At 70.3% G+C, this 55,473-nt stretch carries 55 protein-coding genes (2 of these 55 running past the window's edge); 14 read left to right on the plus strand and 41 right to left on the minus strand.

Translation table 11 applies throughout. The features are described 5' to 3' along the window. Window positions 1–1,192: the 5' portion of an AtzH-like domain-containing protein gene (locus ACEXQC_RS05695; protein WP_374819377.1), read on the minus strand. 692 nt of this gene lie to the left of the window's left edge; 1,192 of the gene's 1,884 nt are visible here — the first part of the coding sequence; it begins with the start codon at window positions 1,190–1,192; its stop codon lies off the left edge, out of view. 10 nt (window positions 1,193–1,202) lie between these two features. Beyond that, window positions 1,203–2,405 (minus strand): acetamidase/formamidase family protein, encoded by a 1,203-nt coding sequence (locus tag ACEXQC_RS05700; protein ID WP_374819379.1) that lies wholly within the window; start codon window positions 2,403–2,405, stop codon window positions 1,203–1,205. A 91-nt stretch (window positions 2,406–2,496) separates the two neighbouring features. Between ACEXQC_RS05700 and ACEXQC_RS05705 the strand changes: the two genes are divergently transcribed. After that, on the plus strand, window positions 2,497–3,207 hold the full coding sequence (locus ACEXQC_RS05705; RefSeq protein ID WP_374819381.1) for a YoaK family protein: 711 nt from the start codon (window positions 2,497–2,499) through the stop codon (window positions 3,205–3,207). Between the two features lie 58 nt (window positions 3,208–3,265). Here ACEXQC_RS05705 and mutM read toward each other — a convergent pair whose 3' ends face one another. From mutM to ACEXQC_RS05730, 5 genes are all read right to left on the minus strand, one after another. Further along, a complete protein-coding gene (gene mutM / locus ACEXQC_RS05710) occupies window positions 3,266–4,318 on the minus strand; it encodes a bifunctional DNA-formamidopyrimidine glycosylase/DNA-(apurinic or apyrimidinic site) lyase (protein WP_374819382.1) in 1,053 nt (350 codons plus the stop codon). 8 nt (window positions 4,319–4,326) lie between these two features. Then, a complete protein-coding gene (gene rnc / locus ACEXQC_RS05715) occupies window positions 4,327–5,034 on the minus strand; it encodes a ribonuclease III (RefSeq protein WP_374819383.1) in 708 nt (235 codons plus the stop codon). Between the two features lie 29 nt (window positions 5,035–5,063). Continuing rightward, entirely contained in the window at window positions 5,064–5,267 is a 204-nt protein-coding gene (rpmF, locus tag ACEXQC_RS05720; RefSeq protein WP_374819385.1) for a 50S ribosomal protein L32, read from the minus strand. Between the two features lie 54 nt (window positions 5,268–5,321). After that, window positions 5,322–5,813, minus strand: a complete 492-nt coding sequence (locus ACEXQC_RS05725; protein ID WP_374820137.1) for a YceD family protein — start codon at window positions 5,811–5,813, stop codon at window positions 5,322–5,324. Window positions 5,814–5,888: 75 nt separating this feature from the next. Beyond that, entirely contained in the window at window positions 5,889–6,836 is a 948-nt protein-coding gene (locus ACEXQC_RS05730; protein ID WP_374819387.1) for a LysR family transcriptional regulator, read from the minus strand. Window positions 6,837–6,948: 112 nt separating this feature from the next. Between ACEXQC_RS05730 and ACEXQC_RS05735 the strand changes: the two genes are divergently transcribed. After that, window positions 6,949–7,107, plus strand: a complete 159-nt coding sequence (locus tag ACEXQC_RS05735) for a hypothetical protein (protein WP_374819389.1) — start codon at window positions 6,949–6,951, stop codon at window positions 7,105–7,107. Here ACEXQC_RS05735 and ACEXQC_RS05740 read toward each other — a convergent pair. The 8 genes from ACEXQC_RS05740 to ACEXQC_RS05775 all read right to left on the minus strand — a co-directional run bounded on the left by ACEXQC_RS05740 (window position 7,068) and on the right by ACEXQC_RS05775 (window position 15,643). Then, window positions 7,068–8,405: an aspartate aminotransferase family protein gene (locus ACEXQC_RS05740; protein ID WP_374819391.1), complete on the minus strand. Its 1,338-nt coding sequence runs from the start codon at window positions 8,403–8,405 to the stop codon at window positions 7,068–7,070. The two genes, ACEXQC_RS05735 and ACEXQC_RS05740, sit on opposite strands and share 40 nt — an antisense overlap. Window positions 8,406–8,477: 72 nt before the next feature. Beyond that, window positions 8,478–9,626 carry an ABC transporter substrate-binding protein gene (locus ACEXQC_RS05745; RefSeq protein ID WP_374819393.1) on the minus strand — a complete coding sequence of 383 codons (1,149 nt, stop codon included), beginning with the start codon at window positions 9,624–9,626 and terminating at the stop codon, window positions 8,478–8,480. A gap of 90 nt (window positions 9,627–9,716) precedes the next feature. Next, window positions 9,717–10,511 (minus strand): ABC transporter permease, encoded by a 795-nt coding sequence (locus ACEXQC_RS05750; RefSeq protein ID WP_374819394.1) that lies wholly within the window; start codon window positions 10,509–10,511, stop codon window positions 9,717–9,719. Next, window positions 10,508–11,359 (minus strand): ABC transporter ATP-binding protein, encoded by an 852-nt coding sequence (locus ACEXQC_RS05755; RefSeq protein ID WP_374819396.1) that lies wholly within the window; start codon window positions 11,357–11,359, stop codon window positions 10,508–10,510. Before ACEXQC_RS05755 ends, ACEXQC_RS05750 begins: the two co-directional genes overlap by 4 nt. Further along, window positions 11,356–12,309: an ABC transporter permease gene (locus ACEXQC_RS05760; RefSeq protein ID WP_374819398.1), complete on the minus strand. Its 954-nt coding sequence runs from the start codon at window positions 12,307–12,309 to the stop codon at window positions 11,356–11,358. Before ACEXQC_RS05760 ends, ACEXQC_RS05755 begins: the two co-directional genes overlap by 4 nt. Then, entirely contained in the window at window positions 12,306–13,322 is a 1,017-nt protein-coding gene (locus tag ACEXQC_RS05765; protein ID WP_374819400.1) for a TIGR03842 family LLM class F420-dependent oxidoreductase, read from the minus strand. Before ACEXQC_RS05765 ends, ACEXQC_RS05760 begins: the two co-directional genes overlap by 4 nt. Window positions 13,323–13,332: 10 nt before the next feature. Beyond that, a complete protein-coding gene (gene hydA / locus ACEXQC_RS05770) occupies window positions 13,333–14,769 on the minus strand; it encodes a dihydropyrimidinase (protein ID WP_374819402.1) in 1,437 nt (478 codons plus the stop codon). A 25-nt stretch (window positions 14,770–14,794) separates the two neighbouring features. Next, complete coding sequence (locus ACEXQC_RS05775; RefSeq protein ID WP_374819404.1) at window positions 14,795–15,643, minus strand: nitrilase-related carbon-nitrogen hydrolase; 849 nt, start codon at window positions 15,641–15,643, stop codon at window positions 14,795–14,797. Between the two features lie 148 nt (window positions 15,644–15,791). Here ACEXQC_RS05775 and ACEXQC_RS05780 point away from each other — a divergent pair, with 148 nt between their 5' ends. From ACEXQC_RS05780 to cofD, 4 genes are read left to right on the plus strand one after another with little or no spacing between them, the layout of a single operon-like run. After that, window positions 15,792–17,162 carry an aminotransferase class I/II-fold pyridoxal phosphate-dependent enzyme gene (locus ACEXQC_RS05780; protein WP_374819406.1) on the plus strand — a complete coding sequence of 457 codons (1,371 nt, stop codon included), beginning with the start codon at window positions 15,792–15,794 and terminating at the stop codon, window positions 17,160–17,162. Between the two features lie 60 nt (window positions 17,163–17,222). Beyond that, on the plus strand, window positions 17,223–17,543 hold the full coding sequence (locus ACEXQC_RS05785; RefSeq protein WP_374819408.1) for a FitA-like ribbon-helix-helix domain-containing protein: 321 nt from the start codon (window positions 17,223–17,225) through the stop codon (window positions 17,541–17,543). A gap of 2 nt (window positions 17,544–17,545) precedes the next feature. Then, window positions 17,546–17,956: a type II toxin-antitoxin system VapC family toxin gene (locus ACEXQC_RS05790; RefSeq protein ID WP_374819410.1), complete on the plus strand. Its 411-nt coding sequence runs from the start codon at window positions 17,546–17,548 to the stop codon at window positions 17,954–17,956. Between the two features lie 33 nt (window positions 17,957–17,989). Further along, entirely contained in the window at window positions 17,990–18,979 is a 990-nt protein-coding gene (cofD, locus tag ACEXQC_RS05795; RefSeq protein WP_374819412.1) for a 2-phospho-L-lactate transferase, read from the plus strand. Between the two features lie 36 nt (window positions 18,980–19,015). Here cofD and ACEXQC_RS05800 read toward each other — a convergent pair whose 3' ends face one another. Genes ACEXQC_RS05800 through guaD form a run of 3 tightly spaced genes read right to left on the minus strand, consistent with a single transcriptional unit; the run spans window position 19,016 to window position 21,913 of the window. Further along, a complete protein-coding gene (locus tag ACEXQC_RS05800) occupies window positions 19,016–19,507 on the minus strand; it encodes a hypothetical protein (protein WP_374819414.1) in 492 nt (163 codons plus the stop codon). Between the two features lie 25 nt (window positions 19,508–19,532). Continuing rightward, entirely contained in the window at window positions 19,533–20,510 is a 978-nt protein-coding gene (locus ACEXQC_RS05805) for an antibiotic biosynthesis monooxygenase (RefSeq protein WP_374819416.1), read from the minus strand. 5 nt (window positions 20,511–20,515) lie between these two features. Further along, window positions 20,516–21,913 (minus strand): guanine deaminase, encoded by a 1,398-nt coding sequence (gene guaD, locus ACEXQC_RS05810; protein ID WP_374819418.1) that lies wholly within the window; start codon window positions 21,911–21,913, stop codon window positions 20,516–20,518. Between the two features lie 169 nt (window positions 21,914–22,082). Between guaD and ACEXQC_RS05815 the strand changes: the two genes are divergently transcribed. Further along, window positions 22,083–24,731 (plus strand): bifunctional FO biosynthesis protein CofGH, encoded by a 2,649-nt coding sequence (locus tag ACEXQC_RS05815; RefSeq protein ID WP_374819420.1) that lies wholly within the window; start codon window positions 22,083–22,085, stop codon window positions 24,729–24,731. Between the two features lie 128 nt (window positions 24,732–24,859). Here the strand turns inward: ACEXQC_RS05815 and ACEXQC_RS05820 are convergent, their stop codons facing one another. From ACEXQC_RS05820 to ACEXQC_RS05885, 14 genes are all read right to left on the minus strand, one after another. Beyond that, the gene (locus ACEXQC_RS05820; protein WP_374819422.1) at window positions 24,860–25,516 is read right to left on the minus strand and encodes an HAD-IA family hydrolase; all 657 of its coding nucleotides are present in this window, start codon (window positions 25,514–25,516) and stop codon (window positions 24,860–24,862) included. 130 nt (window positions 25,517–25,646) lie between these two features. Next, window positions 25,647–26,765: an alcohol dehydrogenase catalytic domain-containing protein gene (locus ACEXQC_RS05825; protein WP_374819424.1), complete on the minus strand. Its 1,119-nt coding sequence runs from the start codon at window positions 26,763–26,765 to the stop codon at window positions 25,647–25,649. After that, window positions 26,762–27,676 (minus strand): isocitrate lyase/PEP mutase family protein, encoded by a 915-nt coding sequence (locus ACEXQC_RS05830; RefSeq protein WP_374819426.1) that lies wholly within the window; start codon window positions 27,674–27,676, stop codon window positions 26,762–26,764. Before ACEXQC_RS05830 ends, ACEXQC_RS05825 begins: the two co-directional genes overlap by 4 nt. Before the next feature lie 4 nt (window positions 27,677–27,680). Beyond that, window positions 27,681–29,078 (minus strand): 3-isopropylmalate dehydratase large subunit, encoded by a 1,398-nt coding sequence (leuC, locus tag ACEXQC_RS05835; protein WP_374820139.1) that lies wholly within the window; start codon window positions 29,076–29,078, stop codon window positions 27,681–27,683. A gap of 38 nt (window positions 29,079–29,116) precedes the next feature. Continuing rightward, a complete protein-coding gene (locus tag ACEXQC_RS05840; RefSeq protein ID WP_374819428.1) occupies window positions 29,117–29,752 on the minus strand; it encodes an isochorismatase family protein in 636 nt (211 codons plus the stop codon). After that, window positions 29,749–30,366, minus strand: a complete 618-nt coding sequence (gene leuD, locus ACEXQC_RS05845; protein WP_374819430.1) for a 3-isopropylmalate dehydratase small subunit — start codon at window positions 30,364–30,366, stop codon at window positions 29,749–29,751. Before leuD ends, ACEXQC_RS05840 begins: the two co-directional genes overlap by 4 nt. Before the next feature lie 8 nt (window positions 30,367–30,374). Continuing rightward, window positions 30,375–31,583, minus strand: a complete 1,209-nt coding sequence (locus ACEXQC_RS05850; protein WP_374819432.1) for an FAD-dependent oxidoreductase — start codon at window positions 31,581–31,583, stop codon at window positions 30,375–30,377. A 46-nt stretch (window positions 31,584–31,629) separates the two neighbouring features. Next, on the minus strand, window positions 31,630–32,379 hold the full coding sequence (locus ACEXQC_RS05855; protein WP_374819433.1) for a maleate cis-trans isomerase family protein: 750 nt from the start codon (window positions 32,377–32,379) through the stop codon (window positions 31,630–31,632). 28 nt (window positions 32,380–32,407) lie between these two features. Beyond that, window positions 32,408–33,421: a zinc-dependent alcohol dehydrogenase gene (locus ACEXQC_RS05860; protein WP_374819435.1), complete on the minus strand. Its 1,014-nt coding sequence runs from the start codon at window positions 33,419–33,421 to the stop codon at window positions 32,408–32,410. After that, complete coding sequence (locus tag ACEXQC_RS05865; RefSeq protein ID WP_374819436.1) at window positions 33,418–34,926, minus strand: aldehyde dehydrogenase family protein; 1,509 nt, start codon at window positions 34,924–34,926, stop codon at window positions 33,418–33,420. Before ACEXQC_RS05865 ends, ACEXQC_RS05860 begins: the two co-directional genes overlap by 4 nt. Continuing rightward, window positions 34,926–35,684: an IclR family transcriptional regulator gene (locus ACEXQC_RS05870; protein WP_374819438.1), complete on the minus strand. Its 759-nt coding sequence runs from the start codon at window positions 35,682–35,684 to the stop codon at window positions 34,926–34,928. Before ACEXQC_RS05870 ends, ACEXQC_RS05865 begins: the two co-directional genes overlap by 1 nt. Before the next feature lie 62 nt (window positions 35,685–35,746). Continuing rightward, window positions 35,747–37,291 (minus strand): sugar ABC transporter ATP-binding protein, encoded by a 1,545-nt coding sequence (locus tag ACEXQC_RS05875; RefSeq protein ID WP_374819440.1) that lies wholly within the window; start codon window positions 37,289–37,291, stop codon window positions 35,747–35,749. Next, window positions 37,288–38,292 (minus strand): ABC transporter permease, encoded by a 1,005-nt coding sequence (locus ACEXQC_RS05880; RefSeq protein ID WP_374819442.1) that lies wholly within the window; start codon window positions 38,290–38,292, stop codon window positions 37,288–37,290. The genes ACEXQC_RS05875 and ACEXQC_RS05880 overlap by 4 nt, the downstream gene beginning before the upstream one ends. A gap of 70 nt (window positions 38,293–38,362) precedes the next feature. Continuing rightward, window positions 38,363–39,406 carry a sugar ABC transporter substrate-binding protein gene (locus tag ACEXQC_RS05885; protein WP_374819443.1) on the minus strand — a complete coding sequence of 348 codons (1,044 nt, stop codon included), beginning with the start codon at window positions 39,404–39,406 and terminating at the stop codon, window positions 38,363–38,365. A gap of 295 nt (window positions 39,407–39,701) precedes the next feature. Between ACEXQC_RS05885 and ACEXQC_RS05890 the strand changes: the two genes are divergently transcribed. Genes ACEXQC_RS05890 through ACEXQC_RS05900 form a run of 3 tightly spaced genes read left to right on the plus strand, consistent with a single transcriptional unit; the run spans window position 39,702 to window position 43,320 of the window. Beyond that, complete coding sequence (locus ACEXQC_RS05890; protein ID WP_374819445.1) at window positions 39,702–40,241, plus strand: 2Fe-2S iron-sulfur cluster-binding protein; 540 nt, start codon at window positions 39,702–39,704, stop codon at window positions 40,239–40,241. Then, on the plus strand, window positions 40,238–41,236 hold the full coding sequence (locus tag ACEXQC_RS05895) for an FAD binding domain-containing protein (RefSeq protein ID WP_374819447.1): 999 nt from the start codon (window positions 40,238–40,240) through the stop codon (window positions 41,234–41,236). Before ACEXQC_RS05890 ends, ACEXQC_RS05895 begins: the two co-directional genes overlap by 4 nt. After that, window positions 41,233–43,320 carry a xanthine dehydrogenase family protein molybdopterin-binding subunit gene (locus ACEXQC_RS05900; RefSeq protein ID WP_374819449.1) on the plus strand — a complete coding sequence of 696 codons (2,088 nt, stop codon included), beginning with the start codon at window positions 41,233–41,235 and terminating at the stop codon, window positions 43,318–43,320. Before ACEXQC_RS05895 ends, ACEXQC_RS05900 begins: the two co-directional genes overlap by 4 nt. A 63-nt stretch (window positions 43,321–43,383) precedes the next feature. On the opposite strand, the gene glpK is transcribed toward ACEXQC_RS05900, so the two are convergent. From glpK to ACEXQC_RS05915, 3 genes are read right to left on the minus strand one after another with little or no spacing between them, the layout of a single operon-like run. Then, window positions 43,384–44,913 carry a glycerol kinase GlpK gene (glpK, locus tag ACEXQC_RS05905; protein WP_374819451.1) on the minus strand — a complete coding sequence of 510 codons (1,530 nt, stop codon included), beginning with the start codon at window positions 44,911–44,913 and terminating at the stop codon, window positions 43,384–43,386. A gap of 53 nt (window positions 44,914–44,966) precedes the next feature. Beyond that, entirely contained in the window at window positions 44,967–45,734 is a 768-nt protein-coding gene (locus ACEXQC_RS05910; protein ID WP_374819453.1) for an MIP/aquaporin family protein, read from the minus strand. A gap of 50 nt (window positions 45,735–45,784) precedes the next feature. Further along, a complete protein-coding gene (locus ACEXQC_RS05915; protein ID WP_374819454.1) occupies window positions 45,785–47,563 on the minus strand; it encodes a glycerol-3-phosphate dehydrogenase/oxidase in 1,779 nt (592 codons plus the stop codon). Between the two features lie 142 nt (window positions 47,564–47,705). On the opposite strand from ACEXQC_RS05915, the gene ACEXQC_RS05920 reads away from it, so the two are divergent. Then, complete coding sequence (locus tag ACEXQC_RS05920; protein WP_374819456.1) at window positions 47,706–48,671, plus strand: sugar-binding transcriptional regulator; 966 nt, start codon at window positions 47,706–47,708, stop codon at window positions 48,669–48,671. 33 nt (window positions 48,672–48,704) lie between these two features. On the opposite strand, the gene cofC is transcribed toward ACEXQC_RS05920, so the two are convergent. Further along, entirely contained in the window at window positions 48,705–49,331 is a 627-nt protein-coding gene (cofC, locus tag ACEXQC_RS05925) for a 2-phospho-L-lactate guanylyltransferase (protein ID WP_374819458.1), read from the minus strand. 117 nt (window positions 49,332–49,448) lie between these two features. Here cofC and ACEXQC_RS05930 point away from each other — a divergent pair, with 117 nt between their 5' ends. From ACEXQC_RS05930 to ACEXQC_RS05940, 3 genes are all read left to right on the plus strand, one after another. Next, window positions 49,449–49,856: a DapH/DapD/GlmU-related protein gene (locus ACEXQC_RS05930; RefSeq protein WP_374819460.1), complete on the plus strand. Its 408-nt coding sequence runs from the start codon at window positions 49,449–49,451 to the stop codon at window positions 49,854–49,856. A gap of 93 nt (window positions 49,857–49,949) precedes the next feature. After that, window positions 49,950–50,315: a DUF6412 domain-containing protein gene (locus tag ACEXQC_RS05935; protein WP_374819461.1), complete on the plus strand. Its 366-nt coding sequence runs from the start codon at window positions 49,950–49,952 to the stop codon at window positions 50,313–50,315. 156 nt (window positions 50,316–50,471) lie between these two features. Beyond that, window positions 50,472–51,257 (plus strand): YidC/Oxa1 family membrane protein insertase, encoded by a 786-nt coding sequence (locus tag ACEXQC_RS05940; RefSeq protein WP_374819463.1) that lies wholly within the window; start codon window positions 50,472–50,474, stop codon window positions 51,255–51,257. A 244-nt stretch (window positions 51,258–51,501) separates the two neighbouring features. Here ACEXQC_RS05940 and ACEXQC_RS05945 read toward each other — a convergent pair whose 3' ends face one another. The 5 genes from ACEXQC_RS05945 to ACEXQC_RS05965 form a co-directional block, all read right to left on the minus strand. After that, on the minus strand, window positions 51,502–52,347 hold the full coding sequence (locus ACEXQC_RS05945) for a coenzyme F420-0:L-glutamate ligase (protein WP_374819465.1): 846 nt from the start codon (window positions 52,345–52,347) through the stop codon (window positions 51,502–51,504). Continuing rightward, a complete protein-coding gene (locus tag ACEXQC_RS05950; RefSeq protein WP_374819467.1) occupies window positions 52,344–53,345 on the minus strand; it encodes a TIGR03557 family F420-dependent LLM class oxidoreductase in 1,002 nt (333 codons plus the stop codon). The genes ACEXQC_RS05945 and ACEXQC_RS05950 overlap by 4 nt, the downstream gene beginning before the upstream one ends. After that, window positions 53,345–53,836, minus strand: a complete 492-nt coding sequence (gene coaD / locus ACEXQC_RS05955; RefSeq protein ID WP_374819469.1) for a pantetheine-phosphate adenylyltransferase — start codon at window positions 53,834–53,836, stop codon at window positions 53,345–53,347. The genes ACEXQC_RS05950 and coaD overlap by 1 nt, the downstream gene beginning before the upstream one ends. 43 nt (window positions 53,837–53,879) lie before the next feature. Next, window positions 53,880–54,644, minus strand: coding sequence for a hypothetical protein (locus ACEXQC_RS05960; protein ID WP_374819471.1), 765 nt, complete (start codon window positions 54,642–54,644; stop codon window positions 53,880–53,882). 112 nt (window positions 54,645–54,756) lie between these two features. Continuing rightward, window positions 54,757–55,473: the final stretch of an ATP-dependent DNA helicase RecG gene (locus tag ACEXQC_RS05965; protein ID WP_374819473.1), read on the minus strand. It continues 2,076 nt past the right edge of the window; the window shows 717 of its 2,793 coding nt (coding positions 2,077–2,793); its start codon lies beyond the right edge, outside the window; its stop codon occupies window positions 54,757–54,759.

The raw sequence follows: 55,473 nt of genomic DNA on the forward strand, positions 1-55,473 counted from the left end.
ACGCCGCTGCGGCCCCTGCGGCCTCCGTTACCCCTGCGGCCTCCGGGAGGCTCGCCTCGGCTGCCGCGCGGAGGGCCTCCGGCGAGCGCGTCAACCAGCCGACGGTGTCGAACGAGGGCGCGAGCTTGAGCAGCCCCTGCGTGCTCACGGCTCCGTGCGTGGTGCGGATGCCCCACAGCCCCTGATACGACGCCGGAACACGGATCGACCCGCCCGTGTCGGTGCCCAAGCCGATCGTGGCCTGCCCGAGCGCCACGGCCGAGGCCGGCCCGCTCGAGGAACCGCCGGGCATCGCCCCCGGAACGGCCCCGTTGGGCGCTGTGCCGTAGTGCACGTTGCGCCCGGCGATGCTGTAGGCGAACTCGTCGGTCTGCGCGATCCCTTGCACGGCGGCCCCGGCGGCCCGCAGCGCGTGCACGGCGTCGGAGTCGACCTCGGCGACGGCAGCCCCGGCGAGGTACGCGGGAACGCCCGCCCCGATGGCGAACCCCGCCACCCCGAACAGATCCTTCACCGCCACCGTCATCCCCTCGAGCCCCCGCGCCCCCGCGACCCCGCCGCCACCCACCGGCCGCGAAGGAGCGGATGCGCCACCCACCCCCACCTGCCCCGCGGATCCGCTAGGTAGGACACGCGCCGGCCCCGCGGATGCGCCACCTGCCAGCTCCATCGGCTCCGCGGCTGAGCCGGCGCCGGTGTCGGGAAGGGCCGGGACGAGCGGCGCGCCGACCACGCGCCACACGGCGCGGTTGAGCGCGGGCGCGGCACCCGTGACGTGCGCCACCGTGATGACCCACCGCCCCGCCGCCACGTCGTCGGACGTCGTCGACGCGACGCGCTCCCAGAGCTGGGTCTGCAGGCCCGTGCCACCCGCGGCGAAGGCGCTCACCGAGACCACGAGTGCGGCCGTCGGCGAGAGCACCCGCACCCGCACCTCCGTGATGGTGCGCGCGGCGATTCCCCCGCGCGCGCTCCGGAACGCGCTGATGCGGTCGTGCCCCACGAGCAGCCCCAGCGCATCCCCCCGCAGCGTCTCGGGCCCCGGGGCGAAAGAATCGTCGAGCACCGCGACGTCGTCGGCCATGAGCGCTGCCTCGTAGCGGTGGAACGCCACGAGCAGCGCCTCGAGCTCGGCCGGCTCGAGACCGGCACCGTCGACCGCCACGAGCGCCTCGGGCCGCACCACGCGCACCCCCGCATGCCTACCCACGAGCAGCCCCCAATCCGCCGCCCCCATTCCCGAGCCCGGGCCCGTCCGCCCGCACACCGCCGTGCCCGCCCGGCAGCCCGCCACCGCGGGTGCGGGCCGCGCCCGCGGGGACATTCGCGAAGTCGGCCACGCGCACTTTCGCGTGCACGCCCTTCACGATGTCGACCACCTGCGAGATGTCGAAGTCGGTCGCCGCGCTCAGGTACGCGTAGGCGAGCGCCCGATCCATCCCCCACCGCGCCTCGAGCAGCCCCAGCGCCGCCCGCACGCAGTTCTGCACGGCCACGTCGAGATCCTCGTCGAGGCCCGTCGGCACGAGGAACTCGCTCGTCTCCGCCATCGGCCCGGCGAGCACCCCGAACTCGGCCACCGCATCCGCCTGCGAGAGCAGTTCGAACCGGATCGTCACGCGCAGCGAGGCCTCGAGCGCCGTGAGCGCCACCTCGCCGTCGCCCTGCGCGAAGTGCGGATCCCCCACATAGGCGAGCGCGCCGGGCACCTGCACCGGCAGATACAGCGACGACCCCACCGTGAGCAGCTTGATGTCGATGTTGCCCCCGTGCGATCCGGGCGGCACCGAGTGCGGCCGCGCGTCACCGGCCACCGCCACCCCCATGACACCGAGGAACGGCGCCAGCGGGAACCGCACCGACGGCGCCCCGCCCGGCACGAGCGGCAACGCCCCGAACGCCGATCCGTCGGCACCGTGCTCGAGGGCCGTGAACACACTCACGTTCGACGAGCCGGCGGGCATCTCGCCCACGAGCGCCCCCTTGCCGTGCCGGTTCGAGATCACGCCGTACGGCACACGCGGTGTCGTCTCGAGCACCGTCATCTTGAGCAGGTCGCCCGGCCGCGCGCCCCGCACGGCGATCGGCCCCGTCACCACGTGCGGCCCATCGGAGGCGTGCCGCGGATACGACGAGGCGGCGAGCGCAACGGCGTCGTCGAGCACGAACTCGCGATCCACCCCATGCGAGGCGAAGAACGCCGCCGGATCCCGCCCCTGATCCTCCAGCACCCCCTCGTGGCTGATGGTGTCGATCGTCACCTCGGTGCCGGAGTCGATCTCGAGCACCGGGCGGTCGGCGGCGCACGGCAGCCTCCCCCAGAGCAGGTTGTCGAGGCTCGCGGCCAGGTACTCGTTCGCTCGGATCTCGCCCGTGCCGGGCTGCAGTGCTGCAGACGAAGACATGACGAGAGGCTATCGCCCGTTTGCACCTGCGTTCGCGCTCGGGCTACGTTTTCAACTCCGGCCCCACCCCGCCCGACCGACAGGACGCCCGTTGCTCACCAGACTCCGATCCGATCGCGAGAAGCTGCACCTCGCGCTCATGCTCGCCCTCACGTTCTCCACGGGAGTCGTCGACGCCGTCGGCTACCTCGGGCTCGACAAGGTCTTCGCGGGCAACATGACAGGCAACGTCGTGATCCTGGGCATGGCGCTCGCGGGTGCGGACGACCTGCCCTGGCTCGGGCCGCTCATCGCCCTGTTCGCGTTCATGTTCGGTGCCGTGATCGGCGGACGGGTGCTGCGCCCCGTCAAGGCCGGATGGACGACTCGCACCTCGTGGCTGTTCACCGTGGTCGGGATCGTGCTCGCGGGTCTCGCCATGGCGCTCTTCATCACCGACGGGGCGCCGCCGCAGCCCTACGAGTACATCTTCACGTTCTTCCTCGCCACGGCCATGGGTGTGCAGGCTGCCACCGCCAGGCACATCGCGGTGAAGGATGTGACGACCGTGGTGGTCACCTCCACCATCACGGGCTTCGCGGCCGACTCGCGGCTCGCGGGCGGCAAGGGGCAGCCGTGGTTCCGCCGGGCGGCCGCCATCGTGCTGATCGCGGCGGGAGCCGCCGTGGGCGGGCTGCTGCTCGTGCTGCACATCGGCTGGGGTGTGGCCGCGGCGGCGCTCATCACGCTCATCGCGGCTCTTCTCGGCCACATCGGGGCCCACGTCAAGCACGCGCACCCGGCGCCCGCCGAAGCCGCCTAGCCCGCCGAAGCGCCTAGCCCGAAGCCGACTAGCCCGAAGCCTGCTAGCGCGAGGCCTGCTAGCCCGGAACCGCTGCCGTCTGGGTCCTGCTCCGGCGGGCCCGGAAGGGGCGCTGGCAGCGCGGGCAGAAGTGCGATCCGCGGTTCATGAAGCTCTCGCGCACGATCGCTGTGCCGCACCGGGGGCACGGCTTGCCCTGCTGCCCGTAGACGTTGAGGCTGTGCGAGAAGTAGCCCGAGGCCCCGTTCACGTTCACGTACTGCGCGTCGAAGCTCGTGCCGCCCTCGGCGAGTGCCTTGCCGAGCACGAGCCGCACCTCGGCCAGCAGCTCGCGCACACGTGGCCGCGCGAGCTTGTCGGCGGGGTGGTCGTAGTGCAGCCGGGCGGCCCAGAGCGACTCGTCGGCGTAGATGTTGCCGATCCCCGAGATGAGGGTCTGATCGAGCAGCGCCCGCTTGATGCCCGTGCGCTTGCGGGCGAGAGAGGCGAAGAACCGCCCCTCGTCGAAGGCGGGGTCGAGCGGATCGCGCGCGATGTGCGCCACCTGCGACGGCACGAGCGCCTCCCCGAGCCCCGCCGATGCCGCGCCGACGTAGCCACCGGGACGCCCGTCGGGAGTCGGGAGCAGCCGGTCCACGGCCATCGACCCGAAGATCCGCTGGTCCACGAAGTTCACCCAGAACTCCCCGTGCTCCGGGTGCTCGATGTGCAGCCGGATGCGCAGCAGCCCCTCCTCGGCTACCCCTGGCGTGCGCAGCAGCACCTGCCCGCTCATCCCGAGATGCGTCACGAGCGCCCGCGGCACCTCCCCGCCACCAAACGCCTCGCCACCGGCGCCCCCGGGCGCCCCACCACCAGCGCCACCGAGCGCCCCACCACCAGCGTCATCACCGCTGACGCCGGCGCCGGACAGCGGGAACCACAGGAACTTGCCCCGCCGCGCCGCCCCCAGCAGCGTGCGCCCCTCGAGCAGCGCATCGAACGCCCCCTCCAGGGGGCTGTGCCGCTTCAGCGACCGCTGATCGAACACCTCCACGGCCGTGATCACGGCCCCCGTGACCGCGGTCTCGAGGCCCGCGCGCACGACCTCGACCTCGGGCAGTTCCGGCATCCGCGCCGTTACCCGCCGAGCAGCGCGAACGCCGCGGCGGCCGCCACCGACTCGGCCTGCTTCTTGCTGCTGCCCTCACCCGTGGCGGAGACGGGCGCCTGCGCCTTCGACCCCGCGACGGAGACGGTGGCCACGAACGACTTGCGGTGGTCGGGCCCGCTCTCGGCGATCGTGTAGACGGGTGCCTCGAAGCCCAGCTGCCCCGCCCGCTCCTGCAGCGACGTCTTCGGATCCATCGAGACCCCGAACCGCCGAGGATCCGCCGCGAGCGGTGCCACGAGCCGCAGCACGAGCGCGGTCGCGACCTCCTGGCCCTGGTCGAGGTAGGTGGCGCCGATGAGCGCCTCCATGGTGTCGGCCAGGATGGACGACTTGTCACGCCCCCCGGTGAGCTCCTCACCGCGGCCGAGCTTGATGTGCGGGCCCAGCTCGATGGTGCGGGCGATCTCGGCGAGCGCGACGGTCGACACGAGCGAGGCGCGCCGCTTGGCGAGCTCCCCCTCGGTGAGGTCGGTGAACGTCGTGTAGAGCATGACCGTGACGGCCTGCCCGAGAATGGAGTCGCCGAGGAACTCGAGCCGCTCGTTGGTGGGGATGCCCCCGTGCTCGTAGGAGTACGAGCGGTGGGTCAGCGCCAAGTCGAGCAGCTCGGGATCGAGGGATATCTGCAGGCTCGCCAAAAGGTGCGACCTGTTCTCCCCGATTTCAGAAGACACGGATCGCACCTCTCAGCGAAAAGCTGATGTTATACGTCGGCGACCTTGCGGCCCTTGTACTCCATGAAGAGCGGGGTGCCGGCGGAGTCCTCGACGACCTTCGCGCGGTGCGGAAGGCTGTAGGTGGTCTTGCCGTTCTCCACGGTCTTGACGAGCGTGGGGATCTCGGCCTTCCACTGCGAACGACGCGAGTGGGTGTTGGAACGTGACTGCTTCCGCTTCGGAACGGCCATGACTATCTCTCTTCTTCTCTGTCGGTCTCACGACCGGCGGTCAAGACTCCGGGCTCAGGCGCCGTCGGGGTCCGTGTCTTCGGAAACTTTCTTCTGGTTGTCTGCCAGCCCAGCGAGCGCCGACCATCGCGGATCGATCGCTTCGGGTGCAGCCTGCACGGGATTCTCGGCCAGCCGCTCACCCGTCTCCGGGTCGAGGCCTGGGCAATCCGGCTCGCACACCGGCTGGAACGGCAGTGACAGCACCACCGTATCCCTGATCAGAGATTCAAGGTCGACATGGTCGTCTTTCACCTCGTGATCAAAAGCTTCGTCAGAAGAATACGCGAAAAGCTCCTGGAATTCGACTTCGACAGGCACGGTGATCTCGCGGAGGCACCGACCGCACTCGCCATCGGCGTCTGCGGTGAGCTCCGCGCTCACCAGAATGCCCTCGTGCACCGACTCGAGCCGGGCGTCGACGTGGACCTTCTCGCCCACCTGCACGGCCACGAGACCCTCGCCGAGCTTCTCCTTCACGTCGATGTCGAACGACTGCTCGCGCATCTCCCCCGGCTTGTGCAGGAGGTCGCGCACGTTGACCGTGTAAGGGGTCTTCCTGAATGAACTCACTACGAGATTCTACCCGCGTTCCAGAGGCACGGGGTTGCGGTGGCGGTTGGCCGCGACCACGGCGTCGGCCTCCGCGCGGAGGGCCTCCACCACGGTGCGCACCGCGAGGCGCTCGGCTCGGTCGCGACGCATGAGCGCGAAGATGTGCCGCTCGGAGACCACGCCGTGGAGGTTCCGCAGCACGATCTCGCTGCGGTACGCCCCACCCGCGGTGTAGCAGGGCAGGATGGCGATGCCGAGCCCCGCCGCCACGAACGCCTCGGTCACCCGCGTGTCGCCGAAGCGCTGCACCACGTTCATGGGGCTGCCCGCCGCCGTGGATATGTCGAGGATGGTGCGCTCGAACGGGTAGCCCCAGGGCACGCCGATCCAGTTCTCGCCGATGAGGTCCTCCGGCAGCAGCTGCTCCTTCTCCGCGAGCCGGTGCCCCGGCGGCAGGGCGATGTCGAGGGGCTCGGTCATGAGCTTGATCGCGGTCATCTCGCTCGACTGCCAGTTGGCCGCGGCCGAGGAGGCCGAGTGCGCGAGCACGATGTCGAAGTCGGAGGTGAGGGCGGGGAAGTCGTCGCTCTCGGGGTCGCGATCCGAGCAGTGCAGGGTGAGCCCGCCCACCTCGGCGAGCCGCGAGATGACGCCGGGCAGCAGCATCTGCCCGCCGGTGGGGAAGGTCGCGAGCGACACCTCGCCCGTGGGGTCGTTGCGGAACTCGTCCCAGAGGGCCGCAGCGTGCTCGATGGCCACGGCCACGTCGGTGGCGCTGCGGGCGAGCGCGCGGCCCGCATCCGTGAGCACGATGCCGCGGCCGGCCTTCTCGGTGAGGGGCAGACCGGCCTCGCGCTCGAGCACCCGCAGCTGCTGGGAGACCGCCGACGGCGTGCGGTGCGTGGCGCGCGCCACCTCGGTGATGCTGCCCCGCTCGGCCAGTTCCCGCAGCAGTTCGAGTCGTCTCACGTCCATGAAGCGATCCTAAACGAAGACTTCAGATCTATTCGATTGATCTACACACAACCGGATGCCACGGTGAACACCAGAGGCCCTGCGGAGGGCCTCACGACCGGAGGGACCCGCCATGATCGCCGCGCTCATCATCCTCGCCGTGCTCGCTCTCGTGGGCATCGCCGGCACGATCGCCGACGTCGCCAGAGACGGCCATCGGCAGATCGCCGACCGCCGCCCCGGCACGTGGGCTCAGAGGGTGTCGTCGAGCGACGCGAACGCCTCGTCGTAGAGGGCGAGGGCACGCGTGACCTCGGCATCCGTCACCACGCACGGCGGCACCACGTGCAGCCGGTTGTCGGCGAAGAACGGCAGCAGGCCGAGCGAGAGCAGCTTCGACTTGAGCGCGCCGATCACCGACGCGGGCGCCGGCTCGCGCGTCGACGCATCCGTCACCAGGTCGAGGGCCCAGAACACACCCAGCCCGCGCACCTCGCCGATGAGCGGGTACTTGGCGGCGAGGGCTGCGAGGCCCGGCCCGATGAGCTCTCGGCCTACCCGGGCCGCGTTCTCCACGATGCCCTCCTCCTCCATGGCGTCGAGCGTGCCGACGATCGCGGCCATGGCGAGCGGATGACCGGAGTAGGTGAGGCCGCCGGGGAACACGCTGTCGTCGAAGGTCGCCGAGATGGCGGGCGAGATGACGACGCCGCCGGCCGGCACGTAGCCGGAGTTGACGCCCTTGGCGAAGGTGATGAGGTCGGGCTCGACCACGCCGCCCTCCTGCTCCGCGAGCGACTGGAAGGCGAACCAGCCACCGGTGCGGCCGAAGCCCGCCATGACCTCGTCGAAGATGAGCACGATGCCGAACTCGTCGGCGAGCGCGCGCACCCCCGTGAGGTAGCCGGGCGGCGGCACGAGCACCCCGGCGGTGCCCGGCACGGTCTCGATGAGGATGGCGGCGATCGACGACGCGCCCTCCGACTGGATGACGCGGCGCAGGTGGTGCAGCGCCCGCGTCGACTCCTCCTCGGGAGAGGTGGCCCAGAACTCCGAGCGGTAGGCGAACGGCCCGAAGAAGTGCACGTGGCCGCGCGCGTACTCGTTGGGCACGCGCCGCCAGTCACCCGTGGCCACGACGGCGGCACCGGTGTTGCCGTGGTAGCTGCGGTAGGTCGAGAGCACCTTGTCGCGCCCCGTGTACAACCGCGCCATGCGGATGGCGTTCTCGTTGGCATCCGCACCGCCGTTGGTGAAGAAGATCTTGTCGTAGGAGGAGCCGGCCCTGTCGAGGATGCACTGGGCGGCCTGCCCGCGCGTGAGGTTGGCGTGGGCGGGGGCGACCGTGGTCAGCACGTCGGCCTGCTGCTTGATGGCCGCGATCACGGAGGGGTGCTGGTGGCCGATGTTGGTGTTGACGAGCTGCGACGAGAAGTCGAGGTACTCGTTGCCCTCGTAGTCCCAGACGGTCGAGCCGAGGCCGCCGGCGATGACCATGGGCTTGAGGGCACCCTGGGCCGACCAGGAGTGGAAGACGTGCGCGCGGTCGAGCTCGAGGGTGAGCTGCTGGTCGGCGGGATCGAGAGTCATCAGTGGTGCCTGTGCTTTCTGGTCGTGCGTTGAGGGTGGGTGGGGCGGCCTGCACCGCCCCACCCGGGGGTGCTAGTTGCCGCCCTCGTTGAGGGTGACCTCGATGGGAGCGTAGTCGGCGCCCATGACGTCGACTCCTTCTTCTTCGAGCTCGGCCAGGGCCTGCTCGACGTACTCGTTCGAGAAGGCGGTCGCCGGGGGCTCCTCGGTGATCACGGTCGCGCCGGTCTCGTTGGGGGTGTCCATGGCGATCTCGACGGTCTGGTCCCACTGGTCCTGGTTGATCGTGCCCACGCCCGAGGTGGAGGGCCAGATGAGCTTGTTGACCTCGTTGGTCATCCAGAGCTGGTGGCTCTCACCGAGCTGCGATCCCGACTCGGTCACGATCGTCGCGGCCTCCTCGGGGTTGTCGCGGGCGTAGGCCCAGCCCTTGATGGAGGCCTTGATGAACTTCACCGCGGTGTCGGCGTAGTCGGCGTCGTCGGCGAGGCGGTCGCTGTCGGCCCAGATGGCATCCTGCAGCATGGCGGTGCCCTCCTCGTTCCAGTCGATGACGTTGAGCTCGTCGGGCTGGAAGAGCTCACCCGTGGCCGGGTTGATCGACTCCAGCACCTGCGCGTACTCGTTGTAGGTCATCGCCTGGGCGGCGTCGATGTCGCCGGCCAGGAAGCCGTTCATGTCGAACGCCTGCGAGACGAGCGAGATGTCGCCGAGCGCCACATCCGACTTCGCCATGCCGGCGAAGAGCTCCCACTCGTTGCCGTAGCCCCAGCTGCCCACGCTCTTGCCCTTGAGGTCGGCGGGCGAGGTGATGTTCGCCTCCTTCATCGAGACCTGTGTGGTGCCGGAGCGCTCGAAGATCTGGGCGATGTCGGTGACGGCGGCGCCCTGCTCGATGGAGCCGAGCACCTTGGGCACCCAGGAGATGGCGAAATCGGCGTCGCCGCCGGTGAGCACGTCGATGGGCACGATGTCGGCTGCGCCCTCGAGGATGGTGACGTCGAGGCCCTCCTCCTCGTAGAAGCCCTGGTCGAGAGCCGCGTAGTAGCCCGCGAACTGGGCCTGCGAGAACCACTGCAGCTGCAGGCTCACCGGGGTGAGCTCGCCGTCGGCGGAGTCGCTCGAGGTGTCGCTCGAGCCGCCCGACGAGCAGCCTGCGAGCGCGAGCGCCGTGACGGCGAGCGCTCCGACGCCTGAGATGAGACGGGTGCTGTGTTTCATGCTTTCCTCCTTTGGGTGGTGCTGCGGATGGTGCGCGGTGGTGCGGGTGGAGCGGATCGAGCGGTCGTGCGGGTGGAGCGGTCGGAACGGCTAGGTGCTCGGCTTGTAGTGCCGGGTGGCGAACTTCTCGATGCCGAGGGTGACGCAGTAGAACAGCAGGCCCACGAGGATGGCGCCGAGCACGTAGGCCCACGCCAGCGGGTAGTTCGACGACGACGCGGCCGAGGTGATCGACTTGCCGAGGCCGCCGACGGGCCCGCCGAAGTACTCGGCGATGAGCGCCGAGATCACGGCGAGGCTCGAGGCGATGCGGAGGCCCGTGAAGATGAAGGGCAGAGCCCCTGGGATGGTGACGGTGCGGGTGAGCTGCCACGGGGAGGCCGCGTAGACGTGCATGAGGTCGCGGTGCACCGGGCGCACCTGGCGGAGGCCCCGCAGCGTGTTGATGTAGACGGGGATGAACACGGCGATGGCGGCCACGAGCTGCCTCGCGGTCTCGGCCCCCGCCCCGAACATCGTGTAGAGCACGGGCGCGAGGGCCACGATCGGCACCACCGCGAGGGCGGCGATCACGGCAGCGCTCAGTTCGTCGATCACCCGCACGAGGGCGGAGATCACGGCGAACAGGATGCCGAGCACTCCGCCGATGACGAGCCCCACGAGGGCGTTGCCGCCCGTCACGAGAGCGCCCTGCAGCACGGAGTCGAAGCTGCCGCCGAACTGCTCGCCGATGGCGAGCGGGCCGGGAACGATGAACGGCTTGACCTCGAACGCCACGATCAGCAGCTGCCACAGCGCGAGCGCCACGATGCCGAGCAGCACCGGGGCGAGCACGGTGCGAGCCGTGCCTCCCGACGCACCCCGGGTGGCGGTGGCGCCGCTCATCGGGTCTCGACCCCGCGGATGCCGACCGGCGCCTCGCCGTGCAGCAGCTCGCGCACGCGGCTCACGTTCTCGAAGAAGGCCTCGTTCTCGCGCAGCTGCTCGGTGCGCTCGGCGGCCGAGCCGAGCGACACGGTGAGGATGTCGCGGATGCGACCCGGCCGCGGCGACATCACGACGACGCGGTTGGAGAGGTAGACCGCCTCGGGGATGGAGTGCGTCACGAAGACCACGGCGGCCCCCGTCTCGGCGGTGATGCGCACGAGCTCGGTCTGCATGCGTTCGCGCGTCATCTCGTCGAGCGCACCGAACGGCTCGTCCATGAGCAGCAGCCGCGGGCTCTCGGCGAGCGAGCGGGCGATCGCCACACGCTGCTGCATGCCTCCGGAGAGCTGGTCGGGGTAGTTGTCGGCGAAGTCGGAGAGGCCCACGAGCGCGAGCAGCTCGGCCGAGCGCGACTTGCGGGCAGGCCCGCCCACGCCGTGCAGCTCGAGCGGCAGCTCGATGTTGCCGGCCACCGTGCGCCACGGCAGGAGGCCCGCCTGCTGGAAGGCGATGCCGTACTCCTGGTCGATCCGCGCCTGCCTGGCGGTCTTGCCGAAGACCGTGACGGTGCCACCGGTGGGCGCGTCGAGGTCGGCGATGAGGCGGAGCAGCGTCGACTTGCCGCAGCCCGAGGGGCCGATGAGCGAGACGAACTCCCCCGGCGCCACGGTGAGGTCGATGTTCTCGAGCGCCGTGACCGTGGCCTTCTTCTTGCCCACGAAGATCTTGTCGACCCCCACGACCTCGACGGCGGCGGTGGCCGCGGATGCGGCGGCGGATACGGATGCTGCGGGTGCGTCGCTCATGCGGGCACTTCCCCTCTGCGGTAACGACGGAGCACGACTCCGAGAAGTGCGATGAAGCCGGCGGCGATGAGGCCGACGGCGATGGCGCCGAAGATGGGCGCCCAGGTCTTGGCGGGATCGCCGGAGGCCTGCTGCGCGTATTCGATGATCATGCGGCCGATGCCGCCGCGGAGCCCGATGGAGACCTCGGCCACGACCGTGCCGATCACGGCGTTGGCGGCGGCGAGCCGGAGGGCCGGCAGCAGGTAGGGCACCGACGCCGGCAGCCGAAGGCGGATGAGCGTCTTCCACCAGCCGATGCCGTAGCTGCGGAACAGCTCGACGTGGTTGGCGTCGGGCGAGTTGAGCCCGCGGAGCGCACCGATCGACACCGGGAAGAAGGCGAGGTAGGAAGCGATGACCGCCACCGACATCCAGTTCTCCCACGTGAACTCGCCGAACTCGAGCTGCGAGCCCCAGCGTCGCACGAGCGGCGCAATGGCGATGAGCGGCACGGTCTGGCTCAGGATGATCCAGGGCAGCACGGCCGACTCCGCCGTGCGGAAGCGCTGCATGAGCACGGCCAGCAGCAGCCCGACCGCCACACCCACGATCCAGCCCACCGCGGCCACACCGAGGGTGAACACCGAGGCCTCGAGCACGGCGAGCCACACGGGCTCGGCGTTGCGGCCCGATCCGGTCTCGCCGAAGAGCCGCGTGACCATGTCCCAGACGTGGGGCATGGCGAGATCAGTGGTGCGCGGCAGCACGGTGAGGTCGCCGATGACCACGCCCGACTCGGGCCCGAGGGCCTTGTAGAGCTCCCACAGCGCCACGAGCAGCACCACACCGCCCACGCCGAACAGCACGCGCTTGAGCCCCGCGTTGCCACGGGGTGCTCCGGGTGCGCCGGCTGCTCCGGGGGGCTTCGCTCGCTTCGCGCGGGTGCCCGCCTGGGGGGCTGCCGTCATGCCTTGGCCGTGATGTGCTCGCGGAGGGCCGGCATCACGGTCTCGCCGTACACGCGGAGGGTCTCCTCCTTGTTGTCGTGCTGCAGGTAGCCGGCGAACTGCGTGACGCCGATCTCCTTGTACTGCTCGAGCTTCTCGATGTGGTCCTTCGCCGTGCCGAGCACGCAGAAGCGGTCCACGATGTCGTCGGGCACGAAGGCCGTGTGCGAGTTGCCCGCGCGGCCGTGCTCGTTGTAGTCGTAGCCCTCGCGGTCCTTGATGTAGTCGGTGAGCGCCTTGGGCACGGCGCCATCGGTGCCGTACTTCGAGACGATGTCGGCCACGTGGTTGCCCACCATGCCTCCGAACCAGCGGCACTGGTCGCGCATGTGCTCCCAGTCGTCGCCGATGTACATGGGCGCGGCGATGCAGAACTTGATCGCCTCCGGGTCGCGGCCCACGTTCGAGGCTGCGGTGCGCACGGTCTCGATCATCCACTTGGCGATGTCGATGTCGCCGCACTGCAGGATGAAGCCGTCGCCCACCTCGCCCGTGAGCTTGAGGGCGAGCGGGCCGTACGCGGCCACCCACATCTCGAGCTCGGAGCCCTTGCTCCACGGGAACTGCAGGGTCTGCCCGTTGTACTCCACCGCGCGCGACGAGGCGAGCTCACGGATGACGTGGATCGACTCGCGGAGCGACTTGAGCGTGGTGGGCGCGCCACCGGTGACACGCACCGCCGAGTCGCCGCGGCCGATGCCGCAGACCGTGCGGTTGCCGTACATCTCGTTGAGGGTGGCGTAGAGGGAGGCCGTGACCGTCCAGTCGCGGGTGGCCGGGTTGGTCACCATGGGACCGACCTTGATCTTGTGCGTCTCGGCCAGGATCTGGCTGTAGATCACGTAGGGCTCCTGCCAGAGCAGGTGCGAGTCGAAGGTCCAGAAGTAGTCGAAGCCATACTGCTCGCTGAGCTTCGCGAGGCCGACGGTGCGTGCTGCGGGGGGATTGGTCTGAACGACCGCGCCGAAATCCATGTTGCTTCCTTCAGATCAAGTACTGGCTGAGGCCGCGCTTGAAGTAAGCGCCGTCGCCCTTTGTGCCGAGGTAGGAGTTGTCGTAGACGATCTTGCGCCCACGGGAGAACACGGTGTCGACGTGGCCGTCGATCTCGAAGCCCTCCCAGGCGGAGTAGTCCATGTTCATGTGGTGGGTCTTCTCGACGCCGATGGAGGTGTGGCCGTTGGGGTCGTAGATCACGACGTCGCCGTCGGCACCGGGCTGGATGACGCCCTTCTTGCCGTAGATGCCGAACATGCGCGCCGGCGTGGTGCTCGTGAGCTCCACCCAGCGGGGCAGGCTGATCTCGCCCATCACGACACCCTGGTAGATGAGGTCCATGCGGTGCTCGACCGATCCGATGCCGTTCGGGATCTTGGAGAAGTCGGCCAGGCCCATGTCCTTCTGGCCCTTCATGCAGAAGGGGCAGTGGTCGGTCGAGATGACCTGCAGGTCGTTGGTGCGGAGGCCCTGCCACATGTGGTGCTGGTGGCCCTCGTGCTTCGAGCGCAGCGGCGTGGAGCACACCCACTTGGCCCCCTCGAACGATCCCCACTCCTCGCTCGAGGCGCCGAGCTGATCCTCGAGCGAGAGGTAGAGGTACTGCGGGCACGTCTCGGCGAACACGTTCTGGCCGTTGTCGCGGGCCACGGCGATCTGCTCCACGGCCTGCTTGGCGCTCACGTGCACGATGTAGAGGGGTGCGCCGGTGAGGTTCGCGAGCATGATGGCGCGGTGCGTGGCCTCCTCCTCCGCCTGCCACGGGCGCGAGACGCCGTGGTAATAGGGAGTGGTCTCGCCGCGCTCGAGGTGCTGCTTGACGAGCAGGTCGATGACCGAGCCGTTCTCGGCGTGCATCATGATGAGCGATCCGTTGTCGCTCGCCCGCTGCATGGCCTTCACGATCTGGCCGTCGTCCGAGAGGAACACACCCTTGTAGGCCATGAAGAGCTTGAAGCTCGTCACGCCCTCGTTGATGAGCTCGTCCATCGCGGTCAGCGATGAGTCCTGCACATCCGAGAGGATCTGGTGGAAGCCGTAGTCCACGGCGCACTGGCCGGCCGCCTTCTCCTGCCAGGCGTTGTACTGGTCGAGGATGTTCTCGCCCGCGTACTGCACCACGAAGTCGATGATGCTCGTCGTGCCACCGTGGGCGGCCGCCCTGGTGCCCGTCTCGAAGGTGTCGCTGGCCTCGGTGCCGCCGAACGGCATCTGCATGTGGGTGTGCGCGTCGATCCCGCCCGGGATGACGTACTTGCCCGTGGCGTCGACGACCTGGTCGACGTTCGACGCGAGGTCGAAGCCGAGCAGGGTGCTGCCGGGGGCGAGCACGGCGGCGATGGTCTCGCCGTCGATCAGCACGTCGGCCTTGGCGGTGCCCGTCGCGTTGACGACGGTGCCGCCGGTGATGAGGGTCTTGGTCATTCTCAGCTCCGTTGCTCGTTGGTCTCTACGGTTTCGGGATGCTCGTGTACGAGTCGGGGCGACGGTCGCGGTAGAACTGCCAGTCGTCGCGCACGGCGCGGATCATGTCGAGATCGAGGTCGCGGATCACGAGCTCCTCGGCGTCGCCCGAGGCGTAGCCGCCCACGATGTTGCCCTGGGGGTCGGCGAACTGGCTCGTGCCGTAGAAGGTCACGGCGAGGTCGCCGTACTCGTTGTCCTCCCGGCCCACGCGGTTGGGGGCGGCCACGAAGTAGCCGTTGGCGGCGGCCGCGGCGGGCTGCTCGATCTCCCACAGCCGGTTGGAGAGGCCGGGCTTGGTGGCGTTCGGGTTGAAGACGATCTCGGCGCCGTTGAGGCCGAGCTCGCGCCAGCCCTCGGGGAAGTGGCGGTCGTAGCAGATGTACACACCGATGCGGCCGACCGCGGTGTCGAATACCGGGTAGCCGAGGTTGCCGGGGCGGAAGTAGAACTTCTCCCAGAAGCGGTCGACGTGCGGGATGTGGTGCTTGCGGTACGAGCCGAGAATGGTGCCGTCGGCATCGACCACCACGGCGGTGTTGTAGTAGACGCCGGGCTGGTCCTCCTCGTAGATGGGGAGCACCGTCACGAGGTTGAGCTCCTTCGCGAGGGCCGCGAAGCGCTGCACGATCGGGCCGTCGGCCGGCTCGGCGTAGCGGTAGTACTTCTTGTCCTGCGTGATGCCGAAGTAGGGGCCGTAGAAGAGCTCCTGGAAGCAGATCACCTGCGCGCCGTCTGCCGCGGCATCGCGCATGAACTGCTCGTGCTTGTCGAGCATCGACTCCTTGTCGCCCGTCCAGGTGGCCTGGGTGATCGCCGCACGGATCGTCGTCATTGAAAGCCTTCCTCAGGAACAAAAGAGGGGCGGTCTTCTCACCCCGTTTTGTTATTATTGGCGGTGAACATTTCTCTCGTGTTTCACAATGTGACGCGAGCGTAAATATGTCAAGAGTCTCGTGCACCACTCCGTAGGGTTGGAGCCCATGCTCGATCAGATCGTCGACGCCGTCGAACACCGCACACCGGAGGGGATCGCCGCCGCCATCTCGCGGCTCATCCGCTCGGGGTCGCTGCATGCGGGCGATCGGCTTCCGACGGTGCGCGACGTGGCCTCCACGCTGGGGGTGAGCCCCGCCACGGTCTCGAACGCCTGGCAGGCGCTCTCGGGTGTGGGCCTCATCATGTCGCGCGGGCGGGCGGGCAGCTATGTGCTGCAGGCCGCGGCTCCGTGGATGCCGCCGCACTTCGGTGAGCTCGCCGGATCGCACGTGGTGGCGCGGCTCGACCTCTCGACGGGCACACCCGATCCGGAGCTGCTACCCGACCTCACGGCCGCGCTCATGAAGGTGCCCACACGCGCCGACACGGCGAGCTACCTGAGCGCACCCGTGCTGCCGCAGCTCGATCTGCACCTGCGCGCCTCCTGGCCCTACCCCGTCCAGGCGCTCACGATCGTCGACGGCGCGCTCGACGCCATCTCGCGTTCGCTCGAGACCCTCGTGCGCTTCGGAGACAGGGTGGTGGTCGAGAACCCGGGCTTCCCGCCCTTCTTCGACCTGCTCGACCACTTCGGGGTGGAGCGCATCCCGGTCGACGTCGACGGCGAGGGCATGCGGCCCGACCAGCTCGCCCGCGCCCTGCAGCTGAGCCCGGCCGCGATCATCCTGCAGCCCCGCGCCCACAACCCCACGGGGGTGTCGATGACGAGCGAGCGGATGCGCGAGCTCGCGCGGGTGCTGAGGGCCAACACGCACATCGGCGACCCCGTGGTGATCGAGGACGACCACTCCGGCGAGATCTCGAGCTCGCCCGCGCACAGCATCGGCACGTGGCTGCCGCACCGCACGCTTCACGTGCGGAGCTACGCGAAGTCGCACGGCCCCGACCTGCGGATCGCGGCGCTCGGCGGGCCGGAGCCGCTCATCGACCGCATCGTGGCGCGGCGCATGATCGGGCCGGGCTGGACCTCGCGCATGCTGCAGACGATCCTCTACGAGCTGCTCACGGCGAGCGTCTCGCTCGACGCCGTGCACGACGCCCGGCGCATCTACCAGGCGCGGCAGACGCTGCTCTCCGAGGCGCTCGTGGCGGCGGGGGTGGCGCACGCTCCCTCGGACGGCATCAACACGTGGGTGCCCGTGCTCGACGAGAAGGCGGCGATCGTGACGCTCGCGGCCTCCGGCATCCGCGCCGCCGCGGGCTCGAGCTTCATCGCGGCACCCTCCCCCTCGGTGCCCTCCCCCTCCTCCGGGGCGTTCCCCACCCCGCAGTTCCTCCGCGTCACCGCGGGCCGCGTCACCGAGGACTTCACCCTCGTAGCGGGCCTCCTGGCCGCAGCAGCCCGCGCCACCTGATTCCTGACGATCCATCACTTTGCCCTTGCCTGCGAGTGCTTGCATTGCTAGCATTCCGTCATGGCGACGATCACGGTACGGGACCTCGACGAGAGAACACGCGATCAGCTCCGGGTGCGCGCAGCTCGCAACGGTCGATCGATGGAGGCGGAAGTGCGGGAGATTCTGAAATCAGCTGTAGCCGCCAGACCGCGCGACGAATCCTCTGGTCTCGGGTCCCGGATCCACGCGCTCTTCGCCGACATCGGAGGCGCGGAGGACCTGATAGCAAACATCCCACCGCGAGGAGCATCTCGGCGCGAGGTCGATTTCTCCGGTCCCGAGTACGCCGTGCCCGGCGAGCCTGTCGACCACGACACGTCGATCCCACGACAGACATGATCGTGCTCGACACGAACGTCGTGTCCGAGGTGATGAAACCACAGCCCGACTCCGTGGTGCTCGGGTGGTTCGATCAGCTCGAACCTCAGGAGATCTTCACCACGTCGATCACCATCGCCGAGCTGCTCACCGGAGTGGCGCTGCTACCGCACGGTCAGCGCCGTGCGGCCGTCGGGGCGCGAATCGGCCGGTTCCTCTCCATGCTGGAAGACCAGATCCTCGACTTCGACGCCTCGGCGGCTCTCGAATACGCCGAGGTGAGGCGTTTGCGGCGAGATCTGGGGCGCCCCCCGGATCCGCTCGACGCGCAGATCGCGGCGATCGCCCGGGTGCATGGCGCTTCGGTGGCCACGCGCAACGTGCGGGACTTCGAGGGCGCGGGGGTCACGGTCGTCGATCCGTGGGGGGCGTGATCGGGCGGGCGCGGCATGGGGTTGAATGGGGGCGTGCGAGTGACGGTGATTGCGGGCGGTGTCGGCGGGGCGAGGTTCTTGAGGGGGCTGCGGTCGCAGCTGCGGGAGGCGTATCCGAACGGTGACGGCGGGTCGACCGCCGAAATCACCGCCGTGGTGAACACGGGCGACGACATGTGGCTCACCGGGCTGCGGGTGTGCCCCGACCTCGACTCCATCATGTACACCCTCGGCGGCGCCAACGACGACGAACGCGGCTGGGGCCGCCGAGACGAGAGCGAGCGCGTGAGCGCCGAGCTCACGGCCTACGGCGTGGGCTGGCCGTGGTTCACCCTCGGCGACCTCGACCTCGGCACCCACATCGCGCGCTCGAGCATGCTGCGCGACGGCCTCACGCTCACCGAGGCCACCGCTCGCCTCGCCGAGCGCTGGCGGCCGGGTGTGCGCCTGCTGCCGATGAGCGACCAGCCCGTCGAGACCCACGTCGAGATCGAGGTCGACGGCAAGCGGCGCATCGTGCACTTCGAGGAGTGGTGGGTGAAGCACCGCGCCTCGGTGCCCGCCAAGCGCTTCCTGCAGGTGGGTGTCGACGCCGCGCATCCGACCCCCGAGGTGCTGCGCGCCATCGAGCACGCCGACGTGATCGTGGTGGCCCCCTCCAACCCCGTCGTGTCGATCGGCACCGTGCTGGGTGTGCCCGGCATGCGCGCGGCCCTCAAGGCGGCGCGCGCCCCCATCGTGGGCGTCTCCCCCATCATCTCGGGCGCGGCCGTGCGCGGCATGGCCGACGCCTGCCTCACCGCCATCGGGGTCGAGACCACCGCCGTGGCGGTCGGCAAGCACTACGGCTCGCGCGCCCGCGGCGGTCTGCTCGACGCCTGGCTCGTCGACGAGACGGATGCGGCGGGCGTTCCCGTGCTCGCGGCGGCCGGCATCCCCACCACCGCGGTCCCCCTCTGGATGACCGACCCGGCCACGAGCACCCGGCTCGCCGCCGACACCCTCGCGGCCGCCCGCCGCTGACGGGCGTTCACCCGGCGGGCGTTCACCCGGCGGGCGTCAGCAGGTCGGATCGGTGACGCGCACGCGGAGAGTGAGCTCCACGCCTCCCTTGTCGTAGAGGCGCAGCACGGCGCCCGTCTCATCGGTGGTGCGGACACCCGTCCAGCCGCCCTCGAGTTCGTCCTCGCCCTCGATCGGCGCGAAGTCGTTGCTCTCCAGCACGGGAGCCACGGTCTCGGCGATCCTGCTCCAGGAGCCGGCCTCCCCGAGGAGCGAGGGGGTGCCGCCGATCGGACCCACGAGGAGCACGCACCCCTCGTCGTCGGTCGAGACCACTCTGCTCTCGCGCTCCTCCGGCGGCGTCCAGGTGACTTCGGGATACGCCTCGGCGAGCGCGTCGATCACCTGCGCGGCGACGCCCGGGTACACGTCGAGCGCCGCCACCGACTGCAGCACGGGCTCGGCCTGCTTGTCGTCGCCGCCTCCCGTGCAGCCCACGAGCAGCACCGTGAGAGCCGCGGCGGCGGCGAGACACGACACACGCTTCATGCGCCCACCCTACCGAGCGTGACTCTCAGCCTCGAAGCGCCAAAAGGCCTGCGTACACCGCCATCGAGATCGCGTAGAGCGCCACGATGATGGCGTAGCCCGCGAGGTGCACACGCGCGGGCTGGTCGCGCTTGACCCACCAGCCGAAGAGCTTGAACGCCCACGGCACGAAGAACCAGCCGAGCAGCTGCGTCGACACGACGTTGCCGATGAAGAGCGACAGCCAGAACGGCACATCGTGATCGGAGAACAGCGGATCCGCGATGAAGTAGCCCCACAGGAACACGATCGGGTAGAGCATGAGCAGCACGAGCAGGTTGCTCTTGAAGATCGGATCCGGCTGCGCCGACGTGCTGCCCGTCCAGAAGCCGAAGCCGTAGCTCGACTTCGTGAGCGTGAGCTTCTCGTTGTAGGCCGCACCGGCCTCGAGCAGCGAACGGCGTTCCGGCGACTCGATCCAGGCGGTCAGGTGCTCCTCGGTGTCGAAGCTCAGCATGACGACCCAGTCGTTCTGCACCCCGGGCACCGGTCGCTCGATCTTGTGACCGAGGAAGCCGTCGAACCGCGACTCCACCGCCGAGATCTCGCGCTGCCAGTCGAGGAACGCCGCCTCCTCCTCCGGCGCGACCGTGCTCGAGATGATCACCGAGGCGGCCTCCGACGGATGCTTCGCCTCCTCGGTGAAGAGGTGCACGTCGTCGTTGCCGATGAACTCGTCCTTGATCTCCGACATGAGGTTCTGCCGCTCGGCGCTCTGCAGCCACCCGCGCGCCGAGTCGACGTCGCGGAAGCGCTGCACGATCACCCAGTCCACCTGCAGCGGCGGCTTCGGCTCGATCACCTGGCGGTCGAGGAAGCCGGGCCAGGAGAGCATCCGCTCGCCCACCTTCTGCTGCCACGTGCGGTAGCGGTCGTAGCTCGACTCGGCCAGCCGCCGGTGGACGACGAGCGCCACCGTGGAGGAGGCCTCTCGGTCGGTGCCCGCGTCCACCAGATCGGTCACTCCCGTCACGCCTTCTTGTAGGCGCGTTCCCCGGCCACCCAGGTCTCGTCGACGGCCCGCTCGTCGCTCACCATCATGATGCCGAAGAGCAGCTCCGAGACCTTCTCGAGCGTGAGTACCTCGCCCTCGCCGTGCAGCAGGCTCGCGTGCCAGGGGGCGGCGGGCGGGCCCGAGGTCCAGTCGAGGGCCACGAAGTCCGCCTCCTTGCCGATGTCGAAGGTGCCCACGAACTCGTCGATGTAGAGCGACTCGGCGCCACCGCGGGTGAGCAGGTAGAAGGCGCGGAAGGCGGAGAGCTTGTTGCGCTCCGACTCGGCGAGATCCTGGTCGCTCGGCACGATCGATCCGTCAAGGATGGTGTTGTTGAGCATGCCCACCTTGTAGCCGTCCTCGAGCGAGTTCAGCAGGCTGAAGCGGTTGCCGCCGCCCATGTCGGTGCCGATCGAGACGAGCACGCGGTGCTCGGGGTCGAGCGCACGACCGAGGCGGAAGAGGCCGGAGCCGAGGTAGAGGTTCGACGACGGGCAGAAGGCCACGGCCGCGCCCTTGTCGCTGAAGCGGCGGAACTCGTCGTTGGTGAGCCACACACCGTGTCCGCCGGTGAACTTGGGGCCCACGAGGTCGTACTTCTCGTACACGCCGAGGTAGTCGTGGCAGTCGTCGTGCAGAGCCAGCACACCGTGGATCTCGGCCGGGTTCTCGGAGATGTGGGTGTTGATCCACAGGTCGGGGAACTCCTGCTTGAGCTTCTGGCACGCCGCGAGCAGCTCGTTCGAGGCGCCGAAGCCGAAGCGCGGGGTGATGGCGTAGAGGTTGCGGCCGGTGCCGTGCCACTTCTCGATGAGCGCCTTCGAGTCGTCGTAGAACTGCTCGGGGGTGTTGGCGAAGTAGTCGGGCACGTGCCGGTCGATGCCGGTGAGACCGCCGATCATGCGCATGTTGCGACGGCTGGCCTCCTCGAAGAAGACCTCGTTGCAGGTGAGGTTGCCCGTGGTGAAGGTCTGCGCCGTGGTGGTGCCCGAGGCGAGCAGGTTGTCGAAGAAGTGCTTGGTGCCCTCTTCGGCGTACTCGCGCTCGGCGTAGCGGTGCTCCTCGGGGAAGACCCACTTCTGCAGCCACGGCAGCAGCTGCTCGCCGTAGGCGCCGAGCACGCGGGTCTGCGGCAGGTGGATGTGGCCGTCGATGAAGCCGGGCAGGATGATGCGGTCGGTGATCTCGGTGATCTCCGCATCCGGATGCCTCGGCGCGACCTCGGCGTAGGGACCGAAGTCGGTGATGACTCCGTTCTCCACCACGAGCAGTCCGTCCACGTGGAAACGGGTGGCTGCGGCCTCGTCACCCACGTGCTTCCACGGGTCGTCGATGAAGTCCAGGAACGTTCCGCGGACAGCTTTCTCGGCCAAGTGATTCCCCATTCGTCGATGCGTTGGGGCAATCGTGACACAGCGACACCTCCCGGGTCCCCTGCGGGAGTGCTCCAAAACAGGGGGTACTCTGGATCCAATCCGGTTCTGGGTCTGGCTTTGGGCCCCTCCTTCCCTCATCGATTCCGAGAGGCCACGAGGCTCCCCCATGCCCTCAGATCTCCCCATCCCCACGCGCCGCCGCACCGCGCCGCAGCCCGTCGTGCAGGCCTTCGTGCCCAACGCATCCGCCATCCGCCGTGCGCTCAAGCGCGCCGACGAGGGTGTCGCGCTCAACGCCACCGAGGCCGAGACCCTGCTGCACGCCCGCGGCGACGACCTCGACCGCCTGCTCACCGCCGCCTCGCGTGTGCGGGATGCCGGGCTCGAGATCGCCGGGCGCCCCGGCGTCATCACGTACTCGCGCAAGGTCTTCATCCCGCTCACGCACCTGTGCCGCGACCGCTGTCACTACTGCACGTTCGTGGAGACGCCCGGCGGGCTCGCGAAGCAGGGCAAGGCGCCGTTCCTCACGCCCGACGAGGTGCTCGCGATCGCTCGCGAGGGCGCGGCGCTCGGCTGCAAGGAGGCGCTCTTCACGCTCGGTGACCGGCCCGAGGACCGCTGGCCGGTGGCCCAGGAGTGGCTCGAGGCGCGCGGCTACGACTCCACGATCGCCTACCTGCGCTCGGTCGCCATCCTCGTGCTCGAGGAGACGGGACTGCTTCCTCACCTCAACCCGGGGGTCATGACGTGGGAGGAGATCCAGCGGCTCAAGCCCGTGGCTCCCTCGATGGGCATGATGCTCGAGACGACCTCGTCGCGGCTGTTCACCGAGAAGGGCAACGCGCACTTCGGCTCTCCCGACAAGGATCCGGCGCTGCGGCTGCGCGTGATCGAGGATGCGGGGCGCTCGAACGTGCCCTTCACCACGGGCCTCCTGCTCGGCATCGGCGAGAACTACGCCGAGCGCGTGGAGGGGATGTTCGCGCTGCGGGCCGCCGCGCGCCGGCACGGGCACATCCAAGAGGTCATCATCCAGAACTTCCGGGCCAAGCCGGCCACGGCGATGATGGGGGCCGACGACCTCGAGACCCAGGAGTACGTGGCCGCGGTCGCCGTGTCCCGCCTCGTGCTGGGGCCGAAGACGCGCCTGCAGGCGCCCCCGAACCTCACGGATGCGAACGAGCTGGCCTTCCTCATCCGCGCCGGCATCGACGACTGGGGCGGGGTCTCCCCCCTCACTCCCGACCACGTCAACCCCGAGCGCCCCTGGCCGCACATCGACGACCTGGCGCGGCTCACGGCGGCATCGGGCTTCACCCTGCGCGAGCGCCTCACCGCGCATCCGCACTACGTGCGCGCCGAGGAGCCGTGGATCGACCCCCGCGTGCTGCCGCACGTGCGGGCACTCGCGGCGGCGGACGGGCTGGCCGTGGAAGGTCGTGTGCCGGAGGGCCTGCCGTGGCAGGAGCCCGAGTGGGGGTCGACCTCGTCGGGCCGCACCGAGCTGCACACCGAGATCGACACGATCGGGCGCACGGGCGACCGGCGCAGCGACTTCTCGGATGTCTACGGCGACTGGTCGGAGCTCCGTGAGCACGTGGGCGCCAACCCCGCCAACGCCACCCGGGTGGCAGGCGACCCCGCCGTGCGCGCCGCCCTCGCGAAGGCCGCCGAGGCACCTGCGTCGCTCACCGACGCCGAGTACCTCACGCTGCTCGGCGCCGACGGGCCCGACCTCGACGCGCTCGCCCGCGTGGCCGACGACGTGCGGCGAGATGTGGTGGGCGACGACGTGGGCTACGTGGTCAACCGCAACGTCAACTTCACCAACGTCTGCTACACCGGCTGCCGGTTCTGCGCCTTCGCGCAGCGGCGCAACGACGCGGATGCGTACACGCTGTCGATGACGCAGGTGGGCGACCGCGTCGACGAGGCCTGGTCGATCGGCGCCACCGAGATCTGCATGCAGGGCGGCATCCACCCCGACCTGCCGGGCACGGCGTACTTCGACCTCGCGCGGGTCGTGAAGGAGCGGCAGCCCGAGATCCACCTGCACGCCTTCTCCCCCATGGAGATCGTCAACGGCGCCGCCCGCACGGGGCTGTCGTTCCGCGACTTCCTGCTCGAGGCGAAGGCCGCGGGGCTCGACACCATCCCGGGCACGGCCGCCGAGATCCTCGACGACGACGTGCGCTGGGTGCTCACGAAGGGCAAGCTGCCCTCGGCGCAGTGGATCGAGATCGTCACGACCGCGCACCAGGTGGGGCTGCGTTCGTCGTCGACCATGATGTACGGGCACGTCGACAACCCGTCGCACTGGGTTGCGCACCTGCGCACGCTCTCGCGCATCCAGGACGAGACGGGCGGCTTCACCGAGTTCGTGCTGCTGCCGTTCATCCACATGAACGCGCCCGTCTACCTCGCCGGGGTGGCCCGCCCCGGGCCGACTCTGCAGGAGAACCGGGCGATCCACGCGGTCTCGCGGCTCATGCTGCACGGGCGGATCGACCACGTGCAGACCTCGTGGGTGAAGCTCGGTGAGGGCGGAACGCAGATGCTCACGGGCGGTGCGGACGACCTCGGCGGCACCCTCATGGAGGAGACCATCAGCCGCATGGCGGGCGCCGACAATGGCTCGGAGAAGACGGTCGACGACCTGGAGTCGATGATCCGCTCGATCGGTCGCACGCCGGTGCAGCGCACCACCACCTACGGGCGACCTAGCGCCGAGCGTGTTGCGGTAGCCCGGGAGTTCGCATCGCGGGGGTTCGCGGCCACGGGCAAGTCCCTTCGCACCAATTTGCTTGTTTAGTGCGCCGCCGCTTCTGCGGCGCACGCGATATGCGGTGCGGCCGTCGCTTCGCGGCGACCGTACCGCCTTGGGTCGGCGGGTACGGCCTGTTGCGTTGGCGTCGCGGGTGGAGCCGTGGGTGGCGGGAGCTATGCGCCGAGGGTGATTCGGTAGGTGCCTGTGGGGTCTCGGGTGGCTCGGACTGCTGAGTAGTCGGGGATTCGGGGGAGGTCGGCTGTGGTGGGGCTTTCGTGGGGGCCCACCACCACGACTTGGGCGCCTGCTGCTAGTGCCGCCTGGAGGCCGGCCTCGGCGTCTTCGAAGATGAGGATGCGGGAGGGGTCGCGGGCGAGGAGCTCGGCGGCTCGGAGGTAGGCCTCGGGTGAGGGTTTGCCCTCGTGCACGTCGTCGGCGCCCACGACCACGTCGGGCACGCGGATGCCGGCCTGGGCGAGGCGCAGAATCGCGAGGTCGTGCGGCGCCGAGGTCGCTACGGCCACGTCGGCCTCGTCGAGCGACGCCACGAACGCGGCCGCCCCCGGGATCTCGCGGACCCCCACCTCGGCGTCGGCCTCGTGCGCGTTCACGGCCGCCAGTGCCTCGCGGGCTGCTTCGGGCTCGAGGTAGTGGGCGATGGTGTCGGCTGCGCGCCGCCCGTGCGAGACGACGAGCACGTCCGCGAGATCCACGTCGTGCCGCTCGGCGAACGTCGCCCACACCCCCTGCACGAGCTCCGACGAATCCACGAGGGTCCCGTCCATGTCGAACACGACGGCCTCGACCACGAACTCCCGCTCAGCACCCATACCCCCATCCTGGCCTGTTCTTGTTGTGCGCCGCCGCCTCTGCGGCGCACGCGACATGCGGTGCGGCCGTCGCTTCGCGGCGACCGTACCGCCTTGGGTCGTCGAGTACGGCCTGTTGCGTGGTTCGATCTCAGGGGGTGGGGGTGGGGAAGGTGATTATCTGGCGGAGGGCGTGGCCTGCGGCCAGGGCGTCCATGCCGGCGTTGATGGCGGTGAGGGGGATGCTGGAGGAGATGAGGCGTTCGACCGGGAGGCGGCCGTCGCGCCACATCTGGATGAAGACGGGGATGTCGCGACTGGGCACGGCCGAGCCGAGGTAGCTGCCGATGATCGAGCGGCCCTCGGCCACGAGCGCCGTGGGCGACACGCTGATGCGCGCATCGGGCGCCGGGAGCCCCACGGTGACCGTGCGGCCGCCCGGTTCGGTGAACCCGATCGCGGCCTCGAGAGCGCGCACGTTGCCGGCCGCCTCGATCACCACGGGGGCAGCGATGCCCGCCGCCACGGCGTCTGAAGGATGGTACGCGGCCGTGGCACCGAGCTCGAGCGCGAGATCGAGCTTGGCCTGCACGGCGTCGACCGCCACGACCGAGACGCCCTCGAGACCGAGCGCCGTGATGAGCGCCGCCATCCCGACCCCACCGAGACCCACCACGATGACGGTCTGACCCGCGCGGGGCCGCCCCGCGTTGATGACCGCACCGCCCCCGGTGAGCACCGCGCACCCGAGCACGGCGGCCACGTCGGCGGGCAGGTCATCGGGGATCGGCACGACCGAGTGCGTGGAGACCACGGCGTGCGTGGCGAACCCCGAGATGCCGAGGTGATGGTTGACGGGCTCGCCCTCGCGCGTGAGTCGCCGACCACCACCCATGAGTGTGCCCGCCGAGTTCGCGGCCGTGCCAGGGATGCACGGTCGGAGTCCGTCGCTCGCACAGCCCTCGCACGCCCCGCAGCGCGGCAGGAACGTCATGACCACGCGGCTGCCCACGGCGAACCCCTCGACCCCCGGCCCTGTCGCCTCCACGGTGCCCGCGGCCTCGTGCCCGAGCAGCATCGGCACGGGGCGCACTCGATTGCCGTCGACCACCGAGAGATCGGAGTGGCAGAGACCAGCCGCCTCGATCCGCACGAGCAGCTCGCCCTCACCCGGATCGGCCAGCTCGAGCTCGCTCACGCTGATCGGCTGCGACTCGGCGAACGGAGCGGTGCGGCCGATCTGCTCGAGCACGGCGCCGACGATCTTCACGCCCCGCCTCCCGGCAGCACGCGCGACGACGCGCGGTCGCCGATCGTGAGGTAGTCGTCGAGCCGCACGAGCTCGTTGAGCTCGTCGAGCCCGTGCATGCGGTCGCGCCACGAGCGCGAGTCGCCGTTGCGGCGGAGGTCGGCGAGGAAGTCCTCCATCGAGCGCACGGCCACGCGCAGCGGGGTCGTGGGGAAGATCACGAGCTGGAACCCGAGGGCGTGGAACTCGTCGGCCGACAGTGCGGGCGTGAGGCCGCCCTCGCTCATGTTGGCCATGATCGGCCCCGCGAGCGTCGAGCCGATGCGGCCGAGCTCGTCGAGGGAGGAGGGCGCGTCGACGAACACGACGTCGGCACCTGCCGTCCGGAACCGCTCCGCCCGCGACAGCGCCTCGTCGAGGCCGAGGGGGGCGAGCGAGTCGGTGCGCGCGATGATCACGGTGTCGGGATCGCGCCTCGCCTCCACAGCTGTCGCGATCTTGCGCACCGCCTCGTCGGCATCGATGACCTCCTTGCCCACCATGTGGCCGCACTTCTTGGGCCAGACCTGATCCTCGATCTGGATCGCCGCCGCCCCCGCCGCCTCGAGCAGTCGCACGTTGGCCCAGACCGAGGTGGCGTCGCCGTAGCCGGTGTCGGCGTCGGCGATGATCGGCAACCCGGTCACGCGCGCCGTCGCGGTGAGCGCGTCGACGGCCTCGCCGACACCGAGCAGGCCGATGTCGGGCAGCCCGTGCCGCCAGGCCGCGATCGCGTACCCGCTCAGGTAGACCGCCTGGAACCCCGCGCGCTCGGCGGCGAGCGCCTCGAGGGGTGTGCCGGCGCCCGGCACCACGAGCGGGGCGGAGGTGTCGGCGAGCAGCGCCCGCAGAGTCGCGGCTTTGGTGGATGCGGAGGGCTGGACGTGGGTCATGGAGCTACTTTCTGGAGAGGATCGGGAGATCGGCGGGTGAGGCGAGGGTGCCGGCCACCGCGGTGGCGGCCGCGACCGCGGGCGACACCAGATGGGTGCGCGCCCCCGGCCCCTGCCGGCCTTCGAAGTTGCGGTTCGAGGTCGACGCCGTGCGCTCCCCCGCCCCCGCGACGTCGGGGTTCATGCCGAGGCACATCGAGCAGCCCGCGCCCCGCCACTCGCCGCCGGCCGCGAGGAACACCTCGTCGAGGTGCTCCTCCTCGGCCTGCTGCTTGACGCGCATCGAGCCGGGCACCACGAGCAGGCGCACGCCCTCGGCCTTGGTGCGGCCGCGGAACACATCGGCCGCGATCCGCAGATCCTCGATGCGGCTGTTCGTGCACGAGCCGATGAAGACCGTGTCGACCGCCACGTCGCGCATGGGTGTTCCCGCCTCGAGTCCCATATACGCGAGAGCGCGCACGGCCGCTTCGCGCTGCTCCGGATCGGCGAACCCGGCGGGGTCGGGCACCGACTCGTCGAGCGGCACGCCCTGGCCGGGGTTGGTGCCCCACGTGACGAAGGGCGAGATGCTCGATCCGTCGATCACGATCTCGCGGTCGAAGTCGGCGCCCTCGTCGGTGCGGAGCGCACTCCACTCGGCGACGGCCCGATCCCAGGCCTCCCCCGCGGGGGCGTAGCGACGGCCCTCGAGGTAGGCGAAGGTCGTCTCGTCCGGAGCCACGAGGCCCGCTCGCGCACCCCACTCGATGCTCATGTTGCAGAGCGACATGCGCGCCTCGATCGAGAGCGCCCGGATGGCCTCTCCCCGGTACTCCACGATGTGCCCCTGGCCACCTCCCGTGCCCACCTCGGCGAGCAGGGCGAGCGCGAGATCCTTCGACGAGACGCCCTCGGCGAGCCGACCGGTGACGGTCACGGCCATGGTCTTCGGCTTCGACTGCGGCAGGGTCTGCGTGGCGAGCACGTGCTCGACCTCGCTCGTGCCGATGCCGAACGCGAGGGCTCCGAGCGCCCCGTGGGTGCTCGTGTGGCTGTCGCCGCACACGATCGTCATGCCGGGCTGGGTGAGCCCGGTCTCGGGCCCGATGACGTGCACGATGCCCTGGCCGGCCTCGCCGAGGCGGTGCAGGGCGATGCCGAACTCCTCGCAGTTGCGGCGGAGCGTCTCGACCTGGAGCCGGCTGATGGGGTCGGCGAGCAGCAGGGTGTCGGTGGGCACGTTGTGATCCTCGGTGGCCATGGTGAGGTCGGGGCGCCGCACGGGCCGCCCCGCCGCCCGGAGCCCATCGAAGGCCTGCGGGCTCGAGACCTCGTGCACGAAGTGCAGGTCGATGAAGAGCAGATCGGGGCGGCCGGCATCGCGTGGGATGGCCTGCCGGTTCCAGATCTTCTCGATCATCGTCAGCGGGGCCGTCGCCGCACCCGCGGTCGGCCCGCTCACGAGCCCACCGACCGCAGGTACGCGAGGATGTCGGCCTCGCTCATGACCTCGCCGTACTTGGCCTGGATGTCGTAGAGGTTCGCCTCGTGCGGCCCGTCGGCGCGATCGCCCACGGCCTCGCGCACGACGAGCGGCACGAAGCCGTACTGCAGCGCGTCGACCGCGGTGGCGCGGATGCACCCGCTCGTGCTGACCCCCGCGATGATGACGGTGTCGACCCCGTTCGCCTGCAGGGTCGAGGCCAGCGACGTGCCGAAGAACGCGCTCGCGTACTGCTTGACGAGCACGGGCTCGGAGTCGAGCGGCTCGACCTGGGGCATGATCCGCCCGGCCGGGGTGTCGCCCACGAAGTTCGCGAGCGCACCGACCTTCTTGAAGAACTGCCCGCCGTCGACTCCCCCGGCCACGAACGAGACCTTCGTGTGCACCACGAGCACTCCCGCCTCGCGCGCCGCGGTCAGCACCTTCTCGGCCGACACGATGCAGTCATCGAGCCCCATGTAGAGCTGCTCGCCGGGCTCGAAGTAGGCCCTCACGAGATCGACCATCACGAGCGCGGGCTTGGCCCCGGGCCGCAGGTGCCCGGTGAAGCCCGCCTCGGCGTCGCTCTGCACTCCCTCACGCGGGGTCATCGCGCACCCCCGACCGCAGGAGCTGGGGAACCGACGGAGGGCTTGAGGTCGCTCCGGCCCGCTTCGAACGCGCGGATGAGGTCATCCGACTCGAGCGTGATCGCGATGTCGTCGAGTCCGTTGAGCAGCCGCCACCTCGTGTACTCGTCGATCGCGAACGGTGCGGAGAACCCCTCGGCGGTGACGACGAGCTGCTCGAGGTCGACGGTGACGGAGGCGCCGGGCACGGCGTCGAGGTGGTCCCAGAGCCGCACCACGAGCGCCTCCTCGAGTTCGACCGCCACGAGACCCGCCTTGCCGGCATTGCTCCGGAAGATGTCGCCGAAGCGGGGCGCGATCACGGCCCGGAAGCCGTAGTCCTGCAGCGCCCACACGGCCATCTCGCGAGACGACCCGGTGCCGAAGTCGGGACCGGCCACGAGCACCGAGGCGTGCGCGAGCTCCGGCCGGTTCAGCACGAAGCCCGCGTCGGTGCGCCAGGCGGCGAAGAGGGCGTCTTCGAAGCCCGAGCGGGTGACCCGCTTGAGGTACTTCGACGGCAGGATCTGATCGGTGTCGACGTTGCTCATGCGGAGCGCCGCCCCGATGCCCGTGTGCACGGTGAACGATTCCATCCCGGCCCTCAGTCCCTCAGGCTCGCGAGCATCGAGGAGGTGAGGAGATAGGCGTGCCGTGCCTCGTCGTCATCGGCGAGCGCCTTCCAGGCGAGGCGCTGCGCGGTGCGGCGACCCTCGTCGTCGTCGCGGAGTGCCGACCAGTTGCCCTCGGTCTCCTTGCCCACGTAGTCGAGGGCCACGGCGCGGCGCTTACGGGCCCACTCGTCGAGCTCGGCGTCGATGTCTTCTCCCGCCGCCGAGCGCAGCAGCAGCTTCGCGAGCAGGTAGCCGTCGTGCACGCCGCTGTTCATGCCCATGCCGCCCATGGGGTTGTTGACGTGCGCGGCATCGCCCACGAGGTAGACGTTGCCCGAGCGCATGGTGTCGGCCACCTTGCGGTGCACCTCGTAGAGCGTCACCCAGTCGATCTCGGCCGATCCGTAGCCGGGCAGCACCCGGTCGAACTGGCGTCGCACGTTCTCGGACGAGAGCAGCTCCTCGGCCGTCTGCTCGCCGAACGGGGCCGGGAACAGGATGCGCCAGCCGCTCGGATTGCGCATCAGCACGTGCCAGTCCACCGGATCGGCCACGTAGTTGACGCTCGCGATGTCGGGCAGCAGCTCGTGCAGCGGCGCCGAGGTCGAGATCACGAGGAAGCGCTCGGGGTAGGTGTGCCCCGAGAACCCGATCCCGAGCTCGCTGCGGATGGTGCTCTTCATGCCGTCGGCCGCGATGACGTGGGTGGCGCGGAGCACTCCCTCGCGCGGGCCGCCGACCACGTCGAGCTCGCTGTAGCCCTCGAAGCGGCGGATGCCGGTGACCTTGGCGAGGTTGTGCAGCTCGGCGAGCGGATGCGCCTTGAGCGCCTCGTTGGCCATGCTCGTCATGACGCTCTGCTCCACCTGGAGCCGGAACGGGTACTTCGTGTCGTCGCTCAGGATGGAGAACTCGAGGTCGACGATCTTGCCCCGCTCGGCGTCGCGGAACTGGTACGACTCCGCGATGATCCCCTGCTCGATGAGCGGCTCGGCGAGACCGAGCTCGTCGAGCATCTCGAGGGTCGGCGGGTGGAAGGTCGTGGCGCGGGCCTCGAGGCTCGTGGCGGCGCGGCCTTCGAGCACGATGACCCTCGAGCCGCCCTGCGCGAGGGTGAGGGCGGCCGTGGTGCCCACGGGTCCGCCACCGACCACGATGACGTCGGCGTCGAGTTCTCGGGTGGATTGCTGTTCGGTCATGTCAGGTCAGCGTCTTTCTCGGCGTCGCGCGCCAGGGTCGAGGAGGTCAGTGGTTGCGCAGCAGGGATCCCGCCGCCCCCCAGGTGTCGGTGAAGCCGGCCGAGCGCAGCGTGTGCCAGATGGTCGCGGCGTTGATGGAGATCACGGGCTTGCCGAGCCAGTGCTCGGCCTGGTCGGCCAGCCGCACCATCGACAGGTTCGTGCCCACCTGCACGATCGCCTCGACCTCGGGCGAGTCGATCTCGCGGAGGGTGCGGATGACCTCCTCCTCGGAGACCTCGGCGATGGCCGTGGCGCTCGGCACCCGGAGCCCGGTGACCTTGAGCACGTCGTAACCGGCTTCGGTGAAGTAGCGGTTGACGTTGACGTCGGCGACGGGCTGGTACGGCGAGAAGACCGCGATCTTCTTGACGTCGAAGGCCTCGAGGGCCGCACGGCACGCCGAGGCCCCCGTGGTGACCTGGAGCCCGTCGACCATCGCCTCCACCCGCTTGATGAAGGAGGCGTTGCCCTCCACACCGCCCCAGAAGGTCTCGGCCGACATGCCCATCATGATGAGGTCGGGCTTGCAGGTCATGACGTCGCGGAGCGCGACCTTCATGGAGGCGCGGATCTGCTCGATGAGGTTCACGAAGGTCTCGTCGTTGTCCATCGCCGGGTCGTCGATGTACATGCGGCCGGTGTGGAAGGTGACTCCGTGCGGCGCCAGGAGGGCGGTGTCGTGCTCCACGACCGTGTTGGTCGAGGGCACGATCACGCCGACCTTCGCGCGGTAGCCGGTGATGTCTGTGGTCATGATGCTGTCTTCCTGTCGGGGTGGTCGGTCACGAGGCGATGAGCACGGCGCGCATGACGCGCTCGGCCGGGTCGGTCACGGCGGCGAAGGCGGCCGCGGCCTCGTCGAGGGGGAATCGGTGGGTGATGGTCTCGGTGGGGGTCACGGCGCCTGAGGCGACGAGCGCGATGGCCGCGGGGTACTGGCCGGAGCCCGCTCGCACGCCGAGCACCGTGAGCTCCTTGAGCAGGATCTCGGCGCTCGTGAACTCGGCCGGAGCACGGCCCACGAGGGCGATGACGGATCCGGGGGCCGCCAGCCCACGGGCCACCTCGATGCCGGCCGCGGCCGCCGAGGTCTCCACGATGAGCACGGGCCCGGCGGCCTGGTCGCGGTCGGCGGCCTCGCGGGCCACACCGAGACCGCAGGCCTCGGCGATCGCGCTACGGTACTCCTGCGGTTCGTGCACCGTGACCTTCCATCCGGAGGCCTGGAGCGTCTGCCCGAGCAGCACACCGAGGGGTCCGCCGCCGATCACGTGCGCGGGCAGGCCGGGAGGGGCGAAGCCGCCGATGCGCTCGAGCAGGTGCAGGGCCACGGCGACCGGTTCGAGCACGGTGGCCGCGGCATCCGACACCTCGTCGGGAACGGGCACGACGCGCGCCGCCGGCACGGTGAGGTAGTCGGTCATCACGCCGGGATCGGTCATGCCGAGGTACCCGCCCCTCGTGCACACCTGGGGCAGGCCCGCGAGGCACGAGGCGCACTCCCCGCACGCGAGCGCCGGGTCGATGGTCACGCGAGCGCCGAGCGGGATCGCGGTGTCGACGCCCGGGCCGATCGCGTCGAGGGTGCCGACGGCGTCGTGCCCGAGGGTCATCGGGAAGGAGTCGATGCGGCCGAGGTAGCCGTGCACGTCGGTTCCGCAGATGCCCACGGCACGGAGGCGCACGCGCACCTCGCCCTCGCCGGGTTCCGGCACGGGGCGGTCGACCACTCGGAGCTCCCGCGGCGCGACGAGCTCGAGCACCCGACCGCCCGCTCGGGAGGTTCCCGCGCTCATCGGGAGGGCACCGGATAGGCGTTGCCCACGGCCGCGCCCGATCGGATGGCGTTCGGGTGGTTGATGGAGTGGGTCTGCAGGTACTCGCCCATGCCGAGCTCGCCGAACTCGCGACCGTGGCCGCTCAGCCCGCGCCCGCCGAAGGGGGCCCGGAGCGAGGTGCCCGCCCGGTTGGCGCAGTTGAGGAACGTGAAGCCCACGTCGAGACGGCGCGCGACAGCGGAGGCGTGCTCGTCGTCGGTCGACCACACCGACGAGGCGAGCGACTGGTCGACGGCGTTCGCGCGCGCCACCACCTCGTCCTCGTCGTCGTAGGCGAGAACAGGCACGACGGGGCCGAACTGCTCGTCCTTCACGAGCGGATGCTCGTCGGTGAGGCCGGTCACGAGGGTGGGGCGCACCCAGTAGCCGTCGGCGTCGTCGGCGGTGACCGACCACTCCCCGACCTCGTGCAGCGTGCCCCCGGCCGCTTCCGCCGAGCGGATGAGGGCGTTGAGGCGCTGCTGGTGGTCGCGACTCACCACGGGGCCCATCGTCGAGAGCGGATCGAGCGGGTCGCCCACCCGGAGCACCTTCGAGGCGGCGGCGAGGAAGCCGGCCACGAACTCGTCGTGGCGCTCCCTCGGCACGAAGATGCGCTTGATGGCCATGCAGACCTGGCCGCTCGTGAGGAACGCGCCGAACACCGCGCGCGTGTACATCGACTCGGTGTACTCGGCGTCGCGCAGGAAGATCGCCGCGTCGTTGCCGCCGAGCTCCATCACGGTGGGGGTGACCCGGCGCGCGGCGGAGGCGGCGATCGCCTGGGCGGTGGCGAGCCCTCCCGTGAAGGTGATCTTGGCGACCCGGGGATCCGAGACGAGCGTCTCGCCCACATCCGCCCCGCCGTTGACGATGTTGAGCACGCCGTCGGGCAGGCCTCTCGCGACGGTCGAGAGGAAGTCTGTGACGGCGAGGGGCGCGAGGGGCGAGGGCTTGAGCACCATCGTGTTGCCCGTCATGAGCGCGGGCACCACCTTGAGGGCGGCGAGGATGACGGGGGCGTTCCACGGCGTGATCGCGGCGATCACGCCGAACGGCTCCTGCACCACCACGAGCCGACCCTCGTCGTCCTCCACCACGACGTCGGCGCTCAGCCGCTCGGCCACGGGCGCCGCGAACCCCGCGAAGGCTCCGGCGAAGCCGAGCTCGCCGAGGGCGTCGACCGCGACCTTGCCGAGCTCGCGGGCGAGCAGGCGCGATCGTTCGGGGTTCGTGGCGCTGGCCGCCTCGATGGCCGAGCGCACGAGAGCGGTGCGCTCCTCGACGGGCACGGCCGCCCAGGGGCCGAACGCCGCGTGCGCGGCGTCGATGGCGAGGGTCGTGAGCCGGGCGTCGCCCACGGCGACCTCACCCACGATCTCGGCGGGGCGGGAGGGGTTCTCGCGCCGGATGACGGCGACGCCGGGGTCGGCGCGCCCTCCGATCCAGAGCGGCACGGTCCCCGTGAGTGTCTCGGTGGTCATCAGAACTCTCCCTGAGCGGCGATCTCGTTGATCTCGTCGGCACCGCGGCGCACGGCCGCGATGATCGTGGCGCGCTTGGCGTCATCCAGTCGGTACAGCGGCCCGGCCACGCACAGCGCCGCGACCACGGTGCGGTTGACGCGGATGACGGCGGCGGTGCCCCAGATGCCGTCCTCGACCTGACCGAAGCTCTCGGTCCAGCCGTCGGCGGCGATCTGCTTGAGCTCGGCGTCAGAGGGCAGGCTCGGGTTCTCCTCGATGTTCCACACCGACTTGTAGTACTCGGCGCTCTCGCGCGGCGAGAGGGCGGCGAGCAGCACGCGGGCGGCGGCTCCCTGGTGCAGCGACATGAGCACTCCGCGCTCGAACCGCAGGCGCACGGGGTTGCGCGACTCCTCGAGGTCGACGGCCACCACGGCCTGGCCGAGCCGGCGGATCACGAGCGAGGTCTCGCCGGTCTCGCGGGTGAGCCGCTCGAGCACAGGGCGGGCGATCTCGCTGAGGCCCGCCGACCCGGCGCGGGCGGCGCGGGCGAGCCCCACGGCCCGCAGCGACACCCGGTAGCCGCCGAACTCGGCCTCCTCGAGCAGACCGAAGTCGCGCAGCTGCGCCACGTAGCGATAGGCCGAGCTCACGGGCACGTCGAGGTACCCGGCGATCTCCTGCACGGTCTGGGTGTGGTTCTCCTCGCTGAACGAGAGCAGCACCGAGAGCACCTTGCGGGAGCTCTCCGATCCGAGACCGCTTCCTGCCTTCACTCGCGACGACGAAGTGCCGCCGACCCGCGTCGATGCGGGTGGACTCTCTGAACCGGGCATGATCATCGTGTCTCTCCTTGTGCACTGTCTCGGGTGGTCGCCCCGGTGAGGGCCGGGGATCCGCTCGTCATCGCGGCCAGCAGTGCCGGCTCGGTGATGTCGTCGCCCTCGAGCGAATCCGCGACCGAGCCGCGGTCGAGCACGACCACGCGGTCGGCGAGCTCGCAGAGCTCGGGAACGTCGGTCGAGACCACGAGCACGGCGATGCCCGTGGCCGCGAGCTCCCTGACCCGCTGGTGGATCTCGGCCCGCGCGCCCACGTCGACACCCGCGGTGGGGTCGTGGAGCAGCAGCACCCGCGCATCCGTCGCCATCCAGCGGGCGAAGATCGCCTTCTGCTGGTTGCCGCCCGAGAGCGACGAGAGCGCCACGGTGATCGCCGACGTGAGCCGCACGCGCTCGGCGAGCGCCGTGACCCGACTCACTTCGCGCTGCCGCACGGGCACGCCCGCGACCGAGAGCGCCGTGAGGCTCGAGACCGAGATGTTGGTGCGGATGTCGTGGCTCGGCAGAGTGGCGAGCGATCGGTCGCCCGGCACGTAGGCCACCCCCGCGCGCGTCGCCTGCAACCGGTCTCCGGATCGGATCGGCGTGCCCTCGACGGTCACCGAGCCCGACTCGCGGCGGTCGATGCCGGCCACGAGCCACATGAGCTCGTCGACGCCGGAGCCCGCGAGACCGGCCACACCGATGATCTCGCCGGGGCAGACCTCGAGCGACACTCCTGTGAGCGGGCCGCCCACGAGATCGTCGACCACGAGCAGGGGCGGCACCGCAGCGGCACCCGCCGGTCGAGGGGTGCGCGGCTCGACCCGGTGCGAGATCTGATCGACAGGGGTCACGAGCTCGACCAGTCGCGAGCGGCTGATCTCCTCGCGGCCGAGATCCGCCACCACCCGCGCGTCGCGCACTCCGGTGACCGAGTCGGCGACCGCCTCGATGTCGTCGAAGCGGTGCGAGACGTAGAGAAAGCTCACGCCGGTCGCGGCGAGCGAGCGCACCATCGTGAGGATGGCCGAGGCCTCCTGGGGTGCGAGCGCCGCGGTGGGCTCGTCGAGGATCACGAGGCGGGCATCCGAGATGAGGGCCCTGGCCACCATGACGAGTCGCCGTTCGACGGCCGAGAGCGTGTGGATCGGCGCATCCGGGTCGATGGGGGTACCGAGGCGGGCGAGCGCCTTCTCGGCGGTGCGGCGCGAACGGCTCTCCGAGACCACGCCCAGGCGGCGGGGTTCGCGACCGAGCACGATGTTGCCGGCCACGCTCAGGTGCGGTGCGAGCTGCATCTCCTGCGGCACGAGGGCGATGCCGGCGTCGAGCGCGTCGTCGGGGCCCTTGAAGCGCACGGCCACGTCGTCGATGAGCAGCTCGCCTCCGTCGGGAGCGTGGATGCCCGCGAGCATCTGCATGAGGGTCGACTTGCCCGCGCCGTTCGGCCCCACGACACCGCGCACCTCGCCGGCGCCGAGCGCCATGGTGGCGTCGCCGATCGCGGTGATGCCGTTGAAGGTCTTCGTGAGGCCGGCGGCGGTGAGCCAGGCCGTCATCGGGTGCCCCGGCGACGGTTGAGGGCGAGGATCGCCACCAGCAGGATGAGCCCCTGCAGCAGCTGGCCGAGCCAGCTGGGCTGGTTGAGCATGGTGACACCCGTGCTCACCACGGCGAGGAAGAGGGCGCCGAGCACGGCGCCTCCCACGTTGAAGCGCCAGCCGCGCCCGAGCGAGAGGCTCAGGTAGGCCGCGGCGAAGGCGGGGAGAAGCAGGCTCGCGCCGGGGTCGGGGTAGTACTGGCCGGCCTGCGAGGTGAGCAGGATGCCGCTCGTGCCGGCGCACGCGCCCACGAGGATGAAGCTGAGCAGCTGGATGCGCTTGACGTTGACTCCCGCGATGCGCGCGGCGACGGGGTTGTCGCCGATCGCGGCCGCGTGCCGGCCGAACACCGTGAACCGGAGCAGGAAGCCGATGGCCAGCAGCAGCACGGCCACCACGATGATGTCGATCGGGAAGCTGCCGATCGAGGCCCCCGTGATGAGCACGTAGTCGGGCGAGATGCCCTCGAAGATGGTCTGGTTCGAGATGGCGAGCATGACGCCCTGGATGGTGGCTCCGGTGGCGAGGGTGCCGATGAACGACGGGAGCCGCGTGTAGGCCACGAGGAAACCGTTGACCGCTCCGAGCAGCGCGCCGAACGCCACCCCGAGGAGCACCGCCACGATCCAGTTCGCCTCGAAGAGCACCATCGACTGCACGGCGAGGGCACCGGAGGCGCCCGCCACGTAGCCGAACGAGAGGTCGAACTCGCGGAGGGCGAGCACGACGCAGACGCCGCCGACCACCATGAGCAGGGGCAGGTTCTGCTGCACGATGGCGATGAAGTTGTTCGCCGTGGGGAAGACGGCGGGCTTGAGCACCGAGAACAGCACGATGGTGAGCACGAAGACGACCGGGAGCGTCCACCGCTCGATGCCCGCCGACGTGAGGCGGCGCCGCGGGGGCGCTGCCTGCTCGGTGGGGGTGACCGGGTTCTCCGGTGGGGCTTCAATCGTCACTGTCGTTCCTTTCATCGGTGCCGCGAGCCGGTGGTGCGCCGCCCGAGAGTCCGGGCGGCGCACCCTCCGATCAGATTCCGTAGTCGGTGGCCCACTTGTCGAGGAAGACCTTCGCGAAGTCCTCCTGCGGGTAGACCTCGGTGCCTTCGGCAGGAGCGGTCTCCTGGTCGACGATCGTGTAGTTGTAGGCGTACTCCTCGGGAGTCGTCTTGGGGATCTCGGTGCCGTCGACCCAGTAGGCCAGCAGCGCATCGATCGCGATGAAGCCCGACTTGGCGCCGTCCGAGGTCACGATGGTGGCCTTGCCCTCGCGCACGAAGTTCAAGGAGCCGGGGATGGCGCCGAAGCCGTAGATCGGCACGTCGCGCTTGGTCTGCGTGAGCGCGGGCACGGTGCTCTGCACACCGATGTCGAGCGTGGCGAACAGCGCGGCGAGGTCGGGGTTGGCGTTCAGCACGTCGACGGCGGCCGAGGTGGTGCCGCCGAAGATGTCGGTCACCGGCACGTCGATGCGCTCGAGGGGCTCGAACCCGTAGTCGGGGCCCTCCTCGGTCAGCGTGTCGACCTCGGCGTCGATGCCGAAGTAGCCGGCCACGGCGAGTGGGGCGACCGTGCCGCCGTCGGGCAGGTCCTCAGCCATGCGCTCGAGCAGCATGCTCGTCTGCTCACCCTGGTCGGGGTAGTAGGTGCCGGCGAAGTCGTCGCTCGGGTCGCCCGCATAGCCCACGGCGATCACGGGGATGCCGGCCGAAGCGGCCGCCTTGAGCTGCGAGGCGATGAGGCCCGTGGCCACGTAGTTGGTGAGGATCGCGTCGACGTTCTGCGTGATGAGCGACTGCATGGTCGAGGCCATGGCCTGCGGGTCTCCCGCGGAGTCGGTGACGACGGTGGTCCAGCCCACGGCGTCGGCCGCCTCCTGGATGGCCGCGAGGGTCTGCTTCTGGCCGTCGCCATCGGCCTGCGACTGCCAGATGCCGATGGTCTTGGGCTCGATGCCGCCCTCGGCTCCTGCTCCGGCGCCGGCGCCGGTGTCCGTTGTCTCGGTCGCGCTGCAACCACTGAGCACGAGCGCTGCTGCGACGACGACGGATGCCACCGCACCCGCACGTTTCATTGAGCCGAGTTTCATCTGTTCTCCATTTGTCCGAAGGAAAGGTGCAGGGCATCTCTCACAGGGAGAGAAAGGTTCATCAATTTACGAGAACTATAGGAGTCGCTGTGGTTCGGGTGGATTGCCGGTTTGTTACGTTCTCGGTTCTCGAATTGAGAATCGACGGGCCCGTCTGGGGTCACTCCGCCGAGATCACGCGGAATTCGTGAGAAATGACCTACCACCCTGCGAGAATCACCGACGGAGCGGGATCGGCCCGATCGTGACGGGCGATGGCCGCTCGTGCATACTGCTTCTCATGAACAGGCCCGAGGCATCCGTTCCCTCCTCCGAGATCGTGCTGACGGTGAACGGCGAGCCGATGCCCCTCCTCGTCGACAACCGCATGTCGCTGCTCGACGTGCTGCGTGAGCGCCTCGACCTCACGGGCACGAAGAAGGGCTGCGACCACGGCCAGTGCGGAGCCTGCACCGTGCTCGTGGAGGGCCGGAGGGTCAACAGCTGCCTCACGCTCGCCGTCTCGGTCGAGGGCGACGCCATCACGACCGTGGAAGGACTCGAGGAGAACGGAGAGCTGCACCCCGTGCAGAAGGCGTTCATCGAGCGCGACGCCTTCCAGTGCGGATACTGCACCCCCGGCCAGATCTGCTCCGCCATCGGCGCGCTGGCCGAGGCGAAGAAAGGCTGGCCGAGCCACGTCACAGCCGACGTCACGCACGTCTGCGGGCCCGAGGGGGTGGAGCTCGATGCCGACGAGGTACGCGAGCGGATGAGCGGCAACCTGTGCCGGTGCGCCGCGTACTCCACCATCGTCCCCGCCGTGCTGGACGCCAGGTGAAGGCCTTCGAGTACGAGCGGGCCGCCGACACGACGTCGGCGCTGACGCTGCTCGCCGCGCGCCCCGGGTCGAAGCCGCTCGCGGGTGGCACCAACCTCGTCGACCTCATGCGCCTCGGTGTCGAGACGCCGGGCACCCTCGTCGACATCAACCGGGTCGACTTCGGGGGCATCGAGGTGGCCGCCGACGGCGGGCTCCGGATCGGCGCGGGGGTGCGCAACAGCGACCTCGCGGGCGATGTCACGGTGCGCACGCGCCATCCGCTTCTCGCCGAGGCCGTTCTGGCGGGAGCCTCCGGGCAGCTGCGCAACATGGCGAGCGTGGCGGGCAACCTCCTGCAGCGCACCCGCTGCGTGTACTTCGCCGACCTCGCGGCCCCGTGCAACAAGCGCGAGCCCGGCTCGGGGTGCTCGGCGGTCGCCGGGGTCTCGCGCGAACTCGCGATCCTCGGGGCCTCCCCCTCGTGCATCGCGACCTTCCCGGGCGACATGGCCGTCGCCCTGAGCGCGCTCGACGCGACCGTGGCCTACGAGACCCTCGAGGGCGGGACGACCATCGGCATCGACGAGCTGTTCCGGTTGCCCGGCGAGCGCCCCGAGCTCGACACCACGCTGCCCGAGGGCGCGCTCATCACCTCGATCACCGTTCCGGCCGCGTCCCCCGGGCTCCGCTCCACCTACCGCAAGGCCCGCGACCGCCGCTCGTTCGCCTTCGGCCTCGCCACGGTGGCCGCGGCCCTGCGTGTGGAGGCGGGGGTCGTGGCCGAGATCCGGATCGCCTTCGGAGGTGTCGCCCATCGACCCTGGCGAGCGAGGATCGCCGAGTCGATGCTGCTCGGGCGCTCCGCGAGCGGTCAGGCCTTCGCCGAGGCGGTGGAAGCGGCCCTCGCGGCCGAGCTCGCCCAGGCGCGGCCCACCGCCGACAACGCGTTCAAGGTCGAGCTCGTCACCCGCTTGGCCACAGGCGCGCTCCTCGACCTGCGGGGCCCGCAGTGAGCGCGCTCGGCAGGCCGCTCGCCCGGGTCGAGAGCCGCGTCAAGGTCACGGGGGCCGCCAAGTACTCGTACGAGCACTCCCCCGAGGGCCTGCTCTACGCGTGGATCGTGCAGTCGACCATCCCGAACGGCACCATCCGCCGCATCGACACCGCGGAGGTGCTCGCGATGCCGGGCGTGGCCTTCGTGATGACCGCCGACAACGCCCCCAGGCTCGCCGACGCGGGCGACGCCGAGGTGCTCGTGCTGCAGTCGCCGACCGTGTCGTACCGCGGCCAGGTGGTGGCCGTCGTGCTCGCCGAAACGATCGACACGGCGCGCGAGGCCGCGGCAGCCCTCCGGGTGCACTACGACGAGGCTCCGGCCGACGTGGTGCTGAGCGCCTCGCACCCGCGGCTCTACGCCCCCGCCCGCACCAACTCCGACTTCGCCACCGACAGCGTGATCGGGGATGTCGACGCGGCGATCGCCTCGTCGCCGGTGTCGATCGACGCCACGTACTCGACGCCGGCCGCGTTCAACAACCCGATGGAGCCGCACGCGACCATCGCCCGCTGGAGCGACGAGGGTCTCGACCTCATCGACTCGACGCAGGGCACCAACTGGGCGCAGGGCACGATCGCGGCGCTCTTCGACCTGCCGGTCGAGAGGGTGCGCATCCGCTCGGAGCACGTGGGCGGCGGGTTCGGATCGAAGGGCCCGACGCGGCCGGGCGCTGTGCTCGCCGCCATGGCCTCGCTGCTCGTGGGGCGGCCGGTGAAGATCGCCTACACGAGGCAGATGATGTTCGGGCTCGCGGGCTACCGCTCCCCCACCATCTCGCACCTGCGCCTCGCGGCGGAGCGCGACGGCACCCTCACCGCCGTGGCGCACGAGGCCTTCGGCCAGGGTTCGGCGATCCAGGAGTTCGTGGAGCAGACGGCCGTTCCGACCCGGCACATGTACGCCGCTCCGAACCGGCTCACCACCCACCGGGTCGTGGCGCTCAACCTGCCGACCCCGAGCTTCATGCGCGGGCCTGGCGAGACCCCAGGCCTCTACGCCCTCGAATCGGCCATCGACGAGCTCGCCACAGCTCTCGACCTCGACCCCATCGAGCTGCGCCTGCGCAATGAGCCCGAGGTCGACCCCGAGTCGGGGCTGCCGTTCAGCAGTCGCGATCTCGTGGGGTGCCTCCGCCGCGGCGCAGAACGGTTCGGCTGGGCCGACCGCGACCCCCGGCCGGGTGTGCGGCGCGAGGGGCGCTGGCTCGCGGGAACGGGTGTGGCGTCGTCGATCTACCCGGCCGACGTGGTGCCGAGCAGCGCCAGGATCACCGCGTGGCCGGGCGGCCGGTTCGAGCTCGCCATGAACGCGACCGAGATCGGCACGGGCGGCCGCACCGTGATCGTGCAGATCGCGGCCGACGCCCTGGGGGTGAGCCCGGATCTCGTGGACGTGCGGATCGGAGACACGAGACTGCCGCCCGCCGCCGTCTCCGGTGCGTCGTGGGGCACGGCCTCGTGGGGGTGGGCGGTGATGAAGGCGGGTGCGCAACTGGTGGAGACGCTGGCCGGGGGCGCCGTCATCCCGCCGGAAGGGCTCTCCGTGACGGTCGACACGGCCGCCGACGTGGCGACACTCGCGCCGATGTCACGGTACTCGTTCGGGGCGCAGTTCGTGGAGGCCCGGGTGGATCTCGACTCGGGCGAGGTGGTGGTGCCGCGCATGCTCGGGGTGTTCGCGGCCGGGCGCATCCTGAACCCGAGGACCGCCACGGCGCAGCTCGCAGGCGGAATGATGATGGGGCTCTCGATGGCCCTGCACGAAGACGCCGTGGTCGATGAGACGCTGGGGGCGTACGCGGGGCGTGACTTCGCGAGCTACCACATCGCCGCCCATGCCGACGCTCCGGTGGTGGAGGTGGAGTGGGTGCACGAGGACGATCCGCACATCACTCCCACGGGAGGCAAGGGCGTCGGCGAGATCGGCATGGTCGGCACCGCGGCCGCCGTGGCCAACGCGGTCTGGCACGCCACGGGCGCCCGCATCCGCGACCTCCCCCTCCACCCCGACAAGCTCCTCCCCCACCTCCCCCGCCGCTGACGACGACGAAGGCCGCCGTGTTCGCGCGAACGCGGCCACGACGGCCTTCTGGATGTCGAACCTCTAGTTCACATCTCCATCGACCCAGTCGAAGGTCTTCGTGACGGCCTTCTTCCAGTTGCGGAGCTGGCGCTCGCGCTCCGCCTCGTCCATCGAGGGCTCCCAGCGGGAGTCCTCCTGCCAGTTCGAGCGCAGCTCGCCGAGGTCGGCCCAGTAGCCCACCGCGAGGCCGGCCGCGTAGGCCGCACCGAGCGCCGTGGTCTCCGCCACGACGGGGCGGATGACGGGCACACCGAGGATGTCGGCCTGGAACTGCATGAGCAGGTTGTTGGCGATCATGCCGCCGTCGACCTTGAGCTCCGTGAGGTCGACGCCGGAGTCGGCGTTGACCGCATCCAGCACCTCGCGGGTCTGGAAGGCCGTGGCCTCGAGGGCCGCACGGGCGATGTGGCCCTTGTTCACGTAGCGCGTGAGACCCACGAGCGCACCGCGCGCATCCGCACGCCAGTACGGCGCGAAGAGGCCCGAGAACGCGGGCACGAAGTACGCGCCTCCGTTGTCCTCGACCGTCTTGGCGAGCTCCTCGACCTCGGGGGCCGACGAGATGATGCCGAGGTTGTCGCGCAGCCACTGGATGAGCGATCCGGTGACGGCGATCGATCCCTCGAGCGCGTAGTGCGCCGGCTGGTCGCCGAGCTTGTAACCGAGGGTCGTGAGGAGTCCGTTCTTGGAGTGCACGATCTCGGTGTCGGTGTTGAAGATGAGGAAGTTGCCGGTGCCGTAGGTGTTCTTCGACTCGCCGGCGTCGAACGCCGCCTGGCCGAAGGTCGCGGCCTGCTGGTCGCCGAGGATGCCGGCGATCGGCACCTCGCGCAGCAGGTTCGACGACTCGACGGTGCCGTAGACCTCGGAGGAGGACTTGATCTCGGGCAGCATCGACTTCGGAACGCCGAACGCCTCGAGGATGTCGTCGCGCCACTCGAGCGTCTCGAGGTCCATGAAGAGCGTGCGCGAGGCGTTGGTGACGTCGGTCACGTGCACGCCGCCGTCGGTGCCTCCGGTGAGGTTCCAGAGCACCCAGCTGTCGGTGGTGCCGAACATCAGGTCGCCGGCCTCCGCCTTCTCGCGGGCCCCCTCGACGTTCTCGAGGATCCAGACGATCTTGGTGCCGGAGAAGTAGGTCGCGAGCGGCAGGCCCACGATCTGCTTGAAGCGCTCCACGCCGAGGTCGCTGTCGGCCGCGAGGCGGTCGACGATCGACTGCGTGCGGGTGTCCTGCCAGACGATGGCGTTGTAGACGGGCTTGCCCGTGGTCCGGTCCCACACCACGGCGGTCTCGCGCTGGTTGGTGATGCCCACGGCGGCGATGTCGTGGCGGGTGAGGTCGGCCTTCGAGAGAGCCTGGCCGATCACCTCGCGCACGTTGTCCCAGATCTCCTTGGGGTCGTGCTCGACCCATCCCGCCTTCGGGAAGATCTGCTCGTGCTCCTTCTGACCGGTCGACACGATGGTGCCGGCGTGGTCGAAGATGATCGCGCGGGACGACGTCGTTCCCTGGTCGATGGCTAGGACGTACTTCTTGTCTTCAGACACTTCTAACTCCTTTGTTGTGCTTCGTACTCAGATACAGCGGATGCGTGTCGAGCTCAGGTGAGGATCGGCAGCAGCGGGATGGCTGCGAGACCGGCCAGGACACCACCGATGATGGGGCCCACGATCGGCACCCACGAGTAGGACCAGTCGGACGTTCCCTTGCCCTTGATCGGCAGCAGAGCGTGCGCGATGCGCGGCCCGAGGTCACGGGCAGGGTTGATGGCGTAGCCGGTGGGGCCACCGAGGGATGCACCGATCGCGATCACGAGCAGCGCCACGGGCAGAGCGCCGAGGGCCGCGAGACCGCCGCCGTCTCCCTGACGGCCGAAGCCGATCACCACGAACACGAGCACGAAGGTGCCGATGATCTCGGTCACGAGGTTCCAGCCGTAGGACCGCATCGCGGGGCCGGTGGAGAACACACCCAGCTTGTTGGCCGCTTCGGGCTCCGCGTCGAAGTGCTGCTTGTACGCGAGCCACACGAAGACCGCACCGATGATGGCGCCGATGAGCTGCGCTCCGATGTAGGCCAGCACGGTGACAGCGTTGACATCGACGGCCGTGGCCTCCGATCCGAACGTCTCCGCGCCGTTGGCCAGCAGGCCGAGGGTGACGGCGGGGTTGAGGTGGGCGCCTGAGGCGTACGACACGATCACGCCGGAGAAGACCGCGAGGCCCCAACCGATGTTCACCATGAGGAATCCGCCGTTGAAGCCCTTGGTGCGCACGAGCGCCACATTCGCGACCACGCCGCAGCCCAGGAGCACGAGAAGTGCTGTTCCTACGAGCTCCGACACGAAGTCGATACCGAGATTGTCCACGTTGACCTTTCTTCAGGGGTGGTGCCGACCGGGGGCCGGCACCGCCCTATTCAGTTGACGGCGCCAGTCGCCGTCGTGTTCTTCGCCTCGACCACGATGCCGTGGAAGAAGCGGAGGTTCTCAGCCGCCTGGAGCCGCTCATCGGCGAGCTGCTCTGCCGACCAGCCTAGGGATTCCGCGGCGATCCCGCTCAGTTCATCGAAGACCTGCTGGGTGAGCGAGCCGACGAACGCGATGATGCTGCGGCGCAGCACCAGATCCGCGAGGTGCACGGCGTGCTCCTGGGTCATCAGGTAGTCGACCTCACCGGTGCTGTACTCGGGCAGCGACTCGAGCGGGGCGTCGATGGCGCCGTCGGCGGAACGGTAGGCGGCGATGTGGCTGCTCACCGAGGCGGCGTTCGTGCCGTAGCGGGCGAGCAGGATGCGGGTGCGTGCCTCGCCGAGATCGGCGGAGCCGACCGAGGGGGCGACGGCGTGCTCGGCGACCCACGCGGTGACGGCGGAGGGCGACTGCGGGAAGCCGACGCCGCCGCCGATGGCGAGCTCGGTGGTGCTCACCGTGCGGGTGCGGCCGAGCACGTCGAGCGTGTCGTTGGCGAGGTGCTCGGAGAGCGCGCGGAACGTGGTCCACTTGCCGCCCACGAGGCTCAGCTGGGTCACCGTGGAGCTGCCGGCGAACGAGCCCTTCTCGATGCGGTAGTCGCGCGAGACGAAGCCGGGAGCGGTGTCGCCGTGGCCGGGCAGCGGGCGGATGCCGCTGTAGCGGAAGACGATCTGCGGGCGGTCGACCGTGATCGTGGGGAACACGTGGCCGACGAGCTCGAAGAAGTAGTCGACCTCTTCCTCGGTGCAGATGCTCGGCTCGTTGATGTCGGCCTCGAGGTCGGTGGTGCCCACGAGCACGCGGCCGTTGAGCGGGTAGATCAGCACGATGCGTCCGTCGTCGTTCTCGAAGAACACCTCGCCGCCGGCGCACGCCTCGTAGAGCTCGGGGTTGTCGAGCACGATGTGCGAACCCTTGGTGCCGCCCATCCACGTGGTCGCCTCGCCGAGGGCCTTGTTGGTGAGGTCGGTCCACGGGCCGGTCGTGTTGATCACGACGTCGGCGGCCACGTCGAAGGTCTCGCCCGAGATCACGTCGCGGAGCACCACGGCGTCGCCGTGCGCGCCGATGGCCTCGACGTAGTTGGCGGTGCGGGCGTGCGGGCCGGTCGCCAGCGCATCCTGAACCAGGTCGAGCGCGAGGCGCTCGGGGTTCTCGACGGCGGCGTCGTAGTAGGTGGCCGTGTACTTCACGTCGTGACGGAGCTTCGGCAGCTTCGCGAGCGACTTCTTGCGCCCCACGAACTTATGGCGCGGCACGTTGCCGCCGTCGCGGGAGAACGAGTCGTAGCCGAGCAGGCCGAGCTTGATGAGCAGCGCGCCGCGCTCCTTGGGCTTGCCCGCCTGCTTGTGGGTGAGGAAGCGCAGCGGAGCGCTCAGGATGCCCGAGAAGGTCGAGAAGATGGGGATGGTGGTGGGGAGCGGCTTCACGTAGTGCGGTGCGAGCCGCAGCAGGCGGTTGCGCTCCTGCACGCTCTCGCGCACCAGGCGGAACTCGCCGTTCTCGAGGTAGCGCACGCCGCCGTGGATCATGTGGCTCGAGGCGCTCGACGCGCCCGAGAGGTAGTCGCCGCGCTCGACCAGCACCACGTCGACGCCCTGGAGGGCCAGGTCGCGGAACGTGCCGATGCCGTTGATGCCGCCGCCGATGACCAGGACGGTGGTGCGGGGGTTCGAACGGATGGACTCGACGTTCGAACGGATGCCTTGCTGGGTGGAGCTCACTGAGTACTCGCCTTCGTGTGCCGGTGTGGATTCGCGAAGCTGCGATCCATGCGCCTTCAAGCAGTTCTACGAGGTTCTTCACATACGATCAAGCTCGCTGCACATATGTGCAGAGTTGGATCGCTACCCGATGCGAGGACGCATGCCCACTGACACCTTCGGCCCCGACAAGGTGCGCGACGCCCTGCGCGCCGCCCACCTGTACTACATGCAGGACCTCACGATGGAGGCCATCGCGGCCGAGCTGCACACGTCGCGCTCCTCCGTCTCGCGCCTTCTCGGCTTCGCCCGCGAGACGGGGCTCGTGGAGATCCAGGTCAAGTCGCCCGCCGACCGCGTGTCGTCGGTGCAGGAGCGCATCCGTGGCCGCTTCTCGGTGACGGCGCACGTGGTGCCGGTGCCCGACAACACCGCCGAGGTCGACCGGCTCGAGCGCGTGGCCATGAGCGCTGCACGGATTCTCGGGCCCTTCTTCGACTCCAACATGACCATGGGGATCGCCTGGGGCTCCACCCTCTCGGCGGTCTCCAGGCACCTCCAGGAGAAGGTCACGCACAACTCGCAGATCGTTCAGCTCAACGGCGCCTCGAACGCCCGCACCACGGGCATCGGCTACGCGAGCGAGATCATGAGCCGTTTCGGGGTGGCCTTCGGCGCGTACGTGCAGCAGTTCCCCGTGCCGGCGTTCTTCGACGACCCGCGCACCAAGCAGGTTCTCTGGCGCGAGCGCAGCATCCGCCGCGTGCTCGAGATCCAGAAGCACATGGACGTGGCGCTGTTCGGGCTCGGATCGGCCTCGGCCGAGGTGCCCTCGCACGTCTACGTGGGCGGCTACCTCGACGACGCCGACTTCGAGCAGCTCACGAAGTCGGAGGTCGTGGGTGACGTGGCGACGGTGTTCTACCGGGCCGACGGATCGAGCGAGGACATCCCCATGAACGCGCGCTCCACGGGGCCGTCGCTCGAGCTGCTGCGCAAGGTGTCGCGGCGGGTGTGCGTGGTGTCGGGCCGGTCGAAGCTGCCGGCGCTCCGCGGCGCCCTCGCGGCGGGGGTCATGACGGATCTGATCATCGACGAGACCACGGCGCACGCGCTGCTGCAGGAGTAGGCGGGCGGGACCGGGCCGGGCCGGGCCGGGCGGTCAGCCGGCGGCGAGGGCCGAGAGCGGGCCGAGGCCCAGTGCCCTGGCGGCGTGCAGGTCGTCCGCGGTGTCGACGTCGCGCCGCAGGGCCGAGTCTGCGGCGATCGGCAGCAGCACGTGACCGGCGCGCCGATGGCGCTCGGCCGAGCCCTGGCCGAAGCGCGGCACGAGCGGGTGCCCTGGCGTCGCCGTCACGAGCGTGGTGCCCGTGCCCTCGGCGTCGGGCACGAAGGCGAGCGGATGCGCGGCCGCCGCGTCCAGTGCCTCGTCGAGGTCGGCGGGTGCGAGGCACGGCAGGTCGCCGAGCAGCACCGCGATGCGGGACATTCCCACGGGGCCCGCGTGCACGAGACCGGCGAGCACGGCGGGGTTGAGGCCGCGACCGGGATCGTCGACGACCTCGGCGCCCGCCTGGCGAAGGCGCTCGGCGAGCGGGGTGGCGGCATCCGTCACCACGATGACGCGTGCCACGCTCGTCGCACCGCGCACGGCGGCGAGCGCGTCGAGCGAGAAGGCCTCTGCCAGTCGGCGGCGGGCGGCGGGATCGAGTTCGGGAGCGAGGCGCGATTTACCGTCGGGGGTGCCCTTGACGGGCATCACGAGGGTCCAGGTCGGGTCGGGGTTCACAGTCCTCGATTATGGTCGCCCGCGCCTGGACACGTGCTCCGCGCGGCGGAGCGAGCCGGGCAGAACGATCGGTCTGTTTTCTGGAATTATGCAGACGTATGGTGTGTTGAATCCGACGTGAGCAGAACTTTTCTTGAGATCGAGCGCGAGCGCGGAGTCGTCTCGCGGTACCGCAAGCATGTCAACGGCAAGGGATACGTGGCCGTCGGGGCCGAGGTCGACACCCTCGCCTATGTCGACCCCACGAGCTACGTGGAGACGGGTGCCCGTGTGGGCCCCAAGGCGCGCATCGGCGCCGGCAGCTGGGTGGAATCAGGTGCCGTGGTGGGCGCCGGAGTGGTGCTCGAGGCCCACGTGCACGTGGGCGAGAAGGCCGTGATCGGCCGAGGTGCCGTGATCGGCAGCCACACCCGCATCGGCGCCAACGCCGCGGTCGCCGACGAGGTGCACGTGGAGCGCGACGCCACCATCGTGCCCGGAGCGGTGCTCCGCCGCCGTGGCGAGGACTACAGCCGCGCCGCCTGATCCACCGCACTCCCCTCCCTCGCGGGGTCGGGGCGACCCCTGCGGTCGCCCGTGACTCCTCGGGGTGAGGGCCCGGCGCGATAGGGTCGACGCATGAGATCGAGCGGGTCACGGCGCAGGCGCGCGGGATCGCGGCTGCTGAGCGGTGAGCTGCTGCGGCTTCTCGCCGTGGCTCTCGGGCTCGGCTTCGTCTGGTTCGTCTCCTCCTCCGTGGGCCCGGGGTTCCCGGGTGCTGAGGCCCTGCTCGCCACGGTCGCCGTGGTGGCCGCGGCCTCGAGTGTCGCCCTCGTCGCTGCCCTGGCGAGTCTCGTGCTCGTGCTCACGGGCGGCGCCTCGGGCGGAGCACCACCGTCTGCCGCTGCCGCCGTCGAGCTGCCCGCCACCATCACGCAGTCCCGTCCGGATGCTCCGGGCAACCCCCAGCCGAGAGCTCCCGGCCGCCTCCTCGCGGCCGTCTAGGAGTCTCCGCGCCCTCCCCGTCCTGTCGGGTCGCGTTCGCGCGCCCGGAGACTCCTCCTCGGCCATACGGTCCCCATCCGTCACTGGCAAGGAGTTCTCATCAACATCTACGAATTCGGTCCCATCGCGACCGCCCTCGACGGCGCGTACGCCGTCGTGCAGTTCCTCAGCACCCTGCTGGCGCCCGTCGCCGGCGCCCAGGCGGCCGCTCTCGCGGTCGTCGTCCTCACCGTGATCGTGCGGGTGGTGCTCATCCCCGTGGGTGTCTCCCAAGCGCGGGCCCAGCGCATGCGGCAGCGGCTCGCACCCCGCATCGCCGAGCTGCGCCGTCGGCACGGCAAGAACCCCGAACGGCTGCAGCGCGAGACCATGGCGCTCTACGCCGAGGAGAAGGCCTCGCCCTTCGCCGGCTGCCTGCCGCTGCTGCTGCAGGCGCCGGTGCTCTCGCTCGTCTACGGCGTGTTCCTGCTCCCCACCGTCAACGGGCACGCCAACGCCCTGCTGGGCGAGACGCTCCTCGGCGCCCCGCTCGGCACGAGCTTCGTGACCGCGCTGGGGAGCGGCGCAGAGCCGAGCTCGGTGGTCGCGGGCGTGGTGATCGTCGCGCTCATCGCCGCCGTAGCTCTCCTCTCGAGGCGCTTCACGCTGCGTGTCTCGGCGGCGGCCGCGGCGGCCGGTGGCTCTAGTGGCGCAGGCGCGCGAGGCGCAGGAGGCACACGGGGGTCAGGAGGCGGACGGGGTTCGTCGGGCAGCGATCAGGCGCTTCCGGATGCGCTGGCCGCGTTCGGCGAGAACGGCAGCGCCACACGCATCCTGAGCTGGCTGCCGCTGATCACGGTGATCTTCGCCGCCTTCGTGCCGCTCGCGGCGAGCCTCTACCTGCTCGTCAGCACTGCCTGGACCCTCGGCGAGCGCACCGTGCTCGCCCGCCTCATCAAGTGACCACGACCCGCGATCCGTCCGGCCCCAAGGCCGAACCGAAGTCGGTGCGAACCCGCCCACAACCGAGCCCGCCCCGCCCCACCCCCAGCCGAGCCACCTCGGGGTTCTCGACTGGCGCGCGCGGTAGCGAGGCCGGCGGCAGCGCCGACTCAGCTCGAGGCCAGCGCGCGAAGGCCCTCGGCCTTGCGGCCTCTGCTACCGGCTGGCGCCCACTACCTCAAGGCCGTCGGCCGCGGCTGCTGGGCTAGTGGCTGGGGCGGGCGGCCTCTAGGCCGGCGGCGTAGCCTGCTGCGTAGCCCTCGGCGAGGGCCTCGTCGGTGCCGAGGCGGAACATGTCGGCGGGGCCCGTGCGGGTAAGAGCGCGCGCGGGGGTGTCGAGTGAGTCTGTGACGGCCTCGCCGTAGCCGCGCACGAGCGCCACCGGCATGCCGCTCGCCTTGCCCTTCACGAGGTCGGCGGCCGAGGCGAGCTCGTCGGCCACGGCGGCCTGGGTGACCATGAGCTGCTGGCCGAACGCATCCGTCGACCCCCTGAGGTCGTCGAGCACGCTCACCCCCGCCGCGCCGATGGCCAGATCGGTCTGGCCCTCGCGCCAGGCCCTGCCGAGCGTGTCGGAGACCAGCACGCCGATCCGCACGCCGAAGCGCGACCGGAGGCCCGCCGCGAGTTGACGGGCCGAGGCGTCGGGGTCGATCGGCAGCAGCAGCACGGTGCCCTCGGGGGTGTTGCTCGAATCCACACCGGCGGCGGCCTGCACGAGACCCTGGCGGTTCTCCACGATGCGCGTGACGCCCCCGGGGTGCACGCGGGTGGCGACCACGCGCACGGTCTCGGCGGTGATGGCCTCCTCGCGATCGGCGGCCGCGATGCGACGACCCTCGGCCTTCGAGATGATCTTCGACGTCACCACGAGGATGTCGCCGTCGGCCGCTCCGAGCCCGGCCGCCACGAGAGCGTCGCCGATGAGCGCGGCGAGATCCGCCCCCTCGTCGATCTCGGGCAGCCCGCCGAACGCCGTCACCGTGAGCGATCTCACCGTGGCCGCGCCCGCCGGCTGCTGCCCACCGCCCGACCCACCCGTGGCGGTCATCGGTGGAGCTTCGGGAGCACGTCTCGGGAGAACACGTCGATCCACTCCTTCTGGTTGCGGCCCACGTTGTGCAGGTAGATGGCGTCGAAGCCGAGATCGGCGAAGCGCTGGATGTGGGCGCGATGCGCATCAGGATCGCTCGACACCACCATGCGGCCCGCGAAGTCCTCAGGGCGCACCATCTTGGCCATCTGCTCGAACTCGAACGGGCTCCGCACATCGGCCTTCGGGAAGCGCATTCCGCCGTTCGGCCACTCCGTGAGGGCGTTCTGCATGGCCTCCTCGTCGGTGGCGGCCCACGAGAGATGCAGCTGCAGCACTCGCGGCATGCGGGAGGGATCCTTGCCCACCTCGCGCGCCCCGTCGTCGAACTTGGCGAAGAGGCCCGCGATCTTCTCGAGCGGGGCACCCACGGTGATGAGACCGTCGACCGTGCGGCCCGCGCGCTTCGCCGTGACCGGGCCGGCCGTCGCCACGAGCACCTCGGGCGGGACCTCCGGCATCGTCCACAGCCGCGTCGACTCGAGCTTGAAGAAGCTCCCCGAGTGCTTCACGTCTTTGCCCGCACGCGAGGCGGTGAAGAGCTTGTTGATGACGTCGACGGCCTCGAACATACGGTTGATGCGCTCGGGCGCCTCGGGCCAGTAGCCGCCCACGATGTGCTCGTTGAGGGCCTCGCCGGATCCGATGCCGAGCCAGTGCCTGCCCGGGTACATCGCCGCGAGCGTGGCCGAGGCCTGCGCCACCACGGCGGGGTGGTAGCGGTAGCTCGGCGAGGTCACCCCAGGCCCGAAGTCGCCGGTGGTGCGCTCACCGATGGCCGCGAGCACGGGCCACACGAACGACGACTGGCCCTGCCTCGGCACCCAGGGCTGGAAGTGGTCGGCCGCCATGACACCCGAGAACCCGTGGTTCTCTGCGTAGGCCGCGAACTCCACCGCGTCGTTCGGGTGGAACTGCTCGAGCTGGGCGGCGTAGCCGACGCGCAGGTCGGCCATCAATCGGTGGTGTGCTTCAGGAACTCGGCCACGACCGCGGGAACGTAGGGGGCCACGTCGCCGCCGAGCGCCGAGACCTGGCGCACGAGCGAGCTCGAGACGTGGGCGTGAGCCGGATCCGGCAGCAGGAAGATGGTCTCGACGCCCGCGAGGTTGCGGTTGACGATCGCCATGGGGGTCTCGTAGGCCACGTCGACCTGCGAGCGGATGCCCTTGACGATGGCCGAGGCGCCCACGTCGGTGACGTAGTCGACGAGCAGGCCCACGCTCCAGGAGTTAACCACGATGTTCGCGTCGGCCAGTCCGCGCTCGGCGAGCGAGCTGTGGATGAGATCCACACGGTGGGCGATGGGGATGAGCGCCTGCTTGTCGGGGTTGTGCACGACCACCACGTGCACCTCGTCGAAGATCGTGGAGGCACGTTCGATGACATCGATGTGCCCCAGGGTGATCGGGTCGAAGGATCCGGGGACGACCGCCACGTTGCTCATGCTCCCCAGGCTATCAAGGCACGCATGACGGGCGCGTTTCGTGTCACGCGCCGACGCGGTGGGGTCTCCTGCTCGACCCGGGGTCGGCGGCGCGACTCCGCTGCTGCTCACGCTGGTCATGCTCGCGCTGTTCACGCTCAGCCTGCTCGCGAGCCACGAACCGCTCGGCCAGCTCGATGGATGAGGCGAGGAGCTGCCGCAGCCGCTCGTCAGGGTAGGGCGCGCACGCGGAGCGCACGCCGTCGACCGCCATGGCCAGCACGGAGTGGGTCTGCCTGGTCGGCACGTCGTCGCGACGCCAGCGCGCCGCCGAGCCGTCGATGAACCGCCGCGCCCAGTTCGCCGCTTCGGGAGCCGCCTCGAGTGCTTGCGCGAACGGGATCTCGACGCTCTCGGGGAACCCGGATCCGCCCGCCCGCTCGAGCGCGTCGCGGCACACGAGCCCGCCCACTGCGAGAGCGTGCTGGCGATCGAGCGCGGCCTCGGGCAGAGCGGCCGAGACGGCGTGCAGCGCGAGCACGAGCTCGAGCCGCGGGTCGTCGCTCGTGAGGCCGATGACGGAGGGGATGAGCGGGGCCAGACGGCTGCGTGACTGGTCGGTCGTGAGGTCGTTGACGGCGCGCGCGAGCTGGGCGAGACCGGCGTGGGTGCAGGCGGGATGGTCGCTCCAGCGCTCCCCCGCGAGGTAGGAGGCGAACTCCATGAAGCACGCACCCGATCGGGGTGTGCGGTGGCGGCCTGCGGAGAGCAGGGGAACGCCCTCGAGGCGCCATGCTCCGGCCTTGCGTGTGAAGCTCCGTGTTGCCATCTCGACCACCCACTTCGTCTCGGTTCCCACCACTGTGCGCCCGTCGTCGCGAGAAATCAATGGGGTTGCCGCGCCTGTTCAGAACTCCTTCGCAGGGCCGGGTTGTGCAGGACTAGGTCTTGTCGAGGAAGTGGCGTTCGTTCTCGCGCAGCCGCCGCTCGAGGGCTGCCCGCAGGGCGGGGTGGTGCTCGAGAGCCGGATCGCCCTCGAGGAGCTGCACGGCCACGCCGCGCGCATCCTGGATGACGTCGCCGTCCTTCACCACGCGCAGCAATCGGAGCGATGAGCGACCGCCCGACTGCATCGCCCCGAGCACGTCGCCCTCGCGCCGCAGCTCGAGATCGATCTCGGCGAGAGCGAAGCCGTCGAGCGTGGCGGCCACGGCGTCGACGCGTTCGCGGGCCACCGATTCGGGATCGGCGTTCGTGACGAGCAGGCAGAGCCCAGGCACGCCGCCGCGGCCCACCCGGCCGCGCAGCTGGTGCAGCTGGCTCACGCCGAAGCGGTCGGCGTCGAGCACCACCATGGTGGAGGCGTTCGGCACGTCGACACCCACCTCGATGACGGTCGTGGCCACGAGCACGTCGATCTCGCGGGCGGCGAAGGCGCGCATCACCGCGTCTTTCTCCTCGCTCGGGAGGCGGCCGTGGAGGGCCTCGATGCGGCGGCCGGCGAGGGCGGGGTGCGCGCGCAGCTGGCGGAGAGTGTCGACCACGTTCGCCTTGGGAGGGGCAGGGGCGGATGCGGCGGCAGCAGCTGCGGCGGCGGCCGCGCTTGCTCGGCTCGCCGTGGTGCTGCGCTTGGTGGTGCGGCCCGCGTCATCCGCCTC

The sequence above is a fragment of the Herbiconiux liukaitaii genome, from assembly GCF_041927495.1.
Taxonomy (GTDB): domain Bacteria; phylum Actinomycetota; class Actinomycetes; order Actinomycetales; family Microbacteriaceae; genus Herbiconiux; species Herbiconiux liukaitaii.

Excerpts from the sequence above, each read along its gene's own strand:
- ACEXQC_RS05700 (WP_374819379.1), bottom strand. The coding sequence starts at position 2,405 with ATGTCTTCGTCTGCAGCACTGCAGCCCGGCACGGGCGAGATCCGAGCG.
- mutM (WP_374819382.1), bottom strand. The coding sequence starts at position 4,318 with ATGCCGGAACTGCCCGAGGTCGAGGTCGTGCGCGCGGGCCTCGAGACC.
- rpmF (WP_374819385.1), bottom strand. The coding sequence starts at position 5,267 with ATGGCCGTTCCGAAGCGGAAGCAGTCACGTTCCAACACCCACTCGCGT.
- ACEXQC_RS05725 (WP_374820137.1), bottom strand. The coding sequence starts at position 5,813 with ATGCGCGAGCAGTCGTTCGACATCGACGTGAAGGAGAAGCTCGGCGAG.
- ACEXQC_RS05730 (WP_374819387.1), bottom strand. The coding sequence starts at position 6,836 with ATGGACGTGAGACGACTCGAACTGCTGCGGGAACTGGCCGAGCGGGGC.
- ACEXQC_RS05735 (WP_374819389.1), top strand. The coding sequence starts at position 6,949 with ATGATCGCCGCGCTCATCATCCTCGCCGTGCTCGCTCTCGTGGGCATC.
- ACEXQC_RS05740 (WP_374819391.1), bottom strand. The coding sequence starts at position 8,405 with ATGACTCTCGATCCCGCCGACCAGCAGCTCACCCTCGAGCTCGACCGC.
- ACEXQC_RS05745 (WP_374819393.1), bottom strand. The coding sequence starts at position 9,626 with ATGAAACACAGCACCCGTCTCATCTCAGGCGTCGGAGCGCTCGCCGTC.
- ACEXQC_RS05750 (WP_374819394.1), bottom strand. The coding sequence starts at position 10,511 with ATGAGCGGCGCCACCGCCACCCGGGGTGCGTCGGGAGGCACGGCTCGC.
- ACEXQC_RS05755 (WP_374819396.1), bottom strand. The coding sequence starts at position 11,359 with ATGAGCGACGCACCCGCAGCATCCGTATCCGCCGCCGCATCCGCGGCC.
- ACEXQC_RS05760 (WP_374819398.1), bottom strand. The coding sequence starts at position 12,309 with ATGACGGCAGCCCCCCAGGCGGGCACCCGCGCGAAGCGAGCGAAGCCC.
- ACEXQC_RS05765 (WP_374819400.1), bottom strand. The coding sequence starts at position 13,322 with ATGGATTTCGGCGCGGTCGTTCAGACCAATCCCCCCGCAGCACGCACC.
- hydA (WP_374819402.1), bottom strand. The coding sequence starts at position 14,769 with ATGACCAAGACCCTCATCACCGGCGGCACCGTCGTCAACGCGACGGGC.
- ACEXQC_RS05775 (WP_374819404.1), bottom strand. The coding sequence starts at position 15,643 with ATGACGACGATCCGTGCGGCGATCACCCAGGCCACCTGGACGGGCGAC.
- ACEXQC_RS05780 (WP_374819406.1), top strand. The coding sequence starts at position 15,792 with ATGCTCGATCAGATCGTCGACGCCGTCGAACACCGCACACCGGAGGGG.
- ACEXQC_RS05785 (WP_374819408.1), top strand. The coding sequence starts at position 17,223 with ATGGCGACGATCACGGTACGGGACCTCGACGAGAGAACACGCGATCAG.
- ACEXQC_RS05800 (WP_374819414.1), bottom strand. The coding sequence starts at position 19,507 with ATGAAGCGTGTGTCGTGTCTCGCCGCCGCCGCGGCTCTCACGGTGCTG.
- ACEXQC_RS05815 (WP_374819420.1), top strand. The coding sequence starts at position 22,083 with ATGCCCTCAGATCTCCCCATCCCCACGCGCCGCCGCACCGCGCCGCAG.
- ACEXQC_RS05820 (WP_374819422.1), bottom strand. The coding sequence starts at position 25,516 with ATGGGTGCTGAGCGGGAGTTCGTGGTCGAGGCCGTCGTGTTCGACATG.
- ACEXQC_RS05830 (WP_374819426.1), bottom strand. The coding sequence starts at position 27,676 with ATGACCCACGTCCAGCCCTCCGCATCCACCAAAGCCGCGACTCTGCGG.
- leuC (WP_374820139.1), bottom strand. The coding sequence starts at position 29,078 with ATGATCGAGAAGATCTGGAACCGGCAGGCCATCCCACGCGATGCCGGC.
- ACEXQC_RS05840 (WP_374819428.1), bottom strand. The coding sequence starts at position 29,752 with ATGACCCCGCGTGAGGGAGTGCAGAGCGACGCCGAGGCGGGCTTCACC.
- leuD (WP_374819430.1), bottom strand. The coding sequence starts at position 30,366 with ATGGAATCGTTCACCGTGCACACGGGCATCGGGGCGGCGCTCCGCATG.
- ACEXQC_RS05850 (WP_374819432.1), bottom strand. The coding sequence starts at position 31,583 with ATGACCGAACAGCAATCCACCCGAGAACTCGACGCCGACGTCATCGTG.
- ACEXQC_RS05855 (WP_374819433.1), bottom strand. The coding sequence starts at position 32,379 with ATGACCACAGACATCACCGGCTACCGCGCGAAGGTCGGCGTGATCGTG.
- ACEXQC_RS05860 (WP_374819435.1), bottom strand. The coding sequence starts at position 33,421 with ATGAGCGCGGGAACCTCCCGAGCGGGCGGTCGGGTGCTCGAGCTCGTC.
- ACEXQC_RS05865 (WP_374819436.1), bottom strand. The coding sequence starts at position 34,926 with ATGACCACCGAGACACTCACGGGGACCGTGCCGCTCTGGATCGGAGGG.
- ACEXQC_RS05875 (WP_374819440.1), bottom strand. The coding sequence starts at position 37,291 with ATGACGGCCTGGCTCACCGCCGCCGGCCTCACGAAGACCTTCAACGGC.
- ACEXQC_RS05885 (WP_374819443.1), bottom strand. The coding sequence starts at position 39,406 with ATGAAACGTGCGGGTGCGGTGGCATCCGTCGTCGTCGCAGCAGCGCTC.
- ACEXQC_RS05890 (WP_374819445.1), top strand. The coding sequence starts at position 39,702 with ATGAACAGGCCCGAGGCATCCGTTCCCTCCTCCGAGATCGTGCTGACG.
- ACEXQC_RS05920 (WP_374819456.1), top strand. The coding sequence starts at position 47,706 with ATGCCCACTGACACCTTCGGCCCCGACAAGGTGCGCGACGCCCTGCGC.
- ACEXQC_RS05935 (WP_374819461.1), top strand. The coding sequence starts at position 49,950 with ATGAGATCGAGCGGGTCACGGCGCAGGCGCGCGGGATCGCGGCTGCTG.
- ACEXQC_RS05945 (WP_374819465.1), bottom strand. The coding sequence starts at position 52,347 with ATGACCGCCACGGGTGGGTCGGGCGGTGGGCAGCAGCCGGCGGGCGCG.
- ACEXQC_RS05950 (WP_374819467.1), bottom strand. The coding sequence starts at position 53,345 with ATGGCCGACCTGCGCGTCGGCTACGCCGCCCAGCTCGAGCAGTTCCAC.
- coaD (WP_374819469.1), bottom strand. The coding sequence starts at position 53,836 with ATGAGCAACGTGGCGGTCGTCCCCGGATCCTTCGACCCGATCACCCTG.
- ACEXQC_RS05960 (WP_374819471.1), bottom strand. The coding sequence starts at position 54,644 with ATGGCAACACGGAGCTTCACACGCAAGGCCGGAGCATGGCGCCTCGAG.